At 72.5% G+C, this 57,410-nt stretch carries 47 protein-coding genes and 1 riboswitch (1 of these 48 only partly in view); of the genes, 17 read left to right on the top strand and 30 right to left on the bottom strand.

Going from position 1 to position 57,410, the window contains the following annotated elements:
- Positions 1 to 112 precede the first annotated feature (112 nt).
- From AAW13_RS18355 to AAW13_RS18325, 7 genes are all read right to left on the bottom strand, one after another.
- Positions 113 to 1,102, bottom strand: a complete 990-nt coding sequence (locus tag AAW13_RS18355; protein WP_046727316.1) for a malate dehydrogenase — start codon at positions 1,100 to 1,102, stop codon at positions 113 to 115.
- A gap of 325 nt (positions 1,103 to 1,427) precedes the next feature.
- Positions 1,428 to 2,477: a helix-turn-helix domain-containing protein gene (locus AAW13_RS18350; RefSeq protein ID WP_046727315.1), complete on the bottom strand. Its 1,050-nt coding sequence runs from the start codon at positions 2,475 to 2,477 to the stop codon at positions 1,428 to 1,430.
- A gap of 304 nt (positions 2,478 to 2,781) precedes the next feature.
- Positions 2,782 to 3,243, bottom strand: a complete 462-nt coding sequence (locus tag AAW13_RS18345) for a helix-turn-helix domain-containing protein (RefSeq protein WP_046727314.1) — start codon at positions 3,241 to 3,243, stop codon at positions 2,782 to 2,784.
- Between the two features lie 244 nt (positions 3,244 to 3,487).
- Entirely contained in the window at positions 3,488 to 4,165 is a 678-nt protein-coding gene (locus AAW13_RS18340; RefSeq protein WP_046727313.1) for a response regulator transcription factor, read from the bottom strand.
- Positions 4,162 to 5,325 carry a sensor histidine kinase gene (locus AAW13_RS18335; RefSeq protein ID WP_046727312.1) on the bottom strand — a complete coding sequence of 388 codons (1,164 nt, stop codon included), beginning with the start codon at positions 5,323 to 5,325 and terminating at the stop codon, positions 4,162 to 4,164. The genes AAW13_RS18340 and AAW13_RS18335 overlap by 4 nt, the downstream gene beginning before the upstream one ends.
- A 232-nt stretch (positions 5,326 to 5,557) precedes the next feature.
- Positions 5,558 to 5,977, bottom strand: coding sequence for a DUF3017 domain-containing protein (locus AAW13_RS18330; RefSeq protein ID WP_338059051.1), 420 nt, complete (start codon positions 5,975 to 5,977; stop codon positions 5,558 to 5,560).
- Positions 5,964 to 6,827, bottom strand: coding sequence for a bifunctional methylenetetrahydrofolate dehydrogenase/methenyltetrahydrofolate cyclohydrolase (locus AAW13_RS18325; protein ID WP_046727310.1), 864 nt, complete (start codon positions 6,825 to 6,827; stop codon positions 5,964 to 5,966). Before AAW13_RS18325 ends, AAW13_RS18330 begins: the two co-directional genes overlap by 14 nt.
- Before the next feature lie 229 nt (positions 6,828 to 7,056).
- On the opposite strand from AAW13_RS18325, the gene AAW13_RS18320 reads away from it, so the two are divergent.
- Positions 7,057 to 7,653, top strand: coding sequence for an RDD family protein (locus AAW13_RS18320; RefSeq protein WP_046727309.1), 597 nt, complete (start codon positions 7,057 to 7,059; stop codon positions 7,651 to 7,653).
- A 92-nt stretch (positions 7,654 to 7,745) separates the two neighbouring features.
- Here AAW13_RS18320 and purH read toward each other — a convergent pair whose 3' ends face one another.
- Together purH and purN are read right to left on the bottom strand one after the other, a co-directional pair.
- The gene (purH, locus tag AAW13_RS18315) at positions 7,746 to 9,329 is read right to left on the bottom strand and encodes a bifunctional phosphoribosylaminoimidazolecarboxamide formyltransferase/IMP cyclohydrolase (RefSeq protein WP_046727308.1); all 1,584 of its coding nucleotides are present in this window, start codon (positions 9,327 to 9,329) and stop codon (positions 7,746 to 7,748) included.
- On the bottom strand, positions 9,326 to 9,955 hold the full coding sequence (gene purN / locus AAW13_RS18310) for a phosphoribosylglycinamide formyltransferase (RefSeq protein WP_046727307.1): 630 nt from the start codon (positions 9,953 to 9,955) through the stop codon (positions 9,326 to 9,328). Before purN ends, purH begins: the two co-directional genes overlap by 4 nt.
- 349 nt (positions 9,956 to 10,304) lie before the next feature.
- On the opposite strand from purN, the gene AAW13_RS18305 reads away from it, so the two are divergent.
- Positions 10,305 to 11,066, top strand: coding sequence for a hypothetical protein (locus tag AAW13_RS18305; RefSeq protein WP_046727306.1), 762 nt, complete (start codon positions 10,305 to 10,307; stop codon positions 11,064 to 11,066).
- A gap of 459 nt (positions 11,067 to 11,525) precedes the next feature.
- Here the strand turns inward: AAW13_RS18305 and AAW13_RS18300 are convergent, their stop codons facing one another.
- Complete coding sequence (locus AAW13_RS18300; RefSeq protein WP_143145013.1) at positions 11,526 to 13,049, bottom strand: cell division protein PerM; 1,524 nt, start codon at positions 13,047 to 13,049, stop codon at positions 11,526 to 11,528.
- Between the two features lie 101 nt (positions 13,050 to 13,150).
- Between AAW13_RS18300 and AAW13_RS18295 the strand changes: the two genes are divergently transcribed.
- Positions 13,151 to 13,996: an RNA polymerase sigma factor gene (locus AAW13_RS18295; protein WP_046733151.1), complete on the top strand. Its 846-nt coding sequence runs from the start codon at positions 13,151 to 13,153 to the stop codon at positions 13,994 to 13,996.
- A gap of 311 nt (positions 13,997 to 14,307) precedes the next feature.
- Here AAW13_RS18295 and sucD read toward each other — a convergent pair whose 3' ends face one another.
- The 7 genes from sucD to AAW13_RS18260 form a co-directional block, all read right to left on the bottom strand.
- Positions 14,308 to 15,192, bottom strand: a complete 885-nt coding sequence (sucD, locus tag AAW13_RS18290; RefSeq protein ID WP_046733150.1) for a succinate--CoA ligase subunit alpha — start codon at positions 15,190 to 15,192, stop codon at positions 14,308 to 14,310.
- A gap of 27 nt (positions 15,193 to 15,219) precedes the next feature.
- Positions 15,220 to 16,401, bottom strand: a complete 1,182-nt coding sequence (gene sucC, locus AAW13_RS18285; RefSeq protein ID WP_046733149.1) for an ADP-forming succinate--CoA ligase subunit beta — start codon at positions 16,399 to 16,401, stop codon at positions 15,220 to 15,222.
- Positions 16,402 to 16,830: 429 nt separating this feature from the next.
- Positions 16,831 to 17,370, bottom strand: coding sequence for a hypothetical protein (locus AAW13_RS18280; RefSeq protein ID WP_046733148.1), 540 nt, complete (start codon positions 17,368 to 17,370; stop codon positions 16,831 to 16,833).
- Positions 17,371 to 17,594: 224 nt separating this feature from the next.
- Positions 17,595 to 18,563: a hypothetical protein gene (locus AAW13_RS18275; protein ID WP_052768716.1), complete on the bottom strand. Its 969-nt coding sequence runs from the start codon at positions 18,561 to 18,563 to the stop codon at positions 17,595 to 17,597.
- 324 nt (positions 18,564 to 18,887) lie between these two features.
- Positions 18,888 to 20,138, bottom strand: coding sequence for a VWA domain-containing protein (locus AAW13_RS18270; RefSeq protein WP_420855475.1), 1,251 nt, complete (start codon positions 20,136 to 20,138; stop codon positions 18,888 to 18,890).
- A gap of 44 nt (positions 20,139 to 20,182) precedes the next feature.
- A complete protein-coding gene (locus AAW13_RS18265) occupies positions 20,183 to 22,573 on the bottom strand; it encodes a DUF5682 family protein (protein ID WP_046733146.1) in 2,391 nt (796 codons plus the stop codon).
- On the bottom strand, positions 22,570 to 23,688 hold the full coding sequence (locus AAW13_RS18260) for an ATP-binding protein (protein ID WP_046733145.1): 1,119 nt from the start codon (positions 23,686 to 23,688) through the stop codon (positions 22,570 to 22,572). The genes AAW13_RS18265 and AAW13_RS18260 overlap by 4 nt, the downstream gene beginning before the upstream one ends.
- Before the next feature lie 132 nt (positions 23,689 to 23,820).
- Here AAW13_RS18260 and AAW13_RS18255 point away from each other — a divergent pair, with 132 nt between their 5' ends.
- Together AAW13_RS18255 and AAW13_RS18250 are read left to right on the top strand one after the other, a co-directional pair.
- Positions 23,821 to 25,176, top strand: a complete 1,356-nt coding sequence (locus AAW13_RS18255; RefSeq protein WP_046733144.1) for an SWIM zinc finger family protein — start codon at positions 23,821 to 23,823, stop codon at positions 25,174 to 25,176.
- A gap of 173 nt (positions 25,177 to 25,349) precedes the next feature.
- A complete protein-coding gene (locus AAW13_RS18250) occupies positions 25,350 to 26,981 on the top strand; it encodes a DUF5691 domain-containing protein (protein ID WP_046733143.1) in 1,632 nt (543 codons plus the stop codon).
- 168 nt (positions 26,982 to 27,149) lie between these two features.
- On the opposite strand, the gene AAW13_RS18245 is transcribed toward AAW13_RS18250, so the two are convergent.
- Positions 27,150 to 27,566, bottom strand: coding sequence for a coenzyme B12-dependent isobutyryl CoA mutase small subunit (locus AAW13_RS18245; RefSeq protein ID WP_046733142.1), 417 nt, complete (start codon positions 27,564 to 27,566; stop codon positions 27,150 to 27,152).
- Between the two features lie 316 nt (positions 27,567 to 27,882).
- Here AAW13_RS18245 and AAW13_RS18240 point away from each other — a divergent pair, with 316 nt between their 5' ends.
- Together AAW13_RS18240 and AAW13_RS18235 are read left to right on the top strand one after the other, a co-directional pair.
- Positions 27,883 to 28,746: an esterase/lipase family protein gene (locus AAW13_RS18240; RefSeq protein WP_046733141.1), complete on the top strand. Its 864-nt coding sequence runs from the start codon at positions 27,883 to 27,885 to the stop codon at positions 28,744 to 28,746.
- 323 nt (positions 28,747 to 29,069) lie between these two features.
- Entirely contained in the window at positions 29,070 to 30,578 is a 1,509-nt protein-coding gene (locus AAW13_RS18235) for a M23 family metallopeptidase (RefSeq protein ID WP_046733140.1), read from the top strand.
- A 45-nt stretch (positions 30,579 to 30,623) separates the two neighbouring features.
- On the opposite strand, the gene pcrA is transcribed toward AAW13_RS18235, so the two are convergent.
- Positions 30,624 to 33,110 (bottom strand): DNA helicase PcrA, encoded by a 2,487-nt coding sequence (pcrA, locus tag AAW13_RS18230; protein ID WP_046733139.1) that lies wholly within the window; start codon positions 33,108 to 33,110, stop codon positions 30,624 to 30,626.
- A gap of 283 nt (positions 33,111 to 33,393) precedes the next feature.
- A riboswitch (cyclic di-AMP (ydaO/yuaA leader) is annotated at positions 33,394 to 33,551 on the top strand.
- Between the two features lie 7 nt (positions 33,552 to 33,558).
- On the opposite strand from pcrA, the gene AAW13_RS18225 reads away from it, so the two are divergent.
- Complete coding sequence (locus AAW13_RS18225) at positions 33,559 to 34,728, top strand: C40 family peptidase (RefSeq protein WP_046733138.1); 1,170 nt, start codon at positions 33,559 to 33,561, stop codon at positions 34,726 to 34,728.
- 87 nt (positions 34,729 to 34,815) lie between these two features.
- Positions 34,816 to 35,781, top strand: coding sequence for a tellurite resistance/C4-dicarboxylate transporter family protein (locus AAW13_RS18220; protein WP_046733137.1), 966 nt, complete (start codon positions 34,816 to 34,818; stop codon positions 35,779 to 35,781).
- Between the two features lie 67 nt (positions 35,782 to 35,848).
- On the opposite strand, the gene AAW13_RS18215 is transcribed toward AAW13_RS18220, so the two are convergent.
- Positions 35,849 to 36,202, bottom strand: coding sequence for a hypothetical protein (locus tag AAW13_RS18215; RefSeq protein WP_046733136.1), 354 nt, complete (start codon positions 36,200 to 36,202; stop codon positions 35,849 to 35,851).
- A 471-nt stretch (positions 36,203 to 36,673) separates the two neighbouring features.
- Here AAW13_RS18215 and AAW13_RS18210 point away from each other — a divergent pair, with 471 nt between their 5' ends.
- On the top strand, positions 36,674 to 37,768 hold the full coding sequence (locus AAW13_RS18210) for a C40 family peptidase (RefSeq protein WP_046733135.1): 1,095 nt from the start codon (positions 36,674 to 36,676) through the stop codon (positions 37,766 to 37,768).
- A 30-nt stretch (positions 37,769 to 37,798) separates the two neighbouring features.
- Here AAW13_RS18210 and AAW13_RS18205 read toward each other — a convergent pair whose 3' ends face one another.
- Together AAW13_RS18205 and AAW13_RS18200 are read right to left on the bottom strand one after the other, a co-directional pair.
- Positions 37,799 to 38,512: a LuxR C-terminal-related transcriptional regulator gene (locus AAW13_RS18205; protein ID WP_046733134.1), complete on the bottom strand. Its 714-nt coding sequence runs from the start codon at positions 38,510 to 38,512 to the stop codon at positions 37,799 to 37,801.
- Positions 38,509 to 39,801, bottom strand: a complete 1,293-nt coding sequence (locus AAW13_RS18200) for an ATP-binding protein (protein ID WP_046733154.1) — start codon at positions 39,799 to 39,801, stop codon at positions 38,509 to 38,511. Before AAW13_RS18200 ends, AAW13_RS18205 begins: the two co-directional genes overlap by 4 nt.
- 345 nt (positions 39,802 to 40,146) lie before the next feature.
- On the opposite strand from AAW13_RS18200, the gene AAW13_RS18195 reads away from it, so the two are divergent.
- Both AAW13_RS18195 and AAW13_RS18190 read left to right on the top strand, forming a co-directional pair.
- On the top strand, positions 40,147 to 41,577 hold the full coding sequence (locus tag AAW13_RS18195) for a PspC domain-containing protein (protein WP_046733133.1): 1,431 nt from the start codon (positions 40,147 to 40,149) through the stop codon (positions 41,575 to 41,577).
- Complete coding sequence (locus AAW13_RS18190; RefSeq protein ID WP_046733132.1) at positions 41,564 to 41,788, top strand: hypothetical protein; 225 nt, start codon at positions 41,564 to 41,566, stop codon at positions 41,786 to 41,788. Before AAW13_RS18195 ends, AAW13_RS18190 begins: the two co-directional genes overlap by 14 nt.
- Here the strand turns inward: AAW13_RS18190 and AAW13_RS18185 are convergent.
- Positions 41,785 to 42,315, bottom strand: a complete 531-nt coding sequence (locus AAW13_RS18185) for a DoxX family protein (RefSeq protein WP_046733131.1) — start codon at positions 42,313 to 42,315, stop codon at positions 41,785 to 41,787. The genes AAW13_RS18190 and AAW13_RS18185 overlap by 4 nt on opposite strands.
- Before the next feature lie 225 nt (positions 42,316 to 42,540).
- Positions 42,541 to 43,818, bottom strand: coding sequence for a hypothetical protein (locus tag AAW13_RS18180; RefSeq protein ID WP_046733130.1), 1,278 nt, complete (start codon positions 43,816 to 43,818; stop codon positions 42,541 to 42,543).
- A 188-nt stretch (positions 43,819 to 44,006) separates the two neighbouring features.
- On the opposite strand from AAW13_RS18180, the gene AAW13_RS18175 reads away from it, so the two are divergent.
- Entirely contained in the window at positions 44,007 to 44,894 is an 888-nt protein-coding gene (locus tag AAW13_RS18175) for a DUF4429 domain-containing protein (RefSeq protein ID WP_046733129.1), read from the top strand.
- 8 nt (positions 44,895 to 44,902) lie between these two features.
- Here the strand turns inward: AAW13_RS18175 and AAW13_RS18170 are convergent, their stop codons facing one another.
- Positions 44,903 to 45,697 carry a class II aldolase/adducin family protein gene (locus AAW13_RS18170; RefSeq protein ID WP_046733128.1) on the bottom strand — a complete coding sequence of 265 codons (795 nt, stop codon included), beginning with the start codon at positions 45,695 to 45,697 and terminating at the stop codon, positions 44,903 to 44,905.
- Between the two features lie 139 nt (positions 45,698 to 45,836).
- Between AAW13_RS18170 and AAW13_RS18165 the strand changes: the two genes are divergently transcribed.
- The gene (locus tag AAW13_RS18165) at positions 45,837 to 46,319 is read left to right on the top strand and encodes a pyridoxamine 5'-phosphate oxidase family protein (protein WP_046733127.1); all 483 of its coding nucleotides are present in this window, start codon (positions 45,837 to 45,839) and stop codon (positions 46,317 to 46,319) included.
- Between the two features lie 50 nt (positions 46,320 to 46,369).
- Here the strand turns inward: AAW13_RS18165 and guaA are convergent, their stop codons facing one another.
- Positions 46,370 to 47,950, bottom strand: a complete 1,581-nt coding sequence (gene guaA / locus AAW13_RS18160) for a glutamine-hydrolyzing GMP synthase (RefSeq protein ID WP_046733126.1) — start codon at positions 47,948 to 47,950, stop codon at positions 46,370 to 46,372.
- A gap of 293 nt (positions 47,951 to 48,243) precedes the next feature.
- On the opposite strand from guaA, the gene AAW13_RS18155 reads away from it, so the two are divergent.
- The gene (locus tag AAW13_RS18155; protein WP_046733125.1) at positions 48,244 to 48,525 is read left to right on the top strand and encodes a chorismate mutase; all 282 of its coding nucleotides are present in this window, start codon (positions 48,244 to 48,246) and stop codon (positions 48,523 to 48,525) included.
- 606 nt (positions 48,526 to 49,131) lie between these two features.
- Here the strand turns inward: AAW13_RS18155 and AAW13_RS18150 are convergent.
- Positions 49,132 to 50,295, bottom strand: a complete 1,164-nt coding sequence (locus tag AAW13_RS18150) for a hypothetical protein (protein WP_046733124.1) — start codon at positions 50,293 to 50,295, stop codon at positions 49,132 to 49,134.
- A gap of 187 nt (positions 50,296 to 50,482) precedes the next feature.
- Here AAW13_RS18150 and AAW13_RS18145 point away from each other — a divergent pair, with 187 nt between their 5' ends.
- Complete coding sequence (locus AAW13_RS18145) at positions 50,483 to 51,508, top strand: LAETG motif-containing sortase-dependent surface protein (protein ID WP_046733123.1); 1,026 nt, start codon at positions 50,483 to 50,485, stop codon at positions 51,506 to 51,508.
- 132 nt (positions 51,509 to 51,640) lie between these two features.
- Here AAW13_RS18145 and AAW13_RS18140 read toward each other — a convergent pair whose 3' ends face one another.
- From AAW13_RS18140 to AAW13_RS18130, 3 genes are all read right to left on the bottom strand, one after another.
- On the bottom strand, positions 51,641 to 53,419 hold the full coding sequence (locus AAW13_RS18140) for a GMC family oxidoreductase N-terminal domain-containing protein (protein ID WP_046733122.1): 1,779 nt from the start codon (positions 53,417 to 53,419) through the stop codon (positions 51,641 to 51,643).
- Positions 53,420 to 53,495: 76 nt separating this feature from the next.
- Positions 53,496 to 55,121, bottom strand: a complete 1,626-nt coding sequence (locus tag AAW13_RS18135) for a succinic semialdehyde dehydrogenase (protein ID WP_046733121.1) — start codon at positions 55,119 to 55,121, stop codon at positions 53,496 to 53,498.
- Positions 55,122 to 55,225: 104 nt separating this feature from the next.
- Complete coding sequence (locus AAW13_RS18130) at positions 55,226 to 56,314, bottom strand: serine/threonine-protein kinase (protein ID WP_046733120.1); 1,089 nt, start codon at positions 56,312 to 56,314, stop codon at positions 55,226 to 55,228.
- Between the two features lie 132 nt (positions 56,315 to 56,446).
- Between AAW13_RS18130 and AAW13_RS18125 the strand changes: the two genes are divergently transcribed.
- Positions 56,447 to 57,410, top strand: the 5' portion of a protein-coding gene (locus tag AAW13_RS18125; protein WP_046733119.1) for a glycosyltransferase family 2 protein. 953 nt of this gene lie beyond the right edge of the window; 964 of the gene's 1,917 nt are visible here — the first part of the coding sequence; it begins with the start codon at positions 56,447 to 56,449; the stop codon falls past the right edge of the window.

The following is a 57,410-nucleotide window of genomic DNA, read 5'->3' as shown; positions in this document are numbered from 1 at the left end:
GCGAACCCCCCGATTCACAGCGCCGAGTACCGCTTTCGACGGTAGCGGCGAAAACGGGAACGGGCCCCGATCCGGACGAAACCGGATCGGGGCCCGTGGGCCGCGGGTCGGCTCAGATGAGGCCGAGGGCGCGGACCGCCTCGCGCTCCTCCGCCAGCTCCTGCACCGAGGCGTCGATGCGGGCGCGGGAGAAGTCGCTGATCTCCAGGCCCTGGACGATCTCGTACTTGCCGTCCTTGGTGGTGACGGGGAAGGAGGAGATCAGGCCCTCCGGGACGCCGTAGGAGCCGTCGGACGGGATGCCCATGGAGGCCCAGTCGCCGTCGGCGGTGCCGTTGACCCAGGTGTGGACGTGGTCGATCGCGGCGTTGGCGGCGGAGGCGGCCGAGGACGCGCCACGGGCCTCGATGATGGCCGCGCCGCGCTTGGCGACGGTCGGGATGAACTCCTCGGCCAGCCACTTCTCGTCGTTGACGACCTCGGCGGCGTTCTTGCCGGCCACCGTGGCGTGGAAGATGTCGGGGTACTGGGTGGCGGAGTGGTTGCCCCAGATGGTCAGGCGCTTGATGTCGGCGACCGTCGAGCCCGTCTTCTTCGCGAGCTGGGTCAGCGCGCGGTTGTGGTCGAGGCGGGTCATCGCGGTGAAGCGCTCGGCCGGTACGTCCGGGGCGGCGGCCTGCGCGATCAGCGCGTTGGTGTTGGCCGGGTTGCCGACGACCAGGACCTTGATGTCGTCCGCGGCGTGGTCGTTGATGGCCTTGCCCTGCGGCTTGAAGATGCCGCCGTTGGCCTCCAGGAGGTCACCGCGCTCCATGCCCTTGGTGCGGGGGCGGGCGCCGACCAGGAGGGCGACGTTGGCGCCGTCGAACGCGACGTTCGGGTCGTCGGAGATGTCGATGCCCTGGAGCAGCGGGAAGGCGCAGTCGTCGAGCTCCATGGCGGTGCCCTCGGCGGCCTTGAGCGCCGGGGTGATCTCCAGGAGGCGGAGCCGGACCGGCACGTCCGCGCCGAGCAGCTGGCCCGAGGCGATGCGGAAGAGCAGGGCGTAACCGATCTGGCCGGCCGCGCCGGTGACGGTGACGTTCACGGGAGTGCGGGTCATGGCGTTCTCCGTATGACAGCTGGCGGTGGGCGTCCTTGCCCTGGGTGCCCTGGGGTGCGGACGTACAAATGATCGATCTCTTGGTATCAAGAGATCCACCGGTCAGGCTATCGCGCATCACGGATGCCGGGCGTGGAGGGGTCGGTGTGGCTCACCCCACACACACCCCGGGAGGTGCCGCCGCCACGAAAAGAGGCGGCCGCCTGTCCGGGAGAGGGTGGGACAGGCCGGCCGCCGCTCGGGGGTGCCGTCGACCGGACTCCCGTGGGGGTTACGGTTCGCGTGCCCGGGAATCGGCGCGGCATTCCCGGAGCCCCCGGGTTTTCTACGACGTGCAGCCGGCCGGCCCGGACGCCAGCGTCGCGCAGGCCTTCGCCGCCGCCGCGTCCTTCACCGCCACCATCGGCGTGTACGCGATGGTGTCGCCGGTGGCCGTGATGTCGCCGCGTTCCGTGACCGTTCCGGCGGTGACCCGGACCGAGTCGCCCCGGGCGGCGCCGGTGATACGGCCCCAGGCGGCGCCGCAGGTCCTGCTGTAGCGGACCTCCAGGGTGACCGCGCCGACCGCGGCGGTCTTCGCGGTGGTCACGAGGTCACCGCTGCACCCCATGGCCTCCGCGTCCTTGCCGGTGCAGCCCGCGCCCGCGCACTTCACCCCGGCCGGCAGGCCGGTGCCGGCGGTCGCCGACGGGGTGGCGGAGGTCCCCGTGCCCTGGTTCCTCTTCCCGTGGTCGCCGTCGCCGGTGAGGAAGAGGACGCCGGCGACGATCACGGCAACCCCGACGACTCCCGCGAGGAACATCGTCAGCCGCCGGCGTCTGTCACCTCCCGGAGGCATCGGCTCCCGGGGTACGGCCGGCCCCCGGCCGCCCGCTCCCCCGCGGTCCCGCCGGTCTGCGTCGGGGGCGGCCGGCTGGGGCGGGATGGTGGGCGAGACCCCCGCGGGTCCGGCGATCCCCGGTGTCGCGACGGAGGCGGCCGCCCGCCGCGGCGGCTTGCCCCCGGCGCCGGTCGCGGAGGTGGCCGGCGGCGCCCCGAACTCGCCCAGCGCGGCCCGCGCCCGGGAGATCCGGATCGCCTCCATGGTCATGTCGTGGCGCATCTCCGAACGGCTCCAGGCCCGCTCGGCCAGTTCCCACATGGTGGTGAGGTGGACGGGATCGGTGCCGGTGACCTCGGCGAGCGCGACGATCGCGCCCTTGGGCGCCAGCAGCCGGCCGCCCAGGTACCGCTCCCAGGACGTCCTGCTGTAGCCCGTACGGTCGGACAGTGCCGCGACGCTCAGTCCGCCGCGGTCCACGAGCCGCCGCAGCTGGGTCGTGAACTCCTTCACCTGCGGATCGAGTTCATCCGGCAGGGCCTTCCAACGAGGCATTGCTCCCCCTCTTCCCCCGGTCGTACCCCGGTCCTCTTCGCCCCGGTCGTACCCCGGTCCTCTTCGCCCCGGTCGTCCCCCGGTTCTGCCTACCCACCGGACCGCGGCGGCCCCGGAACCCGGTCCCCGGGCAGGGGGGCGCACCGAAGCACCGACCCGCGTACGGTTCAACGGCCCCTCGGACCACCCCGGTTGGACACGTTAGCCGGGTCGCGCGGTGGCACGGTGATCCGCCCGCCCGTTTGTCAACACATCGACACACCGGTCATCCCGTCGTGACCTCCCAGGTCACAGCGGTCCCGGTTCACCCGAGAACCACGACCGCGACGACCGCCCCGAGGAGCAGCACGAGCAGCAGCAGGATCGCGTAGAGCAGCAGCCGCCCGTGCGGGCGCGGGGCCGGTTCCGGCTCCGGCCGGTCCCACCAGGGGAGCGTCGGGTCGTCCTCGTACTCCTCGGTGCCCGGCGGGCGGTCCGGGGCGGTCGCCGGGCGCGGCCAGGCCTGGACGGCCAGTTCCCAGCGCACGGCGTGCCGTTCGGCGTCCGCGCCGGCCAGGCCCGCGACCCGGCACAGCGCGACCACGGCCTGCCGCGGCGGCGGCTGCACGGCGTTGAGGTAGCGCTGCCAGGAGGACTTGCTGTAAGCGGTCCGGGCGCCCAGCGCCACCAGGCTGAGCCCGGTGTCGTCCTTGAGGAGCCGCAGTTGCTCGACGAAGTGCCGCACCTCCGGCGGGAGCCCCTGGGGCAGCGGCTGCCAGCCGCCCATCACGCACCTCCACGGCTTGCCTCGTTGCCAGTTCGTTGCCGGTTCAGAGCGGGTGACGACGTGCGGCGCCCCGACGGTTCCCGCAGGTTGTCGTGGTGCGGACGGCCCGTAACGGCCCGTACCGGAACCGTCACCTCTGTGCCACAGCCGGCGGACCGGCGTTGAACAGCCGCCCCGCGGTGGGAAGGCTGGATCCCGACGGCGGTCCGTCCTGCTCGGGGGAGGGGACGGGCCGCCCACGACCTCAGCCTCCCCGACGGCCGGGCTTCACCAGTCCCGTCTCGTACGCCACCACCACCGCCTGCGCCCGGCTGCCCAGGTCGAGTTTGGTCATGGTCCGGTTCAGGTGGGTCTTCACGGTCGCCTCGCTGATGTAGAGACGGTCGGCGATCTCCAGGTTGGACAGGCCGCGCGCGGTGAGTTCGAGGACCTCGACCTCGCGGGTGGTCAGCACCTCCAGGTCGGGCGGCGGACCGGTGCCCGGGTCGGGGCCGCGCTGCCGGGCGAACGCCTCGACCAGGCGCCGGGTGACGCTGGGTGCGAACAGGGCGTCCCCGCCCTCCACCGCGGTGACGGCGGCCAGCAGCCGTTCCGGGCCGGAGTCCTTGAGGAGGAACCCCGAAGCGCCGGCCCGCAGGGCGCCGTACACGTACTCGTCGAGGTCGAAGGTGGTGAGGACGAGGACGCGCGGTGCGGGTGCCGTCGCCTGCGCGAGAATCCGCTCGGTGGCCTCGATGCCGTTCAGACCCGGCATCCTGATGTCCATGAGGACGACGTCGGGCCGGGTCTCGGCGGCCAGCCGCACCGCCTCCGCGCCGTCCCCGGCCTCGCCGGCCACCTCGAACCCGGGGGCCGCCTCCAGCAGCCCCACCAGACCCGCGCGGATGAGGAACTGGTCGTCGACCACGAGCACTCTGGTCATCCGGTACGGTCGTCCCCCCGCCGTGCGAGTGCGGCCGAGGTGGGCAGGGTCAGCTCGACCGCGAAGCCGCCCTCGGAGCGTGGGCCGACACTGATCGTCCCGCCGTAGAGCTTGGCCCGCTCGCGCATGCCAATCAAGCCGTGGCCTGCGCTCGTTCGCACTCTGTCCGGATTCACCCCCTCCCCGTCGTCGAGGACGGACACGGTCAGTTCGTGCGGCCCGTACCGCAGCAGCACGCGCGCCTGGGCGTGACCGGCGTGTTTGAGGACGTTGGTGAGCGCCTCCTGGACGACGCGGTAGGCGCACAGTTCGACGCCGGGCGGCAGCGGGCGGGGCTCGCCCTCGACGGCGTACGCGACGGACAGCCCGCCGCCGCGCACCCGTTCGACGAGGTCGGCCAGCCGCTCCAGGGTCGGCATCGGAGCCCGCTCGGCGGCCCGCGGGTCCTCCTCGCGCAGCACCTGGAGCATGCGCCGCAGCTCCTCCAGGGCCTCCCCGCTGGTGTCGGCGATGGTGCCGAGGGCGCCCCGCGCCTTGCCAGGGTCCGACTCGAAGACGAACCTGGCCAGCCCGGCCTGTACCGAGATCACCGACATGTGGTGGGCGACGACGTCGTGCAACTCCCGTGCTATCCGCCCGCGTTCCTCCGCCACCGCGCGCCGCGCCCGCTCGGCCTGCTCGGCCCGCAGTCGCCGGGAGAGTTCACCGGAGCGCTGGGCGAGGTGCCCGAACCAGACCAGCACCGTGCAGTACAGCAGTGCCTGGAGCACGACGGAGGGCATCGAGGAGTGCGCGCTGACGAGCCCGCCGTACAGCCACGTCCCCGCCATGCACACGGCGCAGCCGACGGCGATCCGGACCGGCCGCACCGACGCGACCGTGTACAGCGCCAGCATGGAGCCGAAGCTGCACACCACGGGCCAGTAGCCGAAGCTGACGTAGACGATCGACGCGCTCTGCACGACGGCGAACACCTGGAGCGGCCACCGTCCGCGCAGCGCGGTGGGCAGATGCGCGAGGGCCACCAGCGTGTAGGCCCGCGCGTCCAGCGCCGGCCAGCCCTGCGCGGGCGACTCGCGCCCCAGCGACACGGCCGTCGCGACCGTCATGCACGCGATCAGCGTGTCGACGGCGAGCGGGGGCGGGGTGCGCGGGCGCATCGGCGCAGCGTAACGCGGGGCTCGAAGCGGCCGAGTCAATCACCCGACGTACCGCGGAAGTTGTAGACGGTTCAATCGGGCGTGGGATTCGCCGGACCCGCCGGATCCCTACCTTCGAACCCGGGGGGAAGCAGGCCCGCACCCACCGGGGGAGGTGCGGGCCTTTCCACAGCCGGGTCTGCGGGAGGAACCGCGCGACCAGCCACAGCGCACCAGCGGCGACGGCGAATCCCTAGTTCTTCATGGTGAAGTGCAGGGTGTCCTTCAGGAACGGGATCACCAGCCACGGCTTCGGCTGTGCCATCAGCGCCAGCAGCACGATCACGAGCCCCAGCACCCCGTACGTCACGATGTCCGTGAACCGCGACCGCACGGCCAGCATGCCGACGCTCGGCAGCACCCACCGCATCACGCCCCCGGCCAGCAGCGCCGCCCCGACCAGCAGCGCCCCCACCCGGAACTGGTCCAGCGAGGTCAGCAGCAACCCCACGGCGACGGTCGAGAGCACGACCAGCATCGGCCACTGCCGGGCCGGCGCCGGCAGATCCCCGGACGCCGCCCGGCCGCCCCCTTCCGGACGTGCCGTGTCCCGGGTGAACAACGGGAAGCGCCGCGTCGTACGGCGCCCCCCGTCGGTCTCACTCGCCCGCACCGACACCGCGCTCCGCCGCCTCGACCACGTTGACCAGCAGCTGCGCCCGGGTCATCGGACCGACACCGCCGGGGTTCGGGGAGATCCAGCCGGCCACCTCGGCCACGCCCGGGTGGACGTCACCGACGATCTTGCCGTCCGCGTTGCGGGAGACGCCGACGTCGAGGACGGCGGCGCCCGGCTTGACGTCCTCGGGGCGGATCAGGTGCGGGGAGCCTGCCGCGGCCACGATGATGTCGGCGCGGCGCAGGTGCGCGGCGAGGTCCCGGGTGCCGGTGTGGCACTGGGTGACCGTCGCGTTCTCGCTGCGCCGGGTGAGCAGCAGCGGCATCGGGCGTCCGATGGTCACACCGCGGCCGACGACCACGACCTCGGCACCCTTGATCTCGACGCCGTGGCGGCGCAGCAGGGTCAGCACGCCGTTCGGGGTGCAGGGCAGCGGCGCGGGCTCGCCGAGCACCAGCCGCCCGAGGTTCATCGGGTGCAGGCCGTCCGCGTCCTTCTCCGGGTCCATCAGCTCCAGGATGCGGTTCTCGTCGATGCCCCTGGGCAGCGGCAGCTGGACGATGTAGCCGGTGCAGGCGGGGTCCTCGTTGAGCTCGCGGACGACCGCCTCGATCTCCTCCTGGGTCGCGGTGGCCGGAAGTTCACGCTGGATGGAGGCGAGGCCGACCTGCGCGCAGTCGCGGTGCTTGCCGGCGACGTACTTCTGGCTGCCGGGGTCGTCCCCGACGAGGATCGTGCCGAGGCCGGGCGTGACGCCCTTCTCCTTCAGAGCCGCCACGCGGGCGGTCAGATCGGACTTGATCGCGGCTGCGGTGGCCTTGCCATCGAGAATCTGGGCGGTCATGACTCCATCCTCGCGGATGCCGGGCTCCTGGTTCCAGTCGGGTGTGCGGTCATGATCGATGATGTTGCACTTGCACAACACCTCGCGAATCGGACTGGACAACACCTCCGCCGTACTTGACGATGAACGGCGCAGTATCGCGGTCCGGTTGGGGGGCAAACCGCTCAGATCATGACGTACCTCCGTCCTTGTCCGCGCGTCCCCGCAGGTCCAACGGAGGAAGACCGCCATGAGTTTCGGCTCGCCCAACAACCCCTATGGTCAGCCGCAGAACCCCCAGCAGGGTCAGCCCGGCTACGGCTACCCGCAGCAGGGCCAGCCCGGCTACCAGCAGGCCCCGCAGGGCGTGCCGCCGCAGCAGGGCTACGGCTACCCCCAGCAGCCCGGCTACCCGCAGCAGGGCGGCTACGGCTACCCGCAGCAGGGTTACGGCGCGACGCCGCCGTACGCGAACTGGGGCCAGCGGTTCCTGGGCACGCTGGTCGACGGCCTGGTCTTCCTCGTGCCGTACATCCTGGTGCTCTTCAGCAGCAAGGCGGCGGTGCTGGGCATCATCGGCGGGCTCGCGCTCATCGGTATCGCGATCTGGCAGCTGATCCAGGAGGGCCGCACCGGCCAGACGATCGGCAAGAAGGCGCTGGGCATCCGCCTGGTCAAGGAGGCCACCGGCCAGCCGATCGGCGTCGGCATGGCGTTCGTGCGCCGCATCGCGCACATCCTGGACAGCCTCGCCTGCTACCTGGGCTGGCTGTGGCCGGCGTGGGACTCCAAGCGCCAGACGTTCGCCGACAAGGTCTGCGGCACGATCGTGATCCGCAGCAACTGAGCGGTCGCACGCACTTCGAGGGCCGTGTCCCCCCGCGGGGGGACACGGCCCTGGTGTTTTCGGCCGCGTGCCGGTGGCCGCGCGCCGGCGGCTCAGTGGAAGAAGTGCCGCGTCCCCGTGAAGTACATGGTCACGCCGGCCTTCCGGGCGGCCTCGACGACCAGTTCGTCACGGACCGAACCGCCCGGCTGCACCACGGCCTTGACCCCGGCCGCGGTGAGGATCTCCAGGCCGTCCGGGAAGGGGAAGAACGCGTCGGAGGCGGCGTACGAGCCCCGCGCCCGCTCCTCGCCGGCCCGCTCGACCGCGAGCTTCGCGGAGTCGACGCGGTTGACCTGGCCCATGCCGACGCCGACCGACGCGCCGTCCTTGGCGAGCAGGATGGCGTTGGACTTCACCGCGCGGCAGGCCTTCCAGGCGAACGCGAGTTCCGCCAGCTCGGCCGGGCTCAGCGCCTCGCCGGTCGCGAGGGTCCAGTTGGCCGGGTCGTCGCCGTCGGCCTGGAGGCGGTCGGTGACCTGGAGCAGGACACCGCCGTCGACGGGCTTGACCTCGACCGGGTTGCCGGGGGCGCCCGGCGCCTTCAGGACCCGGATGTTCTTCTTCTTGGCCAGGGCCTCCAGCGCGCCGTCCTCGTAGTCGGGCGCGACGATGACCTCGGTGAAGATCTCGGCGACCTGCTCCGCCATCTCCCGGCTCACCGGCCGGTTGACGGCGATGACCCCGCCGAACGCGGACAGCGGGTCGCAGGCGTGGGCCTTGCGGTGCGCCTCGGCGACGTCCGCGCCGACCGCGATACCGCAGGGGTTGGCGTGCTTGATGATCGCGACGCACGGCTCGTCGTGGTCGTACGCGGCACGGCGCGCGGCGTCCGTGTCCGTGTAGTTGTTGTACGACATCTCCTTGCCGTGCAGTTGCTCGGCCCTGGCGAGGCCGGCGCCGCTGCCGTCGACGTAGAGGGCGGCGGGCTGGTGCGGGTTCTCGCCGTAGCGCAGGGTGTTCTCGCGCTCCCAGGTGGCGCCCAGGAAGTCCGGGAACCGCGACTCGTCGACCGGGGCGTACTCCGAGGCGAACCAGGAGGCCACCGCCACGTCGTAGGACGCCGTGTGCTGGAAGGCCTCGGCGGCGAGCCGCTTGCGGGTGGCGAGGTCGAAGCCGCCCCCGGCGACGGCGGCGAGGACGTCGGCGTACCGCTGCGGGCTGGTGACGACGGCGACCGACGGGTGGTTCTTGGCGGCGGCACGGACCATCGAGGGGCCGCCGATGTCGATCTGCTCGACGCACTCGTCCTCGCTCGCACCCGAGGCGACGGTCTCGCGGAACGGGTAGAGGTTGACGACGACGAGGTCGAACGGCTCGACACCGAGCTCTTCGAGCTGCTTGCGGTGGCTGTCCAGGCGCAGGTCGGCGAGGATGCCGGCGTGCACCCTGGGGTGCAGGGTCTTGACCCGGCCGTCCAGGCACTCCGGGAAGCCGGTGAGCTCCTCGACCTTGGTGACGGGGACGCCGGCGGCGGCGATACGGGAGGCGGTGGAGCCGGTGGAGACGAGCGCGACACCGGCCTCGTGCAGTCCACGGGCGAGCTCTTCGAGCCCGGTCTTGTCATAGACGCTGACGAGCGCGCGACGGATGGCCCGCTTGCCGCTCTCGGCCGTGACAGTGCTCTCGGCGGTCACTGGATAACTACCTTTCGTCCCTCAATGCGATGGCCGTTGCGGGCGATCCGCCCCACGACCTCGACGAGCAGCCTTCGCTCGACGTCCTTGATGCGCTCGTGCAGAGCGCTCTCGTCGTCCTCGTCCCGGACCTCCACCACGCCCTGAGCGATGATCGGTCCGGTGTCGACGCCGTCGTCGACGAAGTGGACGGTGCAGCCGGTGACCTTGGCGCCGTACGCGAGCGCGTCGCGTACGCCGTGGGCCCCCGGGAAGCTGGGGAGCAGGGCGGGGTGGGTGTTGACGGTCCGCCCCCCGAACCGCGCCAGGAACTCCTTGCCGACGATCTTCATGAACCCGGCGGAGACGACGAGGTCGGGCCGGTGGGCGGCGACGGCCTCGGCCAGCGCCCGGTCCCACTCCTCCCGGGTCCCGAAGTCCTTCACCCTGGTCACGAAGGTCGGGATCCCGGCGCGCTCGGCGCGCGCGAGGCCCTCGACGCCGTCGCGGTCGGCGCCCACGGCGACGACCTCGGCGCCGTAGGCCTCGGCACCGCTCTCGGCGATCGCGTCGAGCAGCGCCTGGAGGTTGGTGCCGGATCCGGAGACCAGCACGACGAGGCGCTTGGCCACGGGCTTGGCGGCCACGGCGGGGCCCTTTCTCGGGGGAGCGTCGGTACGGCGGCCGGCCTCGTGCCGAGCTTGTACTCGCGGTGCTTGTACATTCGTACGAGTGCTTCACGCCCCGGGATACGGGGAAGTCTACGAAGCGGCCGACCGTCAGCAACGATACCGGCACACCGGACGGCCCCCACGGGACGGGGGCGTGGCCGGAAGGTAGCGTCTGGGGGGTACCGCGGCGGGAACGCGTCCGGGGCGCGACGCGTTCACTAGATGGCCGGGTGTCGATCCGCCGTATTGCTCAGCCGTACCGATCAGCCGTGATCATCAGCCGTACTCACCAGCAGTAGTCGATCTAGGGGAAGACGCTCAGTTGATGCCGGACCGCAGCCTGGGACTCCGTATGCTCCCCCCGCAGTCGGTACAGGACGGGGCGCGCTCCGCCGTGCTGTTGCGGGAGCGGCCGGCCTCGCCGCCGGACGCGCCCTCGGACCGGCCGAAGGGCCCCCAGCAGGACGACAACCCCTTCGCCCCGCCGCCGGAGGGCACTCCGGACTCGCCGTGGCGGCCGCGCCGCCCCGCCGGCGAGGGTGACGGCGACCACGACGGTGGCCAGGGGTCGCCGTGGGGCAGCCAGTGGAGCGACCGCCAGCCCGGGCGGCAGTCCGGCGGTTTCGGTGAGCGCCGGCCCGAGGGCGGCGGTCCCAACGGGGGCGGCCAGGGCGGTGGCCCCGGTGGTCCCGGCATGCGCTGGGACCCCACGGACCCGGTCCAGCGGCGCGCCCGCTACGCCCTGCTGAGCGGCATGTGGGCCTTCTTCTTCGTGCTCTTCGGCTGGCCGTACGTGGCGCTGCTGCTGGGGGCGCCGGCGGTCTACTGGGGTGTCAGCGCACTGCGCGCGAAGCCGGCCGGGGGCGAGGAGGCCGCCACCGGACGGCCCCAGACGACGGCGGCGATCAGCGGGCTGGTCACGGCCTCCCTGGCGCTGGCCCTGGTGGCCACGAACTTCACCGTCCAGATGGTCTACCGCGACTACTACACCTGCGCCGCGGACGCCCTGACCAACGAGGCCAGACAGTCCTGCGACCACCTCCTCCCCAAGAACCTCCGCCCCTTCCTGACCACCACAAACAGCTGACCCCGCCCGAGGCAGCGAGTTCTCCGGGCGGCGGCCGTGCGCCCTGGCTGTTCCCGAAGGGCTGTGCGGACGTCTGGCCCCGACCGAGGCGGCGGGTTCTCCGGCCCGCCCGCCCCCGAGGGCTGCGCGGCCGCCCGGACCGGACGGCGAGTTCTTCGATCTGGCTGTTCCCGAGGGGCTGTGCGGACGTCTGACCCGACCGAGGCGGCGGGTTCTCCGGCCCGCCCGCCCCTGAGGGCTGCGCGACCGCCCGGACCGGACGGCGAGTTCTTCGATCTGGCTGTTCCCGAGGGGCTGTGCGGACGTCTGGCCCCGGCGCGGGGGGCGGCTTCTTCGCCTCTCACTGCTGAGCTGCGCGGGCGGCCGACCTCGGCACCGGGTGGCCGTGGCTTGCTCGCGCGCCCGGTGTTCCGGTCCGCTCTCGACGCCGCCCACCCCCGTCGGCCCCGCGGCCGGTGCTCAGTCGGTCGGGGTGGGTGGGGCCGCCGGGGGTGGGTGGAGGGGGTGCAAGGGGGGTGTGCCGTCGTCGGTGGGGAGCAGGTCGTAGGCGTCTTCCTCGTCCGGTGGGGGGATCAGCGCCGGTGCCGCGGGCGAGGGCGCTGCCGCGGGTGCGGACGCGGGTGATGTCGCCGGAGTCGGCTGGGCCGGTTCCGGTCTCGGGGTGCGGACGCGCCACGCCCTGAGCGCCAGGGCCACCGGGACGCCCACCGCGAGGAGCCAGGCCCAGGTCGCCGTGCCCGTCTGCCACCACAGGGGGCCGAAGCGGCGGAGCGCGGCGACGCCCAGCGGGCCGCCGGACAGCTCGGCCAGCGTCGCCTGGAGCAGGCCGCACAGCAGCGCCGCCAGCGTCACCACGCCCGCCGTACGCCCGGCCGACCACCCTCGCCGCACCGCCCGGCCCACGACGAACCACGCCACCGTCACCCCGGCCGCCACCGGCACCACCCCGGCCGGCCAGTCGGCCGGCGTGCCCGGACCGGCCTGCGGTACCGCCGCCAGCAGCGGAAAGGGCGGCAGGAGCGGCGCCGGATCCGAGGCCAGCGGATTCACCACATGCCCGGCGCCGAGCGCGAAGCCGGGGCCGACGGCGTACGACGCCGACCACACCGCCGCGTTGGGGACGAGACAGACGCAGAGCAGCAGGACCGCGAACCGTCCCGTCCACCCCTCCGTGAGCTGAAGGAACGACGCTCGCGCCACGTCTCCGTGCCCCACCAGCGACACCGCGAGCAGCAGGGTGCCGCCGCCGAGGAACACCGCCGTCCCGGCGAAGGACGCGCGGGCGGCCGTACCCCACCGCACCCTGGTGTCCCGCCCGAGCAGCAGCCGTCGTACCCGACCCGGCAGCAGGCCCGCCAGGGCCAGCAGCGGCTCGCGCGGACGGCCGTACGCCGTCCACACCCCGCCGCCCGCCGCGGCCGCCACGAGCAGTGGCAGACACACCGTCACCCAGCCCCACTGGGGCCGTAGTTCACCACCGGACGCGTACAGCGCGGCGCCGCCGCCGACACCCAGGTATCCGGCGACGACCCCGGTCCACGCGGTGGGGGCGTGGACCGGCGGCGGTGCGTCCGCCCCGTCACCGTCCGCCGCGTCCATCGTGTCCGGCGCGTCCACGGCGTCCCGCGCACCCCGGTACACCAGCAGCGCCGGCACCACCGCCAGCAGCAGCGGCGTGATCCCGACCGGCGCCGGCACCCCGGAGAGGGTGTCGGTGCGGACCAGTTCCACGCCGTGGGCGAGCAGCCACAGAGCCGCCGCGACGTGCAGCGCGCCGCCCGGACCGCTGTCGGGATACGGCGAGCTGACCCACAGCGCGATCGCCAGGACCGCGAAGGCGCCGAGCCCGAGCCCGGCCGCGAGCGCACCGGCCGCCAGGCTCGCGGCGAACCCGGGGGAACGGTCGCGCACCCGGTCGCGCACCGGGCTGAGCAACAGCGACAACGACGGTCGGCGGGCGGTCATCCGAATCACGCTCGCCATGCTCCCAACGACACGCGCCTTTCCGTCGTAACAGGCGAACCACCGAAGTGTCGCTCAATATACGTTTATGTGTTTTTTCGTAGGAAGGTAGGAAAATAAGCATGGCGACGCAGTCCTCTGCCCCCACCGACGAGGCGGCACCGTCCCCGGCCCTGACGCCCACTCAGGCCTTCGACGCGCTCTACGCGTTCTGCGCCCCGGCCCTGGTACGGCAGACCTTCCTGCTCACCGGGCGCCGGGAGCTGGCGCGGGAGGCCGTCGAGCGGGCCTTCCAACTCGCCTGGCAGAACTGGCCGCAGGTGGCCCGCGACCGGGACCCGGCCGGCTGGGTGCGGGCGGTGGCACACGAGTGCGCGCTCTCCCCCTGGCACCGCTTCCGGCTGCGCCACCGCCACCCCGAACCCCCGCCGGCCGACGCGGCGGACCGCGCTCTGCTGGACGCGCTGCTGCAACTGCCGCCGACGTACCGCCGCACGCTGCTGCTGTACGACGGCGTCGGGCTCGACCTGCCGGAGACGGCGGCGGAGACGGAGGCGAGCACACCGGCGGCGGCCGGACGGCTGACCCGGGCGCGGCGGCTGGTCGCCGACCGGGTGCCGGAACTCGCCGACCCGGCCGCACTGCACCGCCGGCTGGCCGAACTGGCCTCGACGGAGCGGTTGCAGGCGGCCCAGCCGCCCACCGTGCGGACGTACGCCGAACAGCGGACCCGTTTCTGGACCCGGTCCGCGCTCGCCTTCACGGCGACGATCGTCGCGGCGACCACCCTCACGTTGCGGACGGCACCGACCCACTACGAGGCACCGATCGGCCCGGCCCAGGCGATCAGCGGGGTGCCGGCGGAGGTGGGGCTGGGGCCGTTGTCGGCGGGCGAGCGGGCGTTGCGGCTGAAGCTCCAGAGGCTCGTCGACAACGGCCCGGAGAGGCTGGTGCCGGTGGCGAGGTAGTGCGGTCGGCGAGGTAGTGCGGTCGGCGAGGTAGTGCGGTCGGGTGCGGCTGGGCGGGGGCTGGCCGCGCAGTTCCCCGCGCCCCTTACGGGGCGCTGTCCAGCCGCGTCCTCATCCAGCCGTGGGCGTCGCCACTTGTCAGCCGGGGGCAGTCGTGCCGCTTGGGCCGCACGGGTGGGCGCTGGGGGTCTCCCCGGCCGAAGGCTGGGGGAGGCACCCGGCAAGCGCCGGCGAGCAATACGTCGGTAGGCCCCACCCCCACCCGGGGAGGGGCCTACCGACGTTCAGTCGACCGGCGTCGAGAACGACGCTCAGCCGGCGAGGATCTCGCGCGCCAGCTTCGCGGTCTCGGTCGGGGTCTTGCCGACCTTGACGCCCGCGGCCTCCAGGGCCTCCTTCTTCGCCTGGGCGGTGCCCGACGAACCGGAGACGATGGCGCCGGCGTGGCCCATGGTCTTGCCCTCGGGGGCGGTGAAGCCCGCGACGTAACCGACGACCGGCTTGGTCACGTTCTTCGCGATGAAGTCCGCGGCCCGCTCCTCGGCGTCGCCACCGATCTCACCGATCATGACGATCAGGTCGGTGTCGGGGTCGGCCTCGAACGCGGCGAGCGCGTCGATGTGCGTGGTGCCGATGATCGGGTCGCCACCGATGCCGACGGCGGTCGAGAAGCCGATGTCACGCAGCTCGTACATCATCTGGTACGTCAGCGTGCCGGACTTCGAGACCAGGCCGATACGGCCCGGCTTGGTGATGTCGCCCGGGATGATGCCGACGTTGGACTGGCCGACGGTGATGATGCCGGGGCAGTTCGGGCCGATGATCCGGGTCTTGTTGCCCTTCTTGCCGGCGTACGCCCAGAACGACGCCGAGTCGTGCACGGCGATGCCCTCGGTGATCACGACGGCCAGCGGGATCTCGGCGTCGATGGCCTCGACGACCGCGTCCTTGGTGAACTTCTCCGGCACGAAGATGACGGAGACGTTGGCGCCGGTGGCCTCGATGGCCTCCTTGACGGTACCGAAGACCGGTACCTCGGTGCCGTCGAAGTCGACCTTCTGACCGGCCTTGCGCGGGTTGACGCCGCCCACGACGTTGGTGCCGTCACCCAGCATGAGCTTGGTGTGCTTCATGCCAGTGGCGCCGGTCATGCCCTGGACGATGACCTTGCTGTCCTTGTTGAGCCAGATAGCCATGGTGTGTTGTGTCCTCGTCCTGAGTGCTTACTTGGCGGCGTGGGCCAGCTCGGCGGCCTTGTCGGCCGCGCCGTCCATGGTGTCGACGCGCTGCACCAGCGGGTGGTTCGCGTCGGTGAGGATCTTGCGGCCCAGCTCGGCGTTGTTGCCGTCGAGGCGGACGACGAGCGGCTTGGAGACGTCCTCGCCGCGGTCCTCCAGGAGCTTCAGGGCCTGCACGATGCCGTTGGCGACCTCGTCACAGGCGGTGATGCCGCCGAAGACGTTGACGAAGACCGACTTGACGTCGGGGTCGCCCAGGATGATCTCCAGGCCGTTGGCCATGACCTGGGCGGAGGCGCCGCCACCGATGTCGAGGAAGTTGGCGGGCTTGACGCCACCGTGGTTCTCACCGGCGTACGCGACGACGTCCAGGGTGCTCATGACGAGACCCGCGCCGTTGCCGATGATGCCGACCTCGCCGTCGAGCTTGACGTAGTTGAGGTTCTTCTCCTTGGCGGCGGCCTCCAGCGGGTTGGCCGCGGCCTTGTCGTGGAGCTCCTCCCAGTCCGCGTGGCGGAACTCGGCGTTGTCGTCCAGCGACACCTTGCCGTCGAGGGCGATGACGTCACCGGAGGCGACCTTCGCGAGCGGGTTCACCTCGACGAGGAGGGCGTCCTCCTTGATGAAGGTGTCCCACAGCCTGACCAGGACGTCGGCGACCTTGTCGGCGACCTCGGCCGGGAACTTCGCCGCGGCGACGATCTCCTTGGCCTTGGCCAGGTCCACACCGTCGATCGCGTCGATCGGCGTCTTGGCGACGGCCTCGGGGCGGGTGGCCGCCACCTCCTCGATCTCCATGCCGCCCTCGACGGAGGCGATGGAGAGGAAGGTGCGGTTGGCACGGTCGAGGAGGAAGGAGACGTAGTACTCCTCGAGGATCTCCGGGGCCGTCTCGGCGATCATCACCTTGTGGACCGTGTGGCCCTTGATGTCCATGCCGAGGATGTCCGTCGCACGGGCGACGGCCTCGTCCGCGGAGGCGGCCAGCTTGACGCCACCGGCCTTGCCACGACCACCGACCTTCACCTGCGCCTTGACGACGGACTTGCCGCCCAGCCGCTCGGTGATCTCGCGCGCCGCCTCAGGCGTGTCGATGACTTCACCGGCCAGCACCGGTACATCGTGCTTGGCGAAGAGGTCCCTCGCCTGGTACTCGAACAGGTCCACGCGCTTCCGTCCCTATCAGTGATCTCGCGGTTCGTTGGATGCGTGGGCGTGCCGCGAAGGGCAACGTGACGTCCGCTTGGGTCACAGGGGAAGCGCACACGGTGTCCGAGCGCGCGGCATGTCCGTCTCGCAGGTTATCGCCGCTCGCGGGGGCTCCCTAAATCGAGGGTCACACCTGAGCGGTGATACCTGTCACATGATGCCGGGTATCCAGCGACTTCCTGGCACGGCGTGCCGTCTTGCTGGCGAAGTGCGAGGCCTCACCGGGCCGGGGTTGACCCGGTGAGGCCTCAGACCCCGAGAGCGATCAGCCCTCGGAGCCGGCCTGCTGATCCCCGTCCCCATGGGGATCAGCAGGCCCGGACCGCGGGGACACGGCCGCACGCGCCGACGGCGTTCGGCCGGCCGGCCGTCTCACCCCCGGAGTCATCAGACGGAGCAGGCCGGCTGCCCCGGACCGTGCGCACCCTCGGGCTCGCCGGTCACACCGGTCACGCCGGTCACGCCGACCCCGCTGGTCATGCCCGCCGCGCCCGTCGTGCCCGCGACACCTGTCACACCGTTCGGGCCGGTCGCCGTGGTCGCGGTGGTCGCGGTGGTCGCGGTGGCTGTACCGAACAGGTGGTCGGCGGCGTGCGGGGCGGTGCCGGTGGCGATGGTGTTCGAGAGCATGGCGGCCGCCCGCTTTTGCAGGGCCCGGGCCTGGGCCCTGGCGGCGTCCTGGGCCTTGGCCGTGGCCTGCGCGGCCCGGCCCGCCCGTGCGCCCAGGATGGCCTGGGCGCCGCGGAACCTGGCCGCCCGGACGGCCGCCAGGTCCGTCACGGGGGTCACTGCGTAACGGGCGGGTGCCGTACGGACCTGCCGGCCTGCCGCGGCCGTGCTCCGCACCGCGTCGCGCGGGTCGGACACGGTTCCTTCGCCGGTCGGGCCGGTGGTGGTCACGATGGAGCGGCGGATGTTCTCGTTCATGCGTGCGTCAGTCCTTCGGGGCTCCGGCGCCCTGGGGCGCACGCGGAGCCGGGAGGGCTTCCGGAGGGGCCGGAAGCGCGGCTGGGGACAACGCCGTCCGGAGAAGGTCGGAGGAGGACCCGAGGGGGGAATTCGGAAGGGGGATCCTCAGGAGTCCGGACGGACGGGCAGACCTGTTCCGCCCCCGCGCGACAGGTCTGGGGCGGGGAAGGTGGTCGCCGGTCCTAGCCGGGGAAGACGGGGATGTCCCGGTACCGGTCCCGGGTCCCTGCCGCGTCGACGTGCGCGGCGGCACCGGGCAGCAGCCTCAGCGGCGCCCGGCCGTCCAGGGTGACGGCGTGCGCGTCACCGTGCCTGGCGGCGGAACCGTCCACCGCCGACTTGCCCAGCGCCCCGTCCGGGTCCCCGGTGGGCGCGGGGTGCGAGGGGGCGTGCACGGCACGCGTGCCCCGGTGCGCACGGCTGTGCGCCGCGGCCTCGGCGGTGGGGGCCGTGACGGTGGTCCGCGGCCCGTACGACACGGTCACGGACGCGTCCGTCGTGGCGTGGGGCTTCTCGTGCCCGGCGCTGTGCGGGTCCGACGCCTGTGCCCGGTCACCGCCGGGTGCCGGGGTGACCGGCAGCGGAACCGTCTCGCCCGGTGCCTCGGCCGACCCGGGAAGCTGCACCACCGGCAGGGTGGACGCCGTCTGCGGCAGCGACGGCAGCGCAGGCAGCGTGGACACCACAGGGAGTGTCTGCTGCAACTCCGACACCTGCTGCACCACGCCACCGACCACCTGGGTCACCGTCCCGGTCACGGACTCGACCGTCCCGGTCACGGACTCGACCGTCCCGGTCACGGACTCGACCGTCCCGGTCACGGACTCGACCGTGCCGGTCACGGACCGGGCCGTCCCCGCCACCGTCGCCGTCGCCGTCCGGACGGTCTGGTCGACCACCGGAGCGACGGGCGTTCCGGAAGCCACACGTAGGCGCTTGTGCGGCGCAGGCGGCTCCTCGGGCACTCCCGGTTCCCGGCCCACCGTCGAGGTCACCGCGGTGACCGAGGTCGCCGACGACAGCGACGGTGTGGCCGGTGTCGTCCCCTCGGCCGCCTGCGCCCGGCCCCCGCAGAGGAAGCCCAGCGCGAGCAGTCCGCCCACCAGCAACGCCAGCTGGAGCGCACGCCGTCCCGACGCGGTACGCGACACGCGCACCGCGTCTGCGGACAGTGCTGCTGGCGAGGTCAAGACGGGACGGACCCTCCGTGCGGCGGAGCAAGGAAGCGGAGTGGGAAGACAGGAAGACGGATCGAGGACGCGAATCGAGGGACACGGCGTGCGGGCGTGGAACACGGGGCACGGCGCGTGCGTCGATCCTTGCACGCCCTGCCCACGGTTGCGCAACCCCTGCCTTACCGATGGGTATTCATGTCTGTTTTGTGAGAGAAGTTTGGCCTGATGAGACCGGCTTGGCTTTACGTGACCTCTTCCTGCTGACAGCCCCTTCACAACTGAGCCCCGTTTGTGCCCCTTTCACACCGTGTCGGGCACCGGGACAGGCCGCTTCTCGATCGCCGCAGCCATCACATCGGGGAAGAGGTCGGGTGTGCACGCGAACGCCGGTGCCCCGAGCGCCGCGAGCGCCGCCGCGTGCTCCCTGTCGTACGCGGGCGCCCCCTCGTCCGACAGCGCGAGCAGCGCCACGAACTGCACCCCCGACGCCTTCATCGCCGCGACCCGTTTCAGCATCTCGTCGCGTATCCCGCCCTCGTAGAGGTCGCTGATGAGCACGACGACGGTCTCCGCGGGCCGGGTGATCTGCGACTGGCAGTACGCCAGCGCCCGGTTGATGTCCGTGCCGCCGCCGAGCTGCGTGCCGAACAGCACGTCCACCGGGTCGTCCAGCTGGTCGGTGAGATCGACCACCGCCGTGTCGAAGACGACGAGCCGGGTGTCGATCGACCGCATGGACGCCAGCACCGCCCCGAACACCGAGGCGTACACCACCGACGCGGCCATCGACCCGGACTGGTCGATGCAGAGCACGACTTCCTTCTTCACCGACTGCGACGCCCGCCCGTATCCGACGAGCCGTTCCGGCACCACCGTCCGGTACTCCGGGACGTAGTGCCTGAGGTTGGCCGCGATCGTGCGGTTCCAGTCGATGTCGTGATGGCGTGGCCGGTTGACACGGGCGCTGCGGTCGAGAGCGCCGGTGAGGGTGGCCCGGGTGCGGGTGGCGAGCCGCTTCTCCAGGTCCGCGACGACCTTGCGCACGACAGCCCGTGCCGTCTCCTTCGTCGTCTCCGGCATCGCCTTGTTGAGCGAGAGCAGCGTGCCGACCAGGTGGACGTCGGCCTCCACCGCCTCCAGCATCTCCGGTTCCAGCAGCAGCGACGCCAGCCCCAGCCGGTCGATGGCATCGCGCTGCATGACCTGGACGACGGAGGAGGGGAAGTACGTCCGGATGTCACCGAGCCAGCGCGCCACCGACGGAGCCGACGCCCCGAGCCCCGCGGACCGCTCCCGTCCCGACTGCGGTCTGTCCCCCTTCCCGTAGAGCGCGGCCAGTGTCCCGTCCATGGCCGCGTCCCGCCCCGACAACGCGCACCCGGTCCCGTCGGCGGCCTCACCCCCCAGCACCAGCCGCCACCGCCGCAACCGCTCCCGCCCGGGCTCACCGACTCCGCCCCCGGTGCCGGTCACCGTGCCCGCGCCGGCCGTCCCGCCGGCGCCGGTACCGGCCGTCCCGCCGGTAGAGATCGCCCCGCCGGCCCCGGTCATCGCGCCGGTGTCGGTCGTCGTGTCGGTGTTCGTCGCGTCTGTGGTCATCTCCCCGCTCCCACAAGGTCGTTGTCGGGCGCCGTGTCGTCGAGTCCCAACAGCAGCCGTAGCACCGGCAGTACGGCGTCGGCGCGCCCGGTGTCCGCGTCGGCGCCGAACCCCGGTGTCCCGCCGCCCTGTCCCCGCCCCGGTGGCCGCTCCCCCGGCCCACGGCGCACCAGTTCGCCGATCGTCCTGCGCACCCCCGGCTCGTACGCCGAGAACGTCCGCCGCAGCAGCGGCAGCACGTCCGTGAACGCCTCCGCCGGTACCCCGGTCAGCCAGGCGTCGACCAGACCGAGCAGCCGTTCGTCGTGCACGAGCAGCATGCCGCCCCCGCCGCCGCCTCCGACGAACCCCTCGATCCAGGCGGCCGCGTCCGCCGGCGGGGTCCCCGGGGACAGCACCAGCCCCATCAGCCGGGCCGCTTCCTCCGCATCCAGCTCCCCCTCGTCCAGCAGGATCCGCACGGCCCGCCCGCGGAGCACCCCGGGCACGGTGTCCCGCCCGGACAACGTGCGCAGCACGGCCCGCCAGCGGCGGCGGAGGTCACCGCGGCCCGGGCCGGCCCCCGCCGCGCTTCCGGCCGGCGCCGACCCGCTCCCGGTATCGCCGAGCAGCCCCACCGCCGTGTGCACCGCGTCGACATGGCCCCGCATCTCCTGTGCCGCGTCCGCGTCGAGGGCGGCGCAGGCCGGCGGGAGCCCGACGAAGACCCGTTCGGCGAGGCCCGCGGCGACCTCGGCGAGCGCCCGGACGTCGGTGCCCCGGACATCGCCGTAGCGCAGGGAGCGGACCAGGGCGGGCAGGGCCTCGGCGAGCCGGCCGACGTCCGTGTCGAGGGCGGCCCGGTCGGCGAGCGCCCCCATCACCACCGGCAGTGCGTCCGACAGCCCGGCCAGCAGGCAGAGTTCGGCGAGCGCGGTGACCTCGGCGAGCGCGCTCGCGCCCACCGCGTCGGCCTCGGCCCTGGCCGTCGCCGCGCCGGCTACGGTCGTCCCCCACACCCCGGCCTCGGCCACCCGCACCGACAGCTCCGGCTCCCAGCACAGCCGCCAGGTCTCCCGGAACGTGCCCGTACTCCCCCGCGACCGCACCTGCTCCCCCCACCCGACGCCGAGCAGCCGCAGCCGGTGCAGCAGCCGGCTGCGCCCGGCGTCGGTCTCCTTGCGCAGGTCGAGATCGAGTTCCCGCTCGAGCGCCTCCGGCTTGAGCCGGAGCCTGCGCTGCTCCCGCACCAGGTCCCGCTGCAACGGCACCGCGGGCGCCGCCTCCGGCACCTCCCCCAGCACGTCCCCGACCACCAGCCGGTCCTGCACCAGCGCCAGCGGGACGTCGGAGCCCTCGCACAGCACCGCCCGCACCGCGTCGGTCGTCTCGCCCAGGCCGGGCAGCGGGCGGCCGCGCATCACCGCCAGGGTCTCGGCCAGCCGCACCGCCTCGATGACATGGGCCGAGGAGACGATCCGGTCCTCCTCGCGCAGCAGTCCGGCCACCTTGGTGAGCCACCGTTCGACGGGCCGGTCCGGAGCGCTGAACAGGTGGCCGTACCAGCCCGGGGAGTCGATGCCCGCGCCGTACCCGCTCGTCCGGGCCAGCCGGCGGTTGGTCCACGGCACCCAGGTCATGTCCGTCCTGATCCTGGGCAGTCCCTTCAGCAGCACCCGGTCGGCGGCCACGGAGCTCTTCGCGCGCAGCGCCGGCACATGCCAGGCTCCGCACACCACGGCGACCTCGTCACCGAACTCCCGCTGTGCCGCCCGTAGCCGGATCCGCATGTGGGCCTCCCGCACGGGGTCGCGGTCCCGGCCCTCGGCCCCGTACGTCTCCCGCAGCGCCGTCATCGCCTCCTCCACCGCGGCGAACGGCGCGAACACGTCCCGTTCCCCGGTGCCGCCGCGGTGCTCGACGACGTCCTCCCACCAGCGCTCGGGATCGTCGTGACCGGCGGCCTCGGCCAGGGCGCCGAGGGGGTCGACGCGCATCCGCCGCCCGGTGCCGGGCTCGGCGCCGGCGGCCGCGGGCCTCTCCTCTGTCTCTTCCTCCTCCGCCTTCCGCCACGCCAGCGTGTGCGTGGCCGGCAGGTCGATGAAGCGGGCCGGGACCTCGTGCTCCAGGGCCCAGCGGACGGCCACCCATTCGGGACTGAAGTCGGCGAACGGCCAGAACGCCGAGCAGCCGGGCTCGTCCACCGCGTGCGCGAGGAGCGCGACCGGTGGCCGCATCTCCGGGTCGGCGGCCAGCGGGATCAGCGCGTCCGCCTCGGGCGGCCCCTCGATCAGCACCGCCTTCGGCCGGGCGGCCTCCAGGGCGGCCCGCACCGCCCGCGCCGAGCCGGGCCCGTGGTGCCGGACCCCCAGGAGCAGCGGTCCCGGCCGCCGTGCGCTGTCGCTCACACGCTCACCTCGCGGCAGGCACGGTAGAAGTCCTTCCAGCCGTCACGTTCCCGGACGACCGTCTCCAGGTACTCCTGCCAGACGACCCGGTCGGCCGCCGGGTCGCGGACGACCGCGCCGAGGATGCCGGCCGCGACGTCCCCCGCGCGCAGCACGCCGTCTCCGAAGTGGGCGGCCAGAGCGAGGCCATGGGTGACGACGGAGATCGCCTCGGCCGTGGAGAGCGTGCCGCTGGGCGACTTCAGCTTGGTACGGCCGTCGGCGGTGACGCCGTCGCGCAGCTCGCGGAAGACGGTGACGACGCGGCGGATCTCCTCGATGCCGTCGGGCGCGGCCGGCAGCCGCAGGGAGCGGCCGAGCTGGTCGACGCGGCGCGCGACGATGTCGACCTCGGCGTCCGGACTCTCCGGTAGTGGCAGCACCACGGTGTTGAAACGACGGCGCAGGGCACTGGAGAGGTCGTTGACCCCCCGGTCGCGGTCGTTGGCGGTGGCGATCAGGTTGAAGCCGCGGACCGCCTGCACCTCCTGGCCGAGCTCCGGGATCGGCAGGGTCTTCTCGGACAGGATCGTGATCAGCGTGTCCTGGACGTCGGCCGGGATCCGGGTCAGCTCCTCGACTCTCGCCGTCATGCCCTCCGCCATGGCCCGCATGACCGGGCTGGGCACCAGGGCGTCCCGGCTCGGGCCGTGGGCCAGCAGCCGCGCGTAGTTCCAGCCGTAGCGGATGGCCTCCTCGGGGGTGCCGGCCGTGCCCTGCACGAGCAGGGTCGAGTCACCGCTGACGGCGGCGGCCAGGTGCTCGGAGACCCAGGTCTTGGCGGTGCCGGGTACGCCGAGCAGGAGCAGGGCACGGTCGGTGGCGAGGGTGGTGACGGCGACCTCGACGATACGGCGCGGACCGATGTACTTCGGTGTGATCACCGTGCCGTCCGGCAGTACGCCGCCGAGCAGGTAGGTGGCGACCGCCCACGGCGACAGCTTCCAGCGGGCCGGGCGCGGCCGGTCGTCCTGCGCGGCCAGCGCCGCGAGTTCGGCGGCGAAGGCCTGCTCGGCGTGCGGTCGCAGCGCGCCTTCGACGGTCGTCGGGTCGGTCGGTTCCACGGACACAGTCATGGCTGAGGCCCCCTCCAGCTCGGCCGGTTCGGATCTGGTGTCCACCGTGCACCACGCCACTGACAATCGCTCTGACCTGCACAGACGCTCTCGCCGGGGCGATTGTCAGTGGGGGGATCTACCTTCGATGGCATGACTCAGCAGGGGGTGCGCTGGAGTGCGGACCAGGTGCTGGCCCTGGCGCCTGACACCGCGTCACGCAAGGCGGGAAGCAAGCTCGGAGCGGCGGGGCCGTGGTCCGGGGCGGGGAGTTGCGAGGAGGGGGCGGTATGGGGACTGTGCAAGGGCAGCGGCAGCAAGCCGTACCAGACCGTCGTCGACCTGGCGGATCCGGCGGGGGCCGCCTGCAAGTGCACGTGTCCGAGCCGGAAGTTCCCGTGCAAGCACGCCCTCGGACTGCTCCTGCTGTGGGCGGGCGGGGACGACGCGGTGCCGACGGTGGCGCGGCCGCCGGACTGGGCCGAGCAGTGGCTCGCGGGCAGACGCAAGCGCGCGGAGAACAAACGCCCCGCGGACGCCGGGGGTTCCGCGCCCCCCGCTGATCCCGAGGCGGCCCGGCGGCGGGCCGAGAAGCGGGCCGAGCGGGTCACGGCGGGCGCGACGGAGCTGGAGCAGCGCCTGTACGACCTGCTGCGCGGCGGCCTGGCCGCGGCCGAGCAGGCCGGATACGGGCTGTGGGAGGAGACGGCGGCCCGCATGGTCGACGCCCAGGCTCCCGGACTGGCGGCCAGGGTCCGCGAGTTGGGGGCGATACCGGCCTCCGGTCCGGGCTGGCCGGTGCGGCTCCTTGAGGAGTGCGCGCTGCTGCACCTCCTCGATCAGGGCTGGCTGCGCCGCGACCGGCTCCCGTCGGAGCTAGCGGCCACGGTCCGCTCCCGGGTCGGCCTGCCCGCCACGGCGGACGGTCCGCCGGTGCGTGACCGCTGGCTGGTCCTCGCCCAGTACGACACGGTGGACGCGAAGCTGACGACCCGCCGGATCTGGTTGCACGGCACGGACTCGGGCCGCACGGCGCTGCTCCTCTCCTACGGCGCGGCCGGCCGTGCTCCCGAACTGGCGCTGCCGGTCGGCCTCGCCCTGGAGGCGGAGCTGGCCGCGTACCCGGGGGCGGGTCAGCACCGGGCAGCGCTGGGCGAGCGATTCTCGGCGCCCGCACCCCTGTCGGCACGGCCCCCCGGTGTGCCCACGGCGCGGGCGGCGGCCCGCTACGGAGAGGCACTGCGCGAGGACCCCTGGCTGGAGTCGGTGCCGGTGACGCTGGACCGGGTCGTCCCCGTCCCGGACGGCGACTCCTGGCAACTCGCCGACGCCGAGTACGAATCGGCACTGCCGCTCGCCCCCGCCGCTCGCTCGCGCCCCGGTCTGTGGCGGCTGGTCGCGCTCTCCGGCGGCGCCCCGGTCACGGTCTTCGGCGAGTGCGGCCACCGCGGCTTCACACCGCTGACCGCCTGGCCGGAGGGAGCCGGCGAGGCGGTTCCGCTGTGCTGACCCCGCCACCGGCCGAGACGGCCCGACCGACCACCGGCCAAGACAGCCCGACCGACCACCCGCCGGGACAGTCCGACCGACCACCGGCCAAGACAGCCCGACCGACGACGGGCCGGGACAGCTCACGGAAAGCGCCGGTACCCGGACGCGGACCCGAGCGCCGCAATCCACCGATGCCCCGCCCGGCTCACCCGGATACGAGAAGGGACACCCCCGTGACCGACTGGGAGGACCTCGTCACCACGGCACTGCTGGGCACGGACCGGCGGCCGCCCACGGCCGGCGGTCCCGGCCGGGAAGCCCCGGCGGCCCTGCTGGACGAGGCAGCCGTGGCGACGGTACGGCGCCGGGCCGGCCTGTGTCCGGCACCGCCCGCGCAGCGCCCCGAACCGGCCCCCGAGGACCGGCGCCCGGCGCTCCCGGCCGCCGCGGCGCGCAGACTGGCGATGCTGCTCGCCGACCGGCCCGGCGCGGGGACCGGCGGCCGCCGGGGTACCTCGCCGGACCTCGTGGAGCTGCTGCCGCAGTGGCTCGCGGCGGCCGACGCGCGCGGGTTCGCGGCGCCCCCCGAGACCCTGCCGGCGCTGCTGGACGCGGCCCGGGGCCGTACCGACCTGCGGCCCGCCGTGCTGGCCTTCGCCGGACCGCGCGCGCTCTGGCTGGCGCGGCTCAACCAGGACTGGCGGTTCGCGCTGCGCGCCGCACCGGGCGGTGGCGCGGCCCTGCCCGACCCCGAGGACGGCGACGCGGTACGACGGTTGTGGCAGGAGGGACTGTTCGCCGAGCGGGTCGCGCTGCTGGCGACGCTGCGCGCCCGTACGCCCGAGGCGGCACGCGAGCTGCTGGCGGACACCTGGGCGACGGAGCGGGCCGAGGACCGGCTGATGTTCCTCGACTCGCTGCGCACGGGACTGGCCGCCGCCGACGAGGCGTTCCTGGAGCAGGCCCTGTCGGACCGGAGCCGTAACGTGCGGACCACGGCGGCGGAGCTGTTGTCCGCACTGCCCGGCTCGGCACTGGCCGGCCGGATGGCGGTACGGGCCGGGGCGTGTGTGGCGGTCGACCACACCGGGGGCGGACCGGTGCTCGTGGTGGAGGCGCCGCCGGAGTGCGATCCGGGGATGGAGCGCGACGGGGTGGTGGCCAGACCGCCGGCCGGGCGCGGCGAACGGTCCTGGTGGCTCGGGCAGTTGGTGGAGGCGGCCCCGCTCGCCCGCTGGTCGGCACGGCTCGGCGGCCGTACGCCCCAGGAGGTCGTGGCGCTGCCGGTGGCGGACGGCTGGCAGGGCGAGTTGCACGCCGCCTGGTGCCGGGCCGCGGTACGGCAGCGGGACGCCGAGTGGGCGCGAGCCCTGCTCGGGGCACCGGCCGCGCCGGAGGCGGGCGGTCCCGGTGCGGTGTCCCTGGCCGAGCGGGCCAAGCTGCTGGGCACGCTGACGGGGGCGGAACGGGCCGACTGGGTGGCCGGGTTCATCGCGGCGCACGGTCTCTCGGAGGCGTTCCAGCTGCTCGGCATGTGCGCCGTACCGTGGCCCGCGCCGCTCGGCCGGGCCGTGGTGGACGCCCTCAACATCGCCCGTGACGCTGGGAGTTACCCCTGGAGCTTCAGCGGGGTGATGGGTCTGGCCGAACGCTGCCTCGACCCGGCGGAAGCCGGCCGGCTGGACGCGCTACTGGCGATCCCGGACGAACGGGAGGACGCGGCGCCGGGTGCCGGCGGCTACTGGGCGGAGGCCTTCCAGCGCCTGGTGACGACCCTCAGACTGAGAGCGACGATGCTGAGCGAACTCGACGGTCCGCGTTGAGCTACGGGAGAATGAGCGTCCCGGGAAGGACGCCGGGGGCGCGGCCCAGGACCGGGGGCGGAACTACGCGACCAGCCACAACATCGCACCGAACCACGCGCCGCACTCCCCCGCCCCCGCCGGCCCCCTTCCCGCACCCCGGTTCGCCGGCCCCCCGTGACCGCGGAACTACGCCTCGGTCGGCTGCCGGACGTTCTCCCGGACCCACTCCACGATCGACGCCATGGTCGCGCCCGGCGTGAAGATCGCGGCGACGCCCTTCTCCTTGAGGGGGGCGATGTCGTCCTCGGGGATGATCCCGCCGCCGAACACGAGGATGTCCTCCGCGTCACGCTGCCTGAGCAGTTCGAGGACCGCGGCGAACAGGGTGTTGTGGGCGCCGGACAGGATGGAGAGGCCGATCGCGTCGGCGTCCTCCTGGATGGCCGTGTCGACGATCTGCTCCGGCGTCTGGTGGAGCCCGGTGTAGATGACCTCCATACCCGCGTCGCGCAGCGCCCGCGCGATGACCTTGGCGCCGCGGTCGTGGCCGTCGAGCCCCGGTTTGGCCACCACCACGCGGATCGGACCGGCTGCCACACCCATCACTGCCTCCATGACCGTCAAACGAACGCGCCGACATCCACCCGTACCGAGAAGTACCGCACATTCGGCGCGTTCCGCCACCCGTCTCAAGTGAACGAACGTTATCTCCAGCATCCCGCAACCGGCAGTTTCGCGGAGGTTACCGAGGGGGAAATCACACACAGTGGGACACGTCAGGGAGCCGCAGCGTGGTCCGCGGGGGCGACAGGGGCATGCGATGCGGCCTGCCGTCGTACCCTCACGGCCGTCACTCGGCCTCCCACAAGGGCACACGGGGGACGGAGCCGCCCTCCGCGTGCCGACAGGAGGTCGGCCGATGAAGGTCACCGGGGTGATCGAACCCTTTCTCCCGCTCTGCCGCCGCCTCCTGCCGGGCAGACTCGCCGGACTGTCGCTGGCCCTCCTGAAGTCGACCGCCCTGGAAGCCGCGATCCTCGCCGGGCATCTGCTGCTCTATCCGACCGGCCTCACCCCGGAGCGCCGCCCGCCGGCACCCGGCGTGCCCGCGGCGGAACCCGTCGGCACCGACCGGCTGCCGGTCCGGGCGGCGCCGCCGGTCGTGCTGCTGCACGGCTTCATCGACAACCGCTCGGTCTTCGTCCTGCTGCGCCGCGCCCTCGCCCAGCACGGCGGCCAGCGCGTCGAGTCGCTCAACTACTCGCCCCTGACCTGCGACATCCGCACCGCCGCCGAGCTGCTCGGCCGGCACATAGAGGAGATCTGCGAGCGCACCGGCAGCCGCCGCGTCGACATCGTCGGACACAGCCTCGGCGGGCTGATCGCGCGCTACTACGTCCAGTGCCTCGGGGGCGACCTGCGCGTCCGCACGCTGGTGACGCTCGGCACCCCGCACTCCGGCACTCGCGTCGCGCCACTCGCCGACGCGCACCCGATCGTGCGCCAGATGCGTCCCGGTTCCGAGGTGATCGAGGAGCTGACCCGCCCGGCGCCCGGCTGCCGTACCCGGTTCGTGAGCTTCTGGAGCGACCTCGACTCGCTGATGGAGCCGGTGGAGACGGCCCGTGTCGAGCACCCGGACCTCATCGCGGAGAACGTGCGCGTGACCGGGATCGGCCACCTCGCCCTGCCGGTCCACCCGGCGGTCGCGACCGGCATACGCCAGGCCCTCGACGAGGCGCACCCGGAGGAGCGGATACCCGGCGGGCTGACGGTGGCGTGAGGGCGACGGCGTGAAGGCGACGGCGTGAAGGCGATGGCGTGAGGGCAATGGCGTGAGGGCAATCCGGACAGCGGGAGCATTCGGCTCGCTTCGGGCGCACAACGGGCGCCGGGCGCAACCGAATCAGGGCCGCTGAACCGGCGCCAATCTCGAACACTCCTCGAACACAAAGCCAAACCCGCGCCCGCCGTCCCCCGAAACACGGCCGAATGCCCGTTTCCCGAAACCGCGAAACCTGTTGAAGATTGTCGCGCCCGCATACCGCCGGGTACAGTCGCCGCACTGCTCTGGCAGCCCCTGTTGTCGAGGCGAAAGAGAAGTTGGTGAACGACCGTCACCCGTCGGGGACCTTGACCACCCCGGCTCCGGCTTCCGACGCCGGCCCGGCGCACTACGCGTCATACGGCACCCAGGAAGCCCAGTACGGCGAATTCACCACGTACGGCGACCAGTCCGCTACCGGTGCCCCCTTCCACAGCGACCCGTTGTTCGGCAGTCTTCCCGGCCAGAGCCAGGCCACCGGCACGTACGACGCCACGCAGTGGCAGACGGTCGGCGACCAGACGCTCAACTACGACGCGTACGCCGCCCAGCACCATGCCGCATACGACTCCGGCGCCTACGACAGCACCGCCTGGACCGTTCCCGCGCAGGGAGTGCCGCAGGGAACGCAGGGCGCGGTCGCCGACACCAGCGGCCACTGGGACGCCAGCGCCTGGCTCCAGCCCGACCAGTCGGCCATGGCCGGCGCCACCCAGCAGTGGGAGTGGGGCACCCAGGCCTTCGACACGGGCGCGTACGACGCCACGCAGTGGAACTCCGACGGCACCCCGGCGCAGGCCGCCGAGCCGGAGCACGAACCGCAGGCCACCGGCTCCTTCGAGCAGCTTCCCTACGAGGAGGCGTCGTACGAGTCCTATGAGGACAACGCGTACGAGGACAACGCGTACGAGGAGAGCCCGTACGAGGAGGTTCCCGCCGCCGAGGGGGAGCTGTCGGCCACGGGTGAGCTACCTGAAGTAACGCCACTGCTGGAGGACCAGGAAGAGGTCACTCCGGCGCCGACCGCGACACGCGCCGGCTCGCGTGCGGGAGCGCGTTCCCGCCGTCGTACGCCCCCGAAGCGGTCCGCCCTGCTGACCATCGCCGTGCCCTCGGCCTGCGTGATGGGGGTCGCCGGGATCGCGGCCGCCTCCGTCGGGAGCCTGACCGACGACGGCAAGGACACGACGGCCTCGGCCTCCGACGCGCAGTCGGTGAAACCGTCCGCCGCCAACAGCAAGCTCGACGCCCAGCTCAGGACCCTCTCGGCGGGCGCCGACGACTTCGCCGACCGGGCCAGCCGGACCCAGGAGCGCATCGACCTCAAGGCCCAGCAGGAGGCCGAGAAGAAGAAGGCGGCGGCGGAGGCGGCCCGCAAGGAGCGACTGCGCCCCAAGTACGTTCTCCCGGTCACGCAGCGGGGGCTCAGTGCCTACTTCGGCCAGGCCGGCGTCAACTGGATGTCCGTCCACACCGGCATCGACTTCCCCGTCTCCTACGGCACCACGGTGATGGCCGCGACCGACGGCGTCGTCTCCACCAAGTGGAACAGCGCGTACGGCAACATGCTGATCGTCACCGCGAAGGACGGCACGGAGACGTGGTACTGCCACCTCTCCTCGTACCGTGTCGCCTCCGGAACGACCGTGAAGGCCGGCGACCCGGTCGCGTACTCCGGCAACTCCGGCAACTCGACCGGCCCGCACCTGCACTTCGAGGTCCGGCCGGCGGGCGGTGCCGCCATAGACCCGCTGCCGTGGCTGCGCAGCCACGGACTTGATCCCACCTGATCACCCGACCCGACGAGCCCCCGCCGACGGCGGGGGCTCTCGCGTCTACAGCTTCTCCACCGGCGCGTACCGCAGCAGCAGGCGCTTCGGCTTGGTGTCGCCGAAGTCGATCGTGGCCTCCGCGTTCCCGCCGGTGCCCTTCACCGCGACGACCGTGCCGAGGCCGAACTGGTCGTGGGTGACGCGGTCGCCGACGGCCAGCGAGACCACCGGCTTCTCCGCGGTCCGCCGGGTGGCGAAGCCCGAGGCGCCCGACGCCGAGGAGCGCGAGCGGGTCGAGGAGAGCGAGGCGGCCACGCCCGACACGGGTCCGGACGACACCGGCGCCATCGCCCCGGTCCGCTTCCACTCCAGGAAGGCGCCCGGGATCTCCTCCAGGAAGCGCGAGGGCGGGTTGTACGACGGCTGGCCCCAGGCGCTGCGCATCGACGACCGGGTGAGGTACAGCCGCTCCCGCGCGCGCGTGATGCCGACGTACGCGAGGCGCCGTTCCTCCTCCAGCTCCTTGGCCTGGCCGAGGGCGCGCATGTGCGGGAAGACGCCGTCCTCCATGCCGGTCAGGAAGACCACCGGGAACTCGAGGCCCTTGGCGGTGTGCAGGGTCATCAGGGTGATGACACCGTCGCCGTTCTCGTCGTCGTCGGGGATCTGGTCGGAGTCGGCGACCAGGGCGACGCGCTCCAGGAAGTCGGCGAGGCCGCCCGCCGCCTCGCCTTCCTCGGACTCCTGCTCGAACTCCAGGGCCACGGAGGCGAGTTCCTGAAGGTTCTCGATACGGGTCTCGTCCTGCGGGTCCGTCGAGTTCTGCAACTCGGCCAGGTACCCGGTGCGTTCGTAGATCGCCTCCAGGACCGTGGCCGGTCCGGCACCGGACTCCACGACCGTACGGAGTTCCTCCATCAGCGTGTTGAACCGCTTGACCGCGTTCGTCGACCGCGCGGCCATGCCGTACGCCTCGTCGACGCGCCTGAGCGCCTGCGGGAAGCTGATCTTCTCGCGCTGGGCGAGGGCGTCGATCATCGCCTCCGCGCGGTCGCCGATACCGCGCTTGGGCACGTTCAGGATCCGGCGCAGCGGGACGGAGTCCTCCGGGTTGGCCAGCACCCGCAGATAGGCGAGGACGTCCCGGACCTCCTTGCGCTCGTAGAAGCGGACGCCGCCGACGACCTTGTACGGCAGGCCGACGCGGATGAAGATCTCCTCGAAGACCCGGGACTGCGCGTTGGTCCGGTAGAAGACGGCGACATCGCCCGCCTTGGCCTCGCCCGCGTCCGTCAGACGGTCTATCTCCTCGGCGACGAACTGGGCCTCGTCATGCTCGGTGTCGGCGACGTAGCCGGTGATCTGCGCGCCCGCGCCCGCGTTGGTCCACAGGTTCTTGGGGCGGCGGGACTCGTTGCGCTCGATGACCGCGTTGGCGGCGGAGAGGATCGTCTGCGTGGAGCGGTAGTTCTGCTCCAGCAGGATCGTCGTCGCGTTCGGGTAGTCCTCCTCGAACTGGAGGATGTTGCGGATCGTCGCGCCCCGGAAGGCGTAGATCGACTGGTCGGCGTCACCGACGACGCACAGCTCGGCGGGGGGCAGGTCGTGCTCGCCGGGCGGGGTGTCCTCGTCGTGCGTACCGGTCCCGACCAGCTCGCGCACCAGCGCGTACTGGGCGTGGTTGGTGTCCTGGTACTCGTCGACCAGGACGTGCCGGAAGCGGCGGCGGTAGTGCTCGGCGACGTCCGGGAAGGCGCGCAGCAGGTTGACCGTCGTCATGATCAGGTCGTCGAAGTCGAGGGCGTTCGCCTCGCGCAGCCGCGACTGGTACATGGCGTAGGCCTGGGCGAGGGTCTTCTCGAAGCCGTCGCTCGCGCGGGCGGCGAAGTCCTCCTCGTCGACCAGTTCGTTCTTCAGGTTGCTGATCTGGGCACTGAAGGACTTCGGCGGGTACCGCTTGGGGTCGAGGTCCAGGTCGCGGCAGACCAGGGCCATCAGGCGCTTGGAGTCGGCCGCGTCGTAGATCGAGAAGGAGGAGGTGAAGCCGAGCTTCTTGCTCTCCCTGCGGAGGATCCGCACGCACGCGCTGTGGAAGGTCATCACCCACATCGCGTTCGCGCGCGGGCCGACGAGCTGCTCGACGCGCTCCTTCATCTCGCCCGCGGCCTTGTTCGTGAAGGTGATCGCGAGGATCTGGCCCGGGTGCACCCCGCGCTCGCCCAGCAGGTGGGCGATGCGGTGGGTGAGCACCCGCGTCTTGCCGGAACCGGCGCCGGCCACGATGAGCAGCGGGGAACCGGCGTGCACCACGGCCGCCCGCTGGTTCTCGTTCAGCCCCTCCAGGAGCGCGGCCGCGTCCAGGGCCGGGCGGGCGGCGCCGTCGCGGTAGTAGGCGTCCCGGTCCGGGGGCACGTCGAACCGCCCGCCGAACAGGTCGTCCGGAACCGGCTCCGGTCCGTGCTCGTCCTCGGGCGGCGGCGGGGGTTCCTCCTCGTGGCCGCGCGGGGGCTGGAGGCTCGCCAGGAAGCTGTCGTCAAAGAGGCTGCTCATCGCTCTCCGAGTCTAGGGCGCGCCACCGACAACCGGTCCCCGCCCCGGAAACTCGCCCCCGCCACCGGCGGAACCCGTCCCGTCACGTTCGGTGATTCCGGGCAAGGCGCCGCACATCGCGACGAACCGGGCGTGTGACATGAGTCGCAACACTCAGGTCACGAAAATGTATCGGGCATATCGCACATCAACCTTCACACGGAGCACACGAGTTGGCTAGCGTGCCGGGCAGGCCGCACGACCTCACCGGCGAACGTCGCCGGGCCGCGCGGCCCCCGCCGAGTCCGGGGCGCCGCCGCGCATCCGGAGCCGGGGACCCACACCGACCTTGGGGTGAATCGGTCCCGCTGCCCCTCCGGGGGACGCACCGTAGGGCAACCCTTCCGAACCACCCGCCCGAACCCGACAGCTAACTCGGTAGGCGGAGCACTGGAAGGAGTCGCCTCCGTTGGCGTCGCACCGGAAGTCCCGCCCCTCCGCAACGCGCGTAGCAGGCATACGCACCCCCGCCCTGGCCACCGCCGCCCTCACCTCCGTGGCCCTGCTCTCCCAGACGGCCAACGCGGCGCCCTCCGAGGACGGCAGGCCGACCCTGGAGGAGGTGGAGAAGAAGGTCGACGACCTCTACCGGCAGGCGGAGTCGGCGACCGAGAAGTACGACGCGGCCAAGGAGAAGACCGGCAAGCAGCGCAAGCGCGTCGACTCCATGCTCGACGACGTGGCCAGGCGCACGGACCGGCTGAACAAGGCACGCGAGGAACTGGGGTCGTTCGCCGCCGCGCAGTACCGGACCGGGACCGAGGTCCCCCAGACGGCGACCTTCCTGCTCGCGAACGACCCGCAGGACTACTTCGACCAGTCGCAGCTGATGAACCGGCTGGCCTCGCGCCAGAAGGACGCGGTCGACGACTACGTCACCCAGCAGTCGGCGACCATGAGGAAGCGGCAGGAGGCCGCCCAGAACCTCGAGTCGCTGACCGAGACACAGGACGACCTGAAGACCGCCAAGGCCACCGTCCAGACGAAACTGGCCTCCGCGCGGCAGCTGCTGTCGCAGCTGTCGGCCGAGGAGAAGGCGCGGCTCGCGCAGATCGAGAAGAAGAAGCAGGAGGAGGCGGCCCGCAAGGCGGCGGAACTCGCGAGGCAGCAGGCGGCGGCCGCAGCCGAACAGGACACCTCGTCGACGTCGTCCTCCAGCGGCTCCACGTCGTCGTCATCGTCCTCTTCCTCCTCGTCGTCCTCCTCCGGCTCCGCGTACGCCACGAAGGCCGCCAAGGCGATCGCCTTCGCCCGGGCGCAGATCGGCAAACCGTACGTCTGGGGTGCGACCGGTCCCGGCTCCTACGACTGCTCCGGCCTGTCCCAGGCCGCCTGGAAGGCCGCGGGCGTCTCCCTGCCGCGCACCACCTACGACCAGGTGAACGCCGGCACGACCGTCTCCCTCGCCGACGCCCAGCCGGGCGACCTGGTCTTCTTCTACGACGACGTCAGCCACGTCGGCATCTACATCGGGAACGGCATGATGATCCACGCCCCCAAGCCCGGCGCGTACGTCCGGGAGGAGTCGATCTACTACGGCGGCGAGTCGATCATCCACAGCGTGGTGCGACCGGCCTGAGCCCCCCTCCCACGCCCGCGCGTATTTCGCGGGCCACGCGCGCGTGGCCCGCTCGCACGGCGCCCTGTGCTCCTTAGCATCGGCACCATGTCCGGCATCTCACCCGTCCGCGCCTGGTGGGCGCAGCGTCCGCCGGCGGCCGGAGCCGCCGTGATGGCCACCGGCATCGTCTCGGTGGGACTGCGTCAGGCGGGGGCGGAGACCCTGTCCCGGATCGCTCTGGTGCTGGCCTGCGTGGCCTGGGTGGGGCTGGCCGCGAACTTCGTCCTGCGGCTGACCCTGGACCGTCCGCGGTGGCTGACGGAGGCGCGGACACCGGGCGCGCTGACCGCGGTGGCCGCCACGACCGTGCTGGGGACGCGGTTCTCGCTGCTCGGCCGGCAGACCCTCGCCGAGGCGCTGCTGGCGCTGGCGGTGGTGCTGTGGCCGCCGTTGCTCGTCCTCGTCGTACGGCACTGGAAGGCGCGCATGCCCGGTGCGGTGTTCCTGGGATGTGTGGCCACCGAGGGGCTCGCCGTGCTCGGCGCGACGCTGGCGACGGCCCTGAGCACGGCGTGGCTCGCGCACCTGGCGCTCGTGCTGTTCTGGCTCGGGCTGGCCCTGTACGGCCTCGCGGTGCCCCATTTCGTGTGGCGGCAGGTCGTCGAGGGGCCCGGCGACCAGTGGGTGGCCGGCGGCGCGCTCGCGATCTCCGCGCTGGCCGGGGCGAAGCTGCTGGCCGCCGACAGCGCGCGGCTGTACCTGTGGAACGACGACGACCGCGGCGTCCTGCGGACGGTCTCGGTCGCGCTGCTGATCCTGGACCTGGCCTGGTACGTCGTGCTGCTGGCCGCGGAGGTGGCCAGGCCCCGGCTGCGCTACGACGTGCGGCGCTGGGCGACGGTGTTCCCGATGGGGATGACGGCGGCGGCGACGCTGTCGGTCGCGGCCGTCTGCGTGCCGTGGCTGGACGGGCTGGGCCGGGTGCTGGTGTGGGTCTCGGTGGCGGCGTGGCTCGCGGTGGCCGCCGGGGCGGTGCTGACGACCCGAGCGGCCCTCGGGAAGGCGTCCTGAGGAGGGTGGTCGGCGGAGTGGTCGGGGGAGTCGCCGGCGCCGTGGCAGGCGGAGTGGTCGGCGAGGATCACGTCCACAGGACGGCGATGAAGACGTTCACCATGGTCAGCGCGCCCACCAGCGCGAAGGCGCCCTTCTCCACCTTCTCCTCGTCGCGTTTCACGTAGACGAGCCCGAGGATCACGATCAGCAGGGCGAGTTTCACGCCGATCTTGACGGTGTTGACGTGGTGGCCGTCGGCCTCGTTGAGGCCGACCAGGATCACGCCGGTGGCGAGCATGGTGAACGCGCCGTGCAGCATCCCGGGGACGAACCGGGCCGTGCCCTGGCCCATCGCCTTCATCTGGGTGAGGAAGCCGCCGAGGAGCGCGGCGATGCCGATGATGTGCAGGCCGACGAAGAGATGGATGAGTACGTCCATGGCCCGGAGCCTAATCAGGGCCCACGAGAGCGCCGGGCACCGGCCCCTCCCTTCCGCGCGGTCGGACTCGCGGCTCCCGGTCGCCGCATATATGCACCCCATAGCACCCCCCGCGCTCCACCCGCCCCGGAAACGGCGCTTCGGTCATCCCGCCCCGTGAAGCCGACGGCTCCGGACCGGAACTCCGGCCATATACCGTCCGGTAACGATCCGGTCACGTCAATTCCGTGCATCGCGTTACCAGGACGACACAGTCGGGCCTAGCGTCCTCCCCCAGGTGACCGACTCCCCACCGCCGCCCGGGCCAGGGGCGGCAGTCGGACACCACCGCCGAAAGAGTCCGGCGGCGGCCCGCTCCCCTGTGCGGGCCGCCGCCGGACGCGCAATCCGCTCCCCCGCGGCCGTACGTGCGCTCCCCCTGGCGTTCGGACGGACGACCGGCGGTCGTACGAGAGGACGTGAACAGCCCAGGTGGCAGCGCACCGCAAGCCCCGGCAGAGCCCGCTCGGCGGTCATACGGCCCGCACGGCCGTCACCCTCGCCCTGGCGGGCGCGGCCACCGCGGCGGGCTTCGACGGGGTCGGACACGCGGAGCCGCAACTGACGCCCGCGCAGGTCAAGGCCAAGGTGGACCGGCTGTACCAGGAGGCCGAGACGGCCACCCAGAAGTACGACGGCGCGAAGGACAAAGCCGGTGCGGCCCAGCGACGGCTGAAGTCACTACAGGACGAGGCCGCCCGCCAGGAGGGGGAACTCAACTCCGCGCGGGACGCGCTCGGTGCGACGGCCGCCGCGCAGTACCGCGACGGTGGTATCGACCCGGCCTGGCAGCTGGCGCTGTCCAGCGATCCCGACCGGTACCTGGACGACGCCGCGTTCGCCGAACGGGTCGGCGACCGGCAGGCCGCCGCGGTGTCGCGGGTGCGCGGACAGCTGCGGGGGGTCGAGCAGTTGCACGACGCGGCGCGCGTCGAGCTGACGTCGCTGCGGTCCCGGCTGGCCGAGCTGAAGCGGCAGAAGACCACCATCAACGGCAAGCTCGACGAGGCCCGGCGGCTGCTGGACCGGCTGTCGCCCCAGCAGCGGGCGGCGGCGACGGCGGACGGCGCTGACGCCGGCGACGGCTCCGGCCCCGGCCCCGGCGGGACCGGTCGTGCCTCCCGCTCGGCCTCGGACGGCCGCGACACCCTCACCCCGGGCAGGGTCGCCGCCCCCGACGCCCGTGCCGCGGCCGCCGTCGCCTACGCCTACTCGAAACTCGGCAGCCCCTATGTGTGGGGGGCGACGGGCCCGGACGCCTTCGACTGCTCGGGCCTCGCCCAGGCCGCCTACCGCTCCGCCGGAGTCTCCATTCCCCGCACCACCTACGCGCAGATCAACGCCGGCCGCCGCGTCTCCCGCTCCGAACTCGAACCGGGCGACCTGGTGTTCTTCTACTCGGGCATCAGCCACGTCGGCATCTACATCGGCAACGGCCAGATGATCCACGCACCCAACCCGTCGGCCCCGGTGCGGATCGCCCCCGTCGACGAGATGCCCTTCGCGGGGGCCGCGCGGGTCGTCTGAGCGGCCCACGCGGCGGCCCGCGCCGGTGGTTCAGACCAGGCGGCGCGCCGTCGCCCAGCGGGTCAGCTCGTGCCGGTTGGACAGCTGCAACTTCCGCAGTACCGCTGAGACATGGGACTCGACGGTCTTCACGGAGATGAACAGCTGCTTGGCGATCTCCTTGTAGGCATAGCCGCGGGCGATGAGGCGCAGTACCTCGCGCTCGCGCTGGGTGAGGCGGTCGAGGTCCTCGTCGACCGGCGGGGCGTCGGTGGAAGCGAAGGCGTCCAGCACGAACCCGGCGAGGCGTGGGGAGAAGACGGCGTCGCCCTCCTGGACCCGGAAGATCGAGTCGACCAGGTCGGTGCCGGTGATCGTCTTGGTGACGTAGCCGCGGGCCCCGCCCCGGATCACCCCGATCACGTCCTCCGCCGCGTCCGACACGGACAGCGCGAGGAAGCGCACCGGCTGCTCGGCGTCCGCCGCCAACGGGGCGCACCGGCGCAGCACCTCGACCCCGCCGCCGCCCGGCAGGTGCACGTCGAGGAGGACCACCTCGGGCCGTGTCGCGGTGATCACCGAGACCGCCTGGTCGACGTCGGCGGCCTCGCCGACCACCTCGACGCCGGTCTGCTCGGTCTGGCCGATCTCCGCCTGGACACCCGTACGGAACATCCGGTGGTCGTCGACGAGCACCACCCGCACCCGGCGCCCGGACTTCTCCGTGCCTTCCGCCGGGCCGTTCGCCTCGGTCGCGTCGCTCATGACGTGTTCTCCGCCCTCTCCATCTCCAGCTCGACCTCCGTGCCGCCGCCCGGTACGGACCGCAGACGTGCCGTGCCCCCGTGGCGCTCCATCCGGCCGATGATCGATTCTCTGACACCCATGCGGTCGGCGGGTATCGAGTCGGGATCGAACCCCGGACCGCGGTCACGGACGGACACGAAGACCGTTCTGCCCTCGACCTCGGCGTAGACCTGGACGGCACCGCCCTCGCCACCGTACTTGGCGGCGTTGACCATCGCCTCGCGCGCGGCCTGCATCTGCGCGCCGGTCCGTTCGTCCAGCGGGCAGTCCCCGACCACCACGACCTCGATGGGTACGCCGTGCTTGTCCTCGACCTCGGCGGCGCTGCGCCGGACCGCGTCGGCGAGGGTGGCGGGTTCGTCGGCCTCCTCCTTGCCGGTGCCCTCGGGCTTGTACAGCCAGGTGCGCAGGTCGCGTTCCTGGGCGCGGGCGAGACGGCGCACCTCGCCGGCGTTCTCCGCGTTGCGCTGGATCAGGGTCAGCGTGTGCAGCACGGAGTCGTGGACGTGGGCGGCGACCTCGGCACGCTCCTGGGCGCGGATGCGCATCAGCCGTTCCTCGGAGAGGTCCTGGGTCATCCGCACCAGATACGGGCCGGCGAGCAGCGTGATGCCGACGACCACGGCGAGCGCGGCCTGGAGCACCGCGCCGATGTGCGCGGCCGAGCCCTGCATGACGAAGACGCCCGTGACACCGGCGGTGACGAGCAGGACGCCGAAGCCCGCCCGCAGCAGGCTGAGCGTCCGCCGCCGGCTGCCGACCTCGACCCAGCGGGCCCGGCGGGCGTTGTCCGCCTGGCGCCAGACCAGGGCGACACCGGCGGCGACCAGGACCGCGGGCAGGAGATAGGCCTTGGCGCCGCCGGTCAGGTTGATGCTGCCCACGAACACCAGGGACACGACGACCATCAGGAGCAGCGCGACGATCTGGCCCCGGTCCGGTTTGCGGGCGACGAGTCTGCGGCGGCCGTCCGCCGAGGTCTCGGTGGCGACCAGGGAGGGCGGCTTCTGACCGCCGACCCCGCCGACGCCGAGCGGCACGAAGAACCAGAACGCGGCGTACAGCAGCGCGCCGAGGCCGTTGGCCATGAACAGGCCGACGAAGACGAGCCGGACCCAGACGACGGGCAGCCCGAGGTGCCCGGCGAGGCCCCGCGCCACTCCGCCGAGCCAGCGGCCGTCGCTGCTGCGGTAGAGCTTGCGCGGCGGCCGCGGGTCGTCGAGGGGCACTGCTGCGGCTTCCGGCATGCCACCGATGTTCACACGCCCGCAGTCGCGGAGCATCAGGGTCGACCCCGGATACTCCCCTGATCTTCGGATTCCTCGCGGCTGCTCTTCGGATCCCCTCGCGGCTGTCTCCGGATCCCTCGCGGCTGATCTTCGGATCACCCCTCAGCCGATCTTCGGATTTCCCTACGGCTGATCTTCGGATTTTCCTGCGGCCGATCTTCAGATTGCCTCGCGGCGGCGCCCGTCCGCCAGGGCGGCTCGGGCCCTTCGAACGCTTCCCGGGCCGGTCTCGGGGCGGATTTCAGGGTTCTGCCAGGGTCGTCCCGACTGCCGTCGGGGCGGCGCGGCCGTCACCATTGACTCATGACTGATCACGAGCACGCCGCGACGGGTCCGGGACCCGGCCCCGGCCCGCGGCCCGCCCCGGGCACCGGGCCGTCGGATGCCGCGCCCGCCGCGACGGAGGCGACCGCGCCGGGGGCCGCCCCCGGTGCGCCCGCGGAACCGGCCGGGGAGGACTTCCCCCCGTTCCGGCGGGACCGCCGGCACAAGATGATCGCGGGCGTGTGCGCGGGGCTCGGGCGCCACACCGACCTGGACCCGGTGATCTTCCGTATCACCCTGGCCGTGCTGGCCGCGACCGGCGGCATCGGCCTCCTCTTCTACGGCTTCGCCTGGCTCTTCGTGCCGTACGAGGACGACGAGGAGAACGAGGTCCGCAAGCTGCTGACCGGCCGGGTCGACGGGCAGGCCCTGGCGGCCGTGCTGTTCGCCCTGGTCGGCTGCGGAGTGCTGCTGACGATGATCAAGAACGGCGGTGTGCTGGCCTTCGCGGTCGTCCTGTCCGTACTGCTGGCGGGGGCCGGGTACTGGTCGCGGCGGCGCGGTGCCCCCGACCCGGACCCGCTGTCCGCCCAGGCGGTCGCCGACGCCCCGCCGGAGGCCCAGGCCCCGCCGGTCCCGGTCTCCTACCCGTCGTGGTGGCGCGACCCGATCGTGAAGGACGGCACCCATGTCGGAGGCACCGGCTACCTGTGGGGTCCGGCCGACGTCCGCGGCCCCGACGCCCCGGGGATCGACTTCCGGCTCGGCACCCCGTGGGTCCACGGCCAGGACGTCTCCGCCCGCCGTGGCGCGCCCCCCGGGCCCCGGGGGCCCCGCGGACCGCACTGGATCGGCGGCTGGATCTTCCTGTTCGCGCTGCTGGCGGGCACCCTGGGCACAGGCCTGACCTGGGACACGCACCCTCTGGGCACCAGCCTCCAGGCCGGTCTGGCCGCGGCGCTGATCGTGTTCGGCGTGGGTACGGCGGTCAGCTCGTTCCTGGGGCGTACGGGGGCGGGCTCGCTGTTCCTGGCACTCGTCACGGCGGCGCTGCTGGCCGGGGCGACGGCCCTGCCGTCCGACATCACCACGCACTGGTCACGCGTGTCCTGGACCCCGGCGACGGCGGCCCAGGTGGCGTCGGAGTACGACCTGGGGACCGGGGTCGGCACCCTGGACCTGCGGCACATACGCGTCGCCGACGGACAGACGGTGTCGACGGCGGCCGAGGTGAGCGCCGGCCAGCTGAAGATCGTGGTGCCGGCGGACGTGACGGTGCGGATGCGCATCGACGTGGGGGTGGGCGACATCCAGTTGCCCGGTGACGACGAGAAGGACGTGGACGTGGAGCCGGGCAGGCACAAGGACGTGACGCTGCCGCCGGCGAGCGGCGCGAAGCACACGGGGACGCTGGACCTGGACCTCCGGGTCGGCGCCGGACAGGTGGAGGTGACCCGTGCTGCGGCATGAGTTCCAGCCCGGGCGGCTGATCGTCGGTGTCTTCCTGACGGCGTCGGGGATCGCCTACGCCGGCGACGCGGGCGGCCTCTGGCAGACCGAGTGGTTCGCGGTCATCCCGGCGATGGTGGCCGGTCTCGTGCTGGCCGCCGTGACGGCGTCCCTGACCCGGGCGATACGCAGGCGCCGCCGCACCACCGCCCGCCCGGGGGGTACGCCCTAGCCCAGTCCCCCGGACCGCTGTCGGCGCCGGGACCGGAGCATCGCGTCCAGGGAGAGGTAGGGGGCGCCGGCCAGGACCAGCGGGAGCCAGGCCATCAGGTAGGCGAGGTCGTTCCCGTAGTAGTACGGGGAGTTGGCCCAGCTGACCGTGAGCCAGAGGCTGAGCGAGATCAGCGCGCCGCCGAGGGCGGCGAGGCGGGCCAGCAGGCCGAAGAGGGTGCCGAGGCCGACGGCCACCTCACCGATGGCGATCGCGGTGCCGAAGCCGACCGGGTTCTTCAGGGCCAGGTCGACCAGGGCCGGGATGGCGGCGGAGTCCCGGACGGCGCGCATGGTGTCGCCGATGGATCCGGAGCCGCCGGACTTCAGGAAGGCGCTGTCGGTCAGCTTGTTCAGCCCGGCGTAGATGAAGGTGACGCCGAGGAAGATCCGCAGGGGAAGGAGGGCGTACCGGGTGGCGGTGTCCCGCAGGCCTCGGTCACCGTCGAGATAAGGGGAGTGCGTATCCGTACGAATGCCGTGAGTCATCGCCAGTAGCCGCCTCTCGCCGCCGTGCCCGGGCCCCTCAACAGACCATACGTACGACAGCGGCGACCGGCTCAATCCTTCTCGGGACGATTTTCCGAATTTCGGCTGGTCTTCGTCACCCGGGACAGTGGTGAAAGGTGGGCAAGGTGGGTCAGCGGCGAGCAGGCGCGGGCATCCGGTCCGCATCCGGTCCGTCACTCACCCCGCGGGTTCCGCTCGGGCGGTTCAGTCCGTCACCTCAACCACGCACCGGTTGGTGGCCACCCCGGCCGCCGTGACCACCTGGACCTCCACCGAACCGGGTTCCACCTCGGCGGGGACGGGGACGGTGAGGACGTCGTCCGTGGGGTTGCTGAAGCCACCGGCGACGGGGACCAGCGGGACGTGGACGTTGACGGCGCCGATGCGGACGACCATGCGGGAGAGCCGGTCGGCGGTCTGGGCGCCGGGCGGGACGAAGCCGGTGCCGCGGATCTCGATGTCGTCGCCGGTGCGGATCGGGGCGTCCAGGTCACCGGCCTCGCGGGCGCGGACCACGGAGAGGATCATCGGGCGGCCGCCCTCGGCGTACTTGCCGGCCAGGTAGGTCGCGGCGGAGATCAGCACCACCGTCGCGAGGCCCCAGGGCAGGTCGGGGAGCTGGTCGGGACGGCGGGCGAGGCGTACCGCGGCGAAGACCAGGGCGACGGCGCTGATCACGACGTACTGGATGTCGGCGAAGGTGCCCCGGCCAGAGTCGTCGGTGAGGAGGTCGGCGGCGCGCGGGCGGTGGGCGCGCACCTTCTGAAGGCGCTGGCCGAGGATCCGCAGTCCGACCACCCGGCGGACGAGCACGGCGATCCCGCTGACCACGGCGAGGACGGTCACCACACCGGCGCCGCGGGCCAGGTCGAGGCCGGAGATGAGGGCGTCCCGGTCGGCGGGCGAGGAGGCGGCGGCCAGGCGGCCGGCCAGGACGAGGACGGCGTAGGCGACGAGGAGAACCCAGGAGGCGGCGACGGTGCGGGAGGTGGACATGCGGTTGTCCTCACCGATGACGGGCGCGAGCACACCGCCGCGCGCCCGGTGGAACCAGGAGGCGGCGCTGACGGCGAGGGCCACGGTCACGGCGGCGAGCAGTCCCGCGGTGCGGGCACTGGTCCAGCCCGCGCCGATCGCGGTGAGGGCCTGGCCGAGGAGCAGCACCAGGACGGCGCCCCACACCGTGACCACGGTGCGCAGCCAGAGCCGGGCGAGCCAGGCCCCGCCCTCGGCGCGGCCGCGGTCGGCGACGGCCTCGGCGGACTGGGCCAGTTCCTCGGAGACCCACTGGCGGGAGGCGGAGGCCGAGTGGGCCACCGCCGCGGGCAGCCCCTGCCCTGCCGCGAACTCGTCCCGTTTGAGGAGGAATTCGGCGACCGCACGCCGATGCCCCTCGCGGGCTCCGTGCGGGCAGTCCCCGCACGCGCAGCCGCCGCCGTGGACACCCGAACCGGCGCCCTGCCTCGCCTCCTGCACCGCCACGTCCGACCCCAGCCTTCCCCACGCCCGGGGCACGGCGCGCGGGGCCCTCCCCGGGGCCGGACGACGCCGTGCAACTGCCATGTGTCGAGAGCGAATTGTGCCCTACGCCACGCCGTTCTCGGCCAGTGGGCCGGTCACGACGAGTGAAGGTACGGAGGACAGGTTGACCCGGCTGCGAGAATCCCCCCATGGCCGAGATCATCCAGCGGGACGGGACCTGGGCCTTCGACGGCAGTACGGTCCGGATCACGCCGGGCCGCCACCGGTCCGTACCGCTGTTCCGGCAGACCTACGGGGAGATCGTCGTACCCCTGGAGGCGGTGGCCGGGGTGGTGTACGAGCCGGAGCGCAAGCGGGGGCGGCTGCGGATGCGGCTGCGCGAGGGCGCGGACCCGTTGCTACAGGCGACCGGCGGCCGGCTGCCGGAGGCGGCGGATCCGTACCGGCTGACGGTGGACGCGGACCGGTCCGGGGTGGCCGAGTACGTCGCCGCGGAGATCCGCCAGTCGCTGCTGCTGGACCAGGTCCCGAGCGAGCCGACGGAGGCGTACCTGCTGCCGGGGCCGCCGGTGCCGGTGTCGGTGCGGTCCTCGGACGGGACGGTGTCCTTCGACGGCACCCGGGTCAGGATCGACTGGGCGGACACCTCGGACCGGGTGAAGCGGGCGACCGGGCCGCGGATCATCGGCGTCGGCGATCTGGTGCAGGTCGAGTGGCTGCCCAACTCCGGCCACGAGGACGGTTTCCTGCGGTTCGTGACCCGGGAGACGGTGTTCTCGAAACTGCCGGCGGAGCGCGACCCGTACGCGCTCGACCTGTGGGGCAGTGTCCGCCGCGATCTGCTGACGGCGCTGGTCGCGGCGGCGGTCACGGCCCGGCTGCCGCATCCGTCGGCCCGGCCGGCCACCGAGTGCGCCGACCGGGACCGGCCGCCGGTTCCCGTGCAGCGCCGGCCGGCCGACCACCACGACATGCTGCTGCGCCGGCTGCGGGAGCTGGGCGAGCTGCACCGGGACGGGGTGCTCACGGACGAGGAGTTCGCACGGACGAAGGCGGCCGTGCTGCGGGGTTTCTGAGCGGTGGGTCAGCTCAGCAGGTCCGGTTCGCTGCGGCTGATGTCCTGCCACAGCGGCTGGTAGTTGATCCAGGCCACCAGGTCGCCGCCGAGTTGTTCGCGGGTGGCGACGGCCAGTTTGTGGTCGATGAGCAGCGGGCGGCCGGCCGCCTTCGCGGTCAGCTGGACCTGCGCGGAGCGTTCCATCGACAGGAACCACCAGGCGGCCGCGTCGACGGAGTCGCCGACGGTGAGCAGCCCGTGGTTGCGCAGCACCAGCGCCTTGCGGGAGCCGAGGGCCGCGGCGATCCGGCGGCCCTCCTCGGCGTCGACGGCGACACCCGTGTAGGCGTCGTAGAGGGCGTGGTCCTCGTAGAAGGCGCAGCTCTCCTGGCTGATGGGGTCGAGCAGGTCGCCGAGGGCGGACAGCGCGCGGCCGTGCACGGAGTGGCAGTGGGCGACGGCGACGACGTCCGGGCGGGCCGCGTGCACCTGGGCGTGCACGGTGAAGGCGGCCTGGTTGACGTGGTAGCGGCCCTCGATGACCTGGCCGTCCTGGTTGGCCAGCACCAGGTCACTGACGGTGACGTGCTTGAACGGCATACCGAACGGGTTGACCCAGAAGCAGTTCGAGTACTCGGGGTCGCGGGCGGTGATGTGCCCGGACACACCGTCCTCGAGCCCGGCCCGGCCGAAGATCCGCAGCGCGCCCGCGAGCCGCTCCTTACGATGCCGGCGCTCGTCGTCGAGCGACTCGTGCATCGGCGGCATCGCGAACCGGAGCTGATCGGTGGGCAGCGGCAGGGGCGGCGTGGGCCCGTGCATAGGTCCTCCAGCACTGGGTTTGTGTTACGGGCGGAAGTTACCGCCGGTCAGTGCAGGAAAACAGAGCTGTTCCGTAAAGATGACGCGCGCGGGCAATTCACGACAGAAGATGTCGGGTATCGCTACGAGACTGGCACTCATGACGCGTACGAACTGGGCGGCCTTCACCGCCGCCGCGCCCGAGCTGGCGCACACCGCGCAGGAGCGCTTCGCCCCCTACCGGCACCACGTCCTCGCCACACTCCGCAAGGACGGTTCGCCCCGCACCTCGGGACTGGAGGTCCAGTTCCTGGACGGCGAACTCCGGTTCGGCATGATGCCGGACTCGGTGAAGGCCCTGGACCTGCTGCGGGACCCGAGGTTCGCGCTCCAGGCCAACCCCGGGGAGGGCACCGCGATGGGCGGCACCGGGGACATCCGGATCAGCGGCCGGGCGTACGAGGTGACGGACCCGGCGGTGAAGGGTCCGTACGCGCAAGAGGTGAAACCGCCCGAGGGGCCGTTCCACCTCTTCCGTACCGAGCTGACGGAGGTCGTGCGGACCTACGTGGAGGACGACACCTACCTGGTCGTCGAGTCCTGGCGGCCCGGTGGGCCGGTGCGCACGGTCAAGCGCACCTGAGCCCGGCCAGGCCCCGAAGCCCGGAACTCCCCGGGAGCCCGGGACGGGGCCTACTCCCACTCGATGGTGCCCGGCGGCTTCGAGGTGACGTCGAGGACGACGCGGTTGACGTCGCGGACCTCGTTGGTGATCCGGGTGGAGATCTTCGCGAGGACGTCGTACGGCAGACGGGACCAGTCGGCCGTCATGGCGTCCTCGGAGGAGACCGGGCGCAGCACGATCGGGTGGCCGTAGGTACGGCCGTCGCCCTGGACGCCGACGGAGCGGACGTCCGCGAGCAGCACCACGGGGCACTGCCAGATGTCGCGGTCGAGACCGGCCGCGGTGAGCTCCTCGCGGGCGATGGCGTCGGCGTCGCGGAGCAGGTCGAGCCGCTCCTTGGTGACCTCGCCGACGATCCGGATGCCGAGGCCCGGACCCGGGAAGGGCTGGCGCTGGACGATCTCCTCCGGCAGGCCCAGCTCCTGGCCGACCATCCGGACCTCGTCCTTGAAGAGCTTGCGGAGCGGCTCGATCAGCTTGAACTCGAGGTCCTCCGGCAGCCCGCCGACGTTGTGGTGCGACTTGATGTTCGCGGTGCCGGTGCCGCCGCCGGACTCCACGACGTCCGGGTAGAGGGTGCCCTGGACCAGGAACTCCACGGCCGGGCCCGCGTCCGCGATGATCTCGGCCTGGGCCTGCTCGAAGACGCGGATGAACTCGCGGCCGATGATCTTCCGCTTCTGCTCCGGGTCGGAGACGCCGGCCAGCGCGTCGAGGAAGCGGGCCTCGGCGTCGACGACGACCAGCTTGACGCCGGTCGCGGCCACGAAGTCCTTCTCGACCTGCTCGGTCTCGCCCTTGCGCATCAGACCGTGGTCGACGTACACGCAGGTCAGCTGGTCGCCGATGGCGCGGGCCACGAGGGCGGCGGCCACCGCGGAGTCGACACCCCCGGACAGGCCGCAGATCGCGCGCCTGTCGCCGACCTGCTCGCGGATCGCGGCGACCTGCTCGTCGATCACGTTGCCCGTGGTCCAGGTGGGCTTGAGGCCCGCGCCGCGGTACAGGAAGTGCTCCAGGACCTGCTGGCCGTGCGTGGAGTGCATGACCTCGGGGTGGTACTGGACGCCGTAGAGCTTCCGCTCGTCGTTCTCGAAGGCGGCGACCGGCACGACGTCCGTGGACGCGGTGACGGCGAAGCCCTCGGGGGCGGCGGAGCAGGCGTCGCCGTGCGACATCCACACGTGCTGCTCGGCGGGGGTGCCCTCGAACAGGGTGGAGGCCGACTTGGAGACGTGCAGGTCGGTGCGGCCGTACTCGCGGGCACCGGTGTTGTCGACGGTGCCGCCGAGGACCTGCGCCATCAGCTGGAAGCCGTAGCACATGCCGAAGACGGGGACGCCGGCCTCGAAGAGCGCGCGGTCCAGGCGGGGGGCGCCCTCCTCGTACACGGACGAGGGGCCGCCGGAGAGGATGATCGCCGCCGGGTTCTTGGCGAGCATCTCGGCGACCGGCATGGTGCTGGGCACGATCTCGCTGTAGACCCGGGCCTCGCGGACGCGACGGGCGATGAGCTGGGCGTACTGCGCGCCGAAGTCGACGACCAGGACGGTGTCGGGAGCGGCGGCAGCGGGAGTCGCTGATGACACGGGGTGCCTTCCGGCGGTCTGGGCGGGGGGTCTGTGCCATCGATTCTAACGGGGCTCGCCGGGACGGCTCCCGGATCAGGGTTCTGTGGCATACTCGCCCCCATGCTCACCCAGACGACCTTCCTGTTTACCTATGGCGACCGGCCCACCGGCTGCCATGGTCGTGCTGCTTGAGCAACTGACAAGCGACTTCCCCAGGCGCCCCGGGCCGACAAGGTCCGGGGCGCCTGGTGTTTCTCCGGATCGTGCCGGTCCGGACGGCCCCGTAGACCCCCGTGGACGAGGAGCCCGACATGACCGCTCTCGATGTGACCGGTGCCCGTACCCCCGAGGCCGCCGACGTGATCAGCGGTGCGCGCGAGCGCATCGACGCACTGGACGATCGGATCATCGGACTGATCCAGGAACGGATGGCCGTCTCCGCCGTCGTCCAGGAGGCCCGGATCGCCTCCGGCGGCCGGCGGGTGAACCTCTCCCGCGAGACGGAGATCCTCGGCCACTGGAGGGACGCGCTCGGCAGGCCCGGCACGGCCCTCGCGATGACGTTGCTGGAGCTGTGCCGGGGCCGGATCTGAGTCGGGCGGATCTGAGTTCGGTACGGCTCTCACCCGTACGGCGCGTGACCGGCACCCGGACCGCTTCGTTGGTGGGGTGTCCGTGCCAGCCAGGGGCGGGCCCGAAAGAACCACGCGTGGCTCGCTGGAGCGATGAGACGTACGGAACGTGCCGTGCGTCGTGGGACCTCGCTCCGGTCAAGTGACCGGACGGCAGGGGACAGCAGCCCGGTCACCCAAGATACGGCCGGCTCCGGGGACGCCCGGGGCCGACCGGCGGAAAATTGCAAAAATGCACAAGGGCTGGGTCAAACGGTTGCGGAGGCCGCGGACATCCAGCACGATGCAGAGAAGGCCGCCGAAGCCTTCGCGGTTCCCAAGTCCCAGTTCAGGCAACGGTATTGCCGTGTGCGGACCGTCCGCCAAAGGTCCAGACCCGCCGTACACCCCCAGTGCGCCGGGCGCCGACCCAGGGTCACGGACGGTGGTACAGGGCACAGAGACCAGCGGCGCAACCCCCCGGCGCCGCTCCCCGGCACCGACGCTGCCCTGACGTCGGTGCTGACGGAAGAAGGGCCCCGCGGCTCCGTCCCGCGGGGCCCTTCGCCTGTTCCCGGAGAACCCGGGTCAGGTACGGCTCAACGCGTTGCACCCCTCCGGTACCGCACCGATGTCGCGGCTGCGGTCGTACGGGTCCATGGACGGCCCTGTCGGGTCGGCGCCGCCCCCGCTGGACAGCTGTGACGGGAACTGCGGGTGCAGATAGCCGTCGTACACGTCGCAGGACGAGTTGCCCGCGGACTCGTCGTAGCGGACGAGGTTCAGCCGGCCGGGGGTGACCCGGTAGTGCGCGGGGTCGGACAGCTCGGTGTCGACGACGCGCCGCACGATGGTGCGGGCGACCTCGGTGGAGCCGTCGGCGGGCACCACCGGGTAGACGAAGGTGTAGTCGGCGTGCACGGCCACGCCCTCGAACTTGCCCTGCTTGAAGGTGATCCGGCCGCGCACCTTGATGACCTTCCCGGCCGGCCGCACCTCCTTCGGGTCGAAGCGGCTGAAGAGGAACAGCGGGTCGTGGGTCTTGCTGGGGCTGCGCAGTGAGGTGTTCAGGTCGTCGAGCACGCCGGGCTGTTCCGGGTCGAGCACCGAGAGCGCGGTCTCGGGGCGGGCGCCGGCCACCACCTTCGGGTTGAGGTTGGCGTCGATCAGCAGCTTCCTGGTCTGCTGGAGGGCCAGTTCGACGCGGGCCTTGGGGATCGCGCCGAGCGCGGTGGCCTTCGGCAGCACGATGCCGGCCGCGCCGTCGGCCCAGCGCAGCGCCGGTGAACCGGCGAACGGGTGGGCGAGGGTCGGGGTGTCGCGGGCGACCGCGGAGGGCGGTGCCGTCGGCGCGGCGGTCTCGTCGGGGAGGGACGAGGTGGCGGTGTCCGTGCCCGAGGACGTGCCGGTGAGCGAGCCGATCGGATCACCGGGGATCAGGGACGGGCGCATCGCCACGACGGCCAGCGCGATCGCCAGCGGCACACCGACGAACGCCCACCCCTTGCGGCGTCTGGCCGCCCGCCCGTTCATCTCCTGCCAGGCGGGCCCGGTCCGCCACCCCTCGGGCTCCCCCTTCCGCCCCTTGAGCCGCTCGGTCACCTCGCGGGCGCGGGCGGAGGGCTCCTTGGGGGCGGACTTGCGGATGTCCCGCTCGTTGTCACGCATGAACTGTTCCCACACCTCGTCAGGTATGGGGGAGGACGACGACGGCTCGTCCCCCGGCGACTGCTCGGACCGTCTGTCAGACATGACACTCTCTCGCTCGGCCGTTCGACGGAGGTGAGAATAACCACCCCACCGAACGACCAGGTGAAGTGACGACCGTCACATAAGGATTCTGTGAATGTGGACGCAACCATTCACAGCATTCACCGGTCACATCACCGGAACCTGCGGTCACATCCGCCCGCCGCACCTGAGTCACGGGGGTCCTTGCATGAAGCTTCGTCGCGCCATGGCCGCGGCAGCCGCCACGGCTGTCATCGCGCCGCTCGCCCTGCTGTCCGCGCCGGCCGCGTTCGCGGAGGACACCGCGACGCCGACGGCGACGGAGAGTGCGCCCAGCGAGATACCCAGCGACTCGGCGTCGCCCTCTCCGTCCGACTCCGTGGCACCGACCGACAGCGCCTCGGCGTCCGAGTCCGCGTCGGCCTCCGCCTCGCCCAGCGACAGCGCGAGCGCCAGCGCCTCCGCGTCGGCGTCCGCCTCGACGGAGCCCTCCGAGTCGGCCGAGCCCAGCGAGGACCCGTCCGACCCGGACGTGCCGTACTGCGAGGACCTCGACGAGAACTTCGCCAACGCCAAGGTGTCCGCCGACATCAAGGGCCTGCCCGGCAAGATCGTCGCGGGCGACGGCTTCCACGCCTTCAAGCTGACCGTGACGAACGAGTCGAAGACGGACGTGGACGGTGTCGCCTTCTACGCCGAGATCGAGAACTACGAGCTGGACGAGTCGAAGTACCTCAGCCCGTACGTCGACCTGGAGTTCAAGAACCCCGACAGCGGCTCCTGGGACCGGATCGGCAGCGACGACTGGGCCGGCGACTACTTCTTCTACGTGGAGAAGCTGAAGTCGGGCGCGAGCAAGTCGGTCGACCTGCGTGTCTCCATCGACGCCAAGGCGCCCGCCGGTGACGCCTACTCCTTCGGCTCCGGTGCCTACCTCGACAAGGTCGACGGCCAGGACTGCATCGCCGAGGGCTGGGCCCAGTACGACTTCACGGTCCTCAAGGCCGGCTCGTCCAACCCCGACCCGGGTACCGCCACGCCGAGCGACAACGGCAGCAAGGACTCCGTGAAGAAGCCCCAGGGCAACGTCTCCGACCTGCCGACCGGCAACCTCGCGGAGACCGGCTCCAGCTCGGCGCTCCCGGTCATCGGCCTGGTCGGCGGGGCCGCCGTGGTGGCCGGCGCGGCCGCGGTGTTCGTGGTGCGCCGCCGGAAGGCCGGCGCCGGCGCATAGACAAGGTCGCCCGGACCGTCGTGACACGGCGGCCGCGCACCCGATGAAGAGGGACCTGGGCTCGGAGGGGGGCTCAGGTCCCTCTTCGGTGTGTGGCCACCTGATCGGGTCGGTGTGCGGCCGCCTGACCGGCTACTTCTTCGGGGGTACCGCCGGGATCCCCAGGAACGGCAGTCGCAGGGCGCCGAACGCCTCCGCCGGGACCGCCGGTTCGTTCGGCTCGACCGGGCGCAGGCGCCGGTACGCCTCGCCGTGCGGCGGCCGCGGGTCCGGCTCGCCCTTGTTGGGCCAGTACGACATCGCGCGCTCGGCCTGTGCCGTGATGGTGAGGGACGGGTTCACCCCCAGGTTCGCGGAGACGGCGGCGCCGTCCACGACCGAGATGCCCGGGTGGCCGTACAGCCGGTGGTAGGGGTCGATGACCCCGGTCTCCCGGGAGTCGCCGATCGGGCAGCCGCCGAGGAAGTGGGCGGTGAGCGGGGTGCCCATCAGCTCGCCGACGTTGCTGCCGGCGAAGCCGTTGATCTCGGCGGCGAGCACGGTGGCCGCCTCCGAAGCCGCCCTGATCTGCTTGGGGTTGGGCGCGCCGTGCCCCTGCCGGGCGGTGAGCAGGCCCTTGCCGACGCCGTCCGGTTTCAGGTAGGTCGTCAGGGAGTTGTCCAGGGACTGCATGACGAGGCCGATGATGGTCCGCTCCGACCAGCGCCGGTTGGAGAGCGAGCGCAGCACCAGGAGCGGGTGCCGGGCCGCGTTCGCCAGCCAGCCGAGGACCCGGGAGGAGCCGTCCGCGTACGGCACCTGGAGGATCGACAGACCGCCCATCGCGTTGGAGCCCTTGCCGTACCTGACCGGCTCGATGTGCGTGTTCTCGTCCGGATGGATGGAGGACGTGATCGCGACGCCCTTGGTGAAGTCGGCCTTCGGGGTGCCGTGCGCCCTGCGGTAGCGGCGGTCGTCGGTCTGGGCGCCCACCAGGGCCTCGGAGTTGGTCCGGGTGAGGTCGCCCAGCCGGTCCGAGAGATACGGGAGCTGGCCGCCCGCCTTCATCCGGTGCAGGAGGGTCTGGGTGCCGTACGTGCCGGCGGCGACGACGACCCGGCGCGCCTTGAAGATCCGGCCCTCCGCCTTCTTCCTGTCGTCCGTGGGGAGGGTCGCGACCGCGTAGCCGCCCTGGGAGTCGTCGGTGACGGAGACGACGGTGGTCATGGGGTGGACGACCGCGCCCGCCCGTTCGGCGAGGTGCAGGTAGTTCTCGTTGAGGGTGTTCTTCGCGCCGTGCCGGCAGCCGGTCATGCACTCGCCGCACTCGGTGCAGGCGTTGCGGGCGGGGCCCGCGCCACCGAAGTAGGGGTCGTCCACCGGGTCGCCGGGGGCCGCCTTCGACTCGCCGTCGGCGTCCTTGCCGTCGCCGAAGAAGACGCCGACCGGGGCGAGGTGGAAGGAGTCGCCGACGCCGAGTTTCTCCGCCGCCGCCTTCAGGTGGACGTCGGAGGGGGTCATGGTGGGGTTGAGCCGCACCCCGAGCATGCGCTGGGCCTGGTCGTAGTACGGCTTCAGCTCGTCCTGCCAGTCCGTGATGTCACGCCACTGGGGGTCGTCGAAGAAGGGCTTCGGCGGGATGTAGAGGGTGTTGGCGTAGTTGAGCGAGCCGCCGCCCACCCCGGCGCCCGCCAGGACCATGACGTTGCCGAGGAGGTGGATGCGCTGGATGCCGTAGCAGCCGAGCTGCGGGGCCCAGAGGTAGTTCTTCATGTCCCAGGAGTTCTTGGGGAGGGTGTCGCGGGTGAAGCGGCGGCCGGCTTCCAGGACGCCGACGCGGTAGCCCTTCTCCGTGAGGCGGAGGGCGGTGACGGAACCGCCGAAGCCTGAGCCGACGACTATGACGTCGTAGTCGTAGGTGTCCTGGGGCACGGGTGCTCCTCGTTGAGTTTCGCGTGCGGGCCGTCAGTGGTGGATCGCGCGGTTCCCCGCGCCTCCGAGGGGCGTCTCAGCGCAGCCTCAGTGCCTTCATCACCCGGAGACTGGTGCTCATGAACTGGGCGTACTTCTCGTCGTCCATGCCCAGTGAGGGGGCCATCGGCAGCAGGCGCTGCTGGGCCACCGTCTGGGCCTCCGTGTACTTGAGGATGCCCTCCGAGCCGTGCCGGCGGCCCAGGCCCGAGTCCTTCATGCCGCCCATCGGGGACTGGACACTGCCGTAGGCCGGGGCGTAGCCGTCGTTGACGTTCACGGTGCCGGTGCGCAGGCGGGCGGCGACGGCGCGGCCGCGGCCGCCGTTCTTCGTCCAGACCGAGGAATTGAGGCCGTACGGCGTGCCGTTGGCGTGCTCGATCGCCTCGTCGTCCGTCTTGAAGCGGTAGACGGAGACGACCGGACCGAAGGTCTCCTCCGTGCAGACGGCCATCGCGTCCTCGACGCCGTCGAGGATGGTGGGCTCGTAGAAGTAGGGGCCGATGTCGGGGCGGGCGGTGCCGCCGGCCAGGACGGTCGCGCCCTTCTCCACGGCCTCCGCCACGTGCCGGGTGACGGTCTCCAACTGCCGTTCGCCGACCAGGGATCCCATGTCGGCGCCGTAGGCGAGGGAGCGGCCGAGGCGCATGGCCCTGGTACGGGCGGCGAAGCGCTCGACGAAGGCGTCGGCGATCGACTCGTGGACGTACAGCCGCTCGATGGAGATGCACAGCTGGCCCGCCGAGGAGAAGCAGGCGCGGACCGCGCCGGCGGCCGCCTTCTCGATGTCGGCGTCCTCCAGGACCAGCATGGCGTTCTTGCCGCCGAGTTCGAGGGAGACACCGACGAGGCGGGCCGCGGCGCCCTGGGCGACCTCTCGGCCGGTGCGGGTGGAGCCGGTGAACGAGACGTAGTCGGCGTGCCGGACGACCTCGGGTCCGACGACCGGACCGTCCCCGATGACGACCTGGAAGACGTCGGCGGGCAGGCCGGCCTCGATGAGCAGGTCACGCGCCCACAGGGCGGTCAGGCAGGTCTCGGTGTCGGGCTTCATGACGACCGCGTTGCCCGCGACGAAGGCGGGGAGCGCGTCGCCGACGGAGAGTTCGAGGGGGTAGTTCCAGGGGGCGATCTGGCCGACCACGCCACGCGGGTGGCGCAGTTCGGTGACCTTGGTCAGGGTGGGCATGGCGCCCGTGTGCCGCTTGGGCCTGAGGTAGGCAGGGGCCTTGCGGCCGTAGTGGCGGGAGGCGACGGCGACGGCCTGGACCTCCTCGTGGGCGTGCAGGCGGGCCTTGCCGGTCTCCAGCTGGATGAGGTCGAGGACCTCGGCCTGCCGTTCCAGGATCAGGTCGTGGAAGCGGAGCAGGACGGCGGCGCGCTGCCGTACCGGCACCTTGGCCCAGACGGCCTGGGCGGCGCGGGCCGCGTCGAAGGCCTTCGCCACGTCCTCGGGGGTGGACTCGGGCAGGTCGGCCAGCTTCTCGCCGGTGAACGGCGTGTGGTTGGCCGTGCGTCCGGAGCCGACGACGCCCTTGGTGAGCTGGGCGACCAACTCGGGCGTGACCACGTCGGCGGCCGTTCGGGCCCCCGCGGGGGCGGGAGCGAGGGGGTTCGTGCCGGTGGGGGCCGGTGCGTGCGCCGGGGCCTGCGAGTCCGTCATGAGCCGCAGGGTATTCGGGAGCGAAGCCTTTGGGTACCCGTGGGTAACCCGGTTTCACGGAGTACACACACGCCGCCAGTGATCACTGGCAGGGAATGCGCTGATCAGGAGGTCGGACGGGGACGATCAGCGCGCTCCGGTTTTTTGGCGAGGAGGAGACCGAGGGCGGCGAGCGGGGTGAGGCGGCGTGGTTCCGCAGCCGACCGGGCCGGTCCGGCCGTCGCCTCCGGTCCGGCCGTCGCCTCCGGTCCGGCTGTGGCCACCGGTCCGGCTGTGGCCACCGGCTCGGCTGTCGCCTCCGATCCGGCCGTCGCCACCGGTTCGGCCGTCGCAGCCGGGGCAGGGACCGGGGCCGGTGCCGACGAGGGCTCGGTCACCCACGCGGGAAGGTCCGTGCCGGCGGCCTCGGCCAGCACCGCGGCGGCGTCGACGGCCGTCGGCCGGGCCTCGGGGTCGGGAGCGAGGAGTTCTTCGAGCAACGCCCCGAGGGCACCGTCCGCGTGCGCCCCGGGGGCACCGTCCGCGTGCGCCCCGAGGGCACCGTCCGCGTGCCCCCCGAGGTCGCCGTCCGCGTGCGCCACGGTGGCACGGAGCAGCGCGCCCAGGGACCACAGGTCGGAGGCCGGCCCGGCGGCTCCGCGCTCCTCGCCGTACTCGGGGGCGACGAACCCGCCGGACCCCGGCCCGGCGCCGGTACCGAAGTCGGTGACGACGACACGCTCGCCGTCCGCCGCGAGGAGCACGTTGGACGGCTTGAGGTCCCGGTGCACGATCCCGACGCAGTGCGCGGCGTGCAGCGCGCCGAGCACGGCGAGCGCGACACGGGCGGCCTCGGCGGGCGGCAGCGGGCCGTCGGCGGCGAGGGCCGTCTCCAGGGACCGGCCGTCCACCAACTCCATGACGACCCAGGGCAGTTCGTCTTCCAGGAAGACGTCGTGAATGGTGACGGCGGCCGGGTGGTCGACGCGGGCGGCGGCGCGGGCCTCGTGCAGCAGGCGATGCGCGGCGCGTTGCCGTTCCTCGCCGTCCGGATCGCCGGACAGCCGCGGCTCCTTGACGGCGACGGCGCGGCCGTCCTGCTCGTCACGGGCGCGCCACACGGTGCCGGCCGGCCCGGAGCCGACGGGCTCGGCGAGCCGGTAGCGCCCGCCGATCAGACGTCCCTCGACCGGCTGTTCGCCGTCATCGCTCATGGCACATGAGTACCTTGCACACCATGCCGTTGTCGAAGCGGCGCGGTCAGAGGCCCGCGGGCCGGCGCGGAACCCGTGCCGCCGGACCGTACTCCCGGCCCGCCCCGCGGCCGGGCCGGTAAAGTCCCGTGAATGCCGAGAGTCAAGGTCAGCGTCATCGTTCCCGTGTACAACACCGGGAAGTACGTCGACGAGTGCGCGCCGTCGCTGCTGGAGCAGAGCCTGCCCGCCGACGAGTACGAGGTCATCTACGTCGACGACGGGTCGACGGACGACACGCTGTCCCGGCTGGAGAAGATCGCCGCCGGGCACCCGAACGTCCAGGTGCACACGCGGCCGAACTCGGGCTGGCCCGGCGCCCCCCGCAACCTCGGCATGCGGCACGCCCGGGGCGAGTACATCCAGTTCGTCGACCACGACGACAAGCTCGGCCCCGAGGCCCTGGAACGGCTCTACGAGCACGCCGAACGCAACGACGCCGACATCGTGCTCGGCAAGATGTCCAGCACCATGGTCCGGCCCCGCCGCCTGTTCCGGCACACCGTCGACGCCTGCACCATCGAGAACGACGAGCTCATGCAGAGCATGTCGCCGCACAAGATGTTCCGGCGGGCCTTCGTGGAGGAGCACGGCCTGCGCTTCCCGGAAGGGCCGTGGATCCTGGAGGACCTGCTCTTCGTCAGCGCCGCCTACCTCAAGGCCGAGCGGATCTCGGTCCTCGCCGACTACCCCTGCTACTACTGGATGAAGCGGGACGACGGCGGCAACAACACCCAGCACCGCTTCAACCCGCGGCACGGCTTCTGGGCCAACACCCGCACCGTCGTCCGCCAGATCAAGGACGGCACCCGGCCCTCCGACGACCTCGACGCCCTTCAGAACCGGCTCCTGCACCGCCTCTACCACGTCGAGGTCCTGTCCCGGGCCCGCGAGCCCGAGATCCTCCGCGAGGACCCCGCCGAGCAGCGTCCGCGTTTCGAGGCCGCCCGCGAGCTGGCGCTGGCGGAGTTCCCGGCGGCCGTCCGCGAGGGCCTGCCCGCGGTCTCCCGGCTCCGCGCCGAACTCCTCGAACGCGGCGACTTCGACGGAGCCGCCA

This window comes from Streptomyces humi (assembly GCF_001005085.2).
GTDB classification, from domain to species: Bacteria; Actinomycetota; Actinomycetes; order Streptomycetales; family Streptomycetaceae; genus Streptomyces; species Streptomyces humi.
Note: the sequence above shows the minus strand (reverse complement) of the source record. Positions and strands in the feature narration are given on the sequence as shown.

Coding starts and splice junctions, on each gene's coding strand:
- AAW13_RS18195 (WP_046733133.1), top strand. CDS start 40,147: ATGACTGATCACGAGCACGCCGCGACGGGTCCGGGACCCGGCCCCGGC.
- AAW13_RS18155 (WP_046733125.1), top strand. CDS start 48,244: ATGACCGCTCTCGATGTGACCGGTGCCCGTACCCCCGAGGCCGCCGAC.
- AAW13_RS18295 (WP_046733151.1), top strand. CDS start 13,151: ATGGCGACGCAGTCCTCTGCCCCCACCGACGAGGCGGCACCGTCCCCG.
- AAW13_RS18280 (WP_046733148.1), bottom strand. CDS start 17,370: ATGAACGAGAACATCCGCCGCTCCATCGTGACCACCACCGGCCCGACC.
- AAW13_RS18305 (WP_046727306.1), top strand. CDS start 10,305: ATGCCGGACCGCAGCCTGGGACTCCGTATGCTCCCCCCGCAGTCGGTA.
- AAW13_RS18170 (WP_046733128.1), bottom strand. CDS start 45,697: ATGCACGGGCCCACGCCGCCCCTGCCGCTGCCCACCGATCAGCTCCGG.
- AAW13_RS18300 (WP_143145013.1), bottom strand. CDS start 13,049: ATGGCGAGCGTGATTCGGATGACCGCCCGCCGACCGTCGTTGTCGCTG.
- pcrA (WP_046733139.1), bottom strand. CDS start 33,110: ATGAGCAGCCTCTTTGACGACAGCTTCCTGGCGAGCCTCCAGCCCCCG.
- AAW13_RS18325 (WP_046727310.1), bottom strand. CDS start 6,827: ATGACCGCCCAGATTCTCGATGGCAAGGCCACCGCAGCCGCGATCAAG.
- AAW13_RS18350 (WP_046727315.1), bottom strand. CDS start 2,477: ATGCCTCGTTGGAAGGCCCTGCCGGATGAACTCGATCCGCAGGTGAAG.
- AAW13_RS18130 (WP_046733120.1), bottom strand. CDS start 56,314: ATGAGCGATGACGGCGAACAGCCGGTCGAGGGACGTCTGATCGGCGGG.
- AAW13_RS18270 (WP_420855475.1), bottom strand. CDS start 20,138: ATGACCGGGGCCGGCGGGGCGATCTCTACCGGCGGGACGGCCGGTACC.
- AAW13_RS18165 (WP_046733127.1), top strand. CDS start 45,837: ATGACGCGTACGAACTGGGCGGCCTTCACCGCCGCCGCGCCCGAGCTG.
- AAW13_RS18245 (WP_046733142.1), bottom strand. CDS start 27,566: ATGGGTGTGGCAGCCGGTCCGATCCGCGTGGTGGTGGCCAAACCGGGG.
- sucD (WP_046733150.1), bottom strand. CDS start 15,192: ATGGCTATCTGGCTCAACAAGGACAGCAAGGTCATCGTCCAGGGCATG.
- AAW13_RS18345 (WP_046727314.1), bottom strand. CDS start 3,243: ATGGGCGGCTGGCAGCCGCTGCCCCAGGGGCTCCCGCCGGAGGTGCGG.
- AAW13_RS18240 (WP_046733141.1), top strand. CDS start 27,883: ATGAAGGTCACCGGGGTGATCGAACCCTTTCTCCCGCTCTGCCGCCGC.
- AAW13_RS18205 (WP_046733134.1), bottom strand. CDS start 38,512: ATGAGCGACGCGACCGAGGCGAACGGCCCGGCGGAAGGCACGGAGAAG.
- AAW13_RS18320 (WP_046727309.1), top strand. CDS start 7,057: ATGAGTTTCGGCTCGCCCAACAACCCCTATGGTCAGCCGCAGAACCCC.
- AAW13_RS18355 (WP_046727316.1), bottom strand. CDS start 1,102: ATGACCCGCACTCCCGTGAACGTCACCGTCACCGGCGCGGCCGGCCAG.
- AAW13_RS18145 (WP_046733123.1), top strand. CDS start 50,483: ATGAAGCTTCGTCGCGCCATGGCCGCGGCAGCCGCCACGGCTGTCATC.
- AAW13_RS18255 (WP_046733144.1), top strand. CDS start 23,821: ATGACTCAGCAGGGGGTGCGCTGGAGTGCGGACCAGGTGCTGGCCCTG.
- AAW13_RS18150 (WP_046733124.1), bottom strand. CDS start 50,295: ATGTCTGACAGACGGTCCGAGCAGTCGCCGGGGGACGAGCCGTCGTCG.
- AAW13_RS18340 (WP_046727313.1), bottom strand. CDS start 4,165: ATGACCAGAGTGCTCGTGGTCGACGACCAGTTCCTCATCCGCGCGGGT.
- AAW13_RS18220 (WP_046733137.1), top strand. CDS start 34,816: ATGTCCGGCATCTCACCCGTCCGCGCCTGGTGGGCGCAGCGTCCGCCG.
- AAW13_RS18185 (WP_046733131.1), bottom strand. CDS start 42,315: ATGACTCACGGCATTCGTACGGATACGCACTCCCCTTATCTCGACGGT.
- AAW13_RS18135 (WP_046733121.1), bottom strand. CDS start 55,121: ATGACGGACTCGCAGGCCCCGGCGCACGCACCGGCCCCCACCGGCACG.
- AAW13_RS18200 (WP_046733154.1), bottom strand. CDS start 39,801: ATGCCGGAAGCCGCAGCAGTGCCCCTCGACGACCCGCGGCCGCCGCGC.
- AAW13_RS18175 (WP_046733129.1), top strand. CDS start 44,007: ATGGCCGAGATCATCCAGCGGGACGGGACCTGGGCCTTCGACGGCAGT.
- AAW13_RS18260 (WP_046733145.1), bottom strand. CDS start 23,688: ATGACTGTGTCCGTGGAACCGACCGACCCGACGACCGTCGAAGGCGCG.
- AAW13_RS18335 (WP_046727312.1), bottom strand. CDS start 5,325: ATGCGCCCGCGCACCCCGCCCCCGCTCGCCGTCGACACGCTGATCGCG.
- AAW13_RS18215 (WP_046733136.1), bottom strand. CDS start 36,202: ATGGACGTACTCATCCATCTCTTCGTCGGCCTGCACATCATCGGCATC.
- AAW13_RS18250 (WP_046733143.1), top strand. CDS start 25,350: ATGCCCCGCCCGGCTCACCCGGATACGAGAAGGGACACCCCCGTGACC.